At 63.5% G+C, this 56592-nt stretch carries 52 protein-coding genes, 1 tRNA gene and 1 pseudogene (2 of these 54 only partly in view); 25 read left to right on the top strand and 29 right to left on the bottom strand.

What is annotated here, in order from left to right; translation table 11 throughout:
- The 5 genes from mrdA to BM341_RS02075 all read right to left on the bottom strand — a co-directional run.
- Window positions 1-1227 carry the 5' portion of a penicillin-binding protein 2 gene (mrdA, locus tag BM341_RS02055; protein ID WP_089792403.1) on the bottom strand. It extends 684 nt beyond the left edge of the window, so only the first 1227 of its 1911 coding nucleotides appear in the window; it begins with the start codon at window positions 1225-1227; the stop codon falls past the left edge of the window.
- Between the two features lie 72 nt (window positions 1228-1299).
- Window positions 1300-1767 carry a 23S rRNA (pseudouridine(1915)-N(3))-methyltransferase RlmH gene (rlmH, locus tag BM341_RS02060; RefSeq protein ID WP_089792405.1) on the bottom strand — a complete coding sequence of 156 codons (468 nt, stop codon included), beginning with the start codon at window positions 1765-1767 and terminating at the stop codon, window positions 1300-1302.
- The gene (rsfS, locus tag BM341_RS02065) at window positions 1764-2150 is read right to left on the bottom strand and encodes a ribosome silencing factor (RefSeq protein ID WP_089792407.1); all 387 of its coding nucleotides are present in this window, start codon (window positions 2148-2150) and stop codon (window positions 1764-1766) included. The genes rlmH and rsfS overlap by 4 nt, the downstream gene beginning before the upstream one ends.
- Window positions 2151-2228: 78 nt before the next feature.
- Complete coding sequence (gene nadD, locus BM341_RS02070) at window positions 2229-2855, bottom strand: nicotinate-nucleotide adenylyltransferase (RefSeq protein WP_245784135.1); 627 nt, start codon at window positions 2853-2855, stop codon at window positions 2229-2231.
- A 107-nt stretch (window positions 2856-2962) separates the two neighbouring features.
- A complete protein-coding gene (locus tag BM341_RS02075; RefSeq protein WP_089792412.1) occupies window positions 2963-4270 on the bottom strand; it encodes a glutamate-5-semialdehyde dehydrogenase in 1308 nt (435 codons plus the stop codon).
- A 95-nt stretch (window positions 4271-4365) separates the two neighbouring features.
- Here BM341_RS02075 and BM341_RS02080 point away from each other — a divergent pair, with 95 nt between their 5' ends.
- Genes BM341_RS02080 through BM341_RS02090 form a run of 3 tightly spaced genes read left to right on the top strand, consistent with a single transcriptional unit; the run spans window position 4366 to window position 7613 of the window.
- On the top strand, window positions 4366-5256 hold the full coding sequence (locus BM341_RS02080; protein ID WP_089792414.1) for a hypothetical protein: 891 nt from the start codon (window positions 4366-4368) through the stop codon (window positions 5254-5256).
- Window positions 5249-6181, top strand: a complete 933-nt coding sequence (locus BM341_RS02085; RefSeq protein WP_175507773.1) for a GGDEF domain-containing protein — start codon at window positions 5249-5251, stop codon at window positions 6179-6181. The genes BM341_RS02080 and BM341_RS02085 overlap by 8 nt, the downstream gene beginning before the upstream one ends.
- A gap of 28 nt (window positions 6182-6209) precedes the next feature.
- Complete coding sequence (locus BM341_RS02090) at window positions 6210-7613, top strand: bifunctional DedA family/phosphatase PAP2 family protein (protein WP_089792418.1); 1404 nt, start codon at window positions 6210-6212, stop codon at window positions 7611-7613.
- On the opposite strand, the gene BM341_RS02095 is transcribed toward BM341_RS02090, so the two are convergent.
- From BM341_RS02095 to mpl, 3 genes are read right to left on the bottom strand one after another with little or no spacing between them, the layout of a single operon-like run.
- Window positions 7610-8218 (bottom strand): LysE family translocator, encoded by a 609-nt coding sequence (locus tag BM341_RS02095; RefSeq protein WP_425431968.1) that lies wholly within the window; start codon window positions 8216-8218, stop codon window positions 7610-7612. The genes BM341_RS02090 and BM341_RS02095 overlap by 4 nt on opposite strands.
- 11 nt (window positions 8219-8229) lie before the next feature.
- Window positions 8230-8862, bottom strand: a complete 633-nt coding sequence (locus tag BM341_RS02100; protein ID WP_425431969.1) for a flavin prenyltransferase UbiX — start codon at window positions 8860-8862, stop codon at window positions 8230-8232.
- Complete coding sequence (gene mpl / locus BM341_RS02105) at window positions 8855-10237, bottom strand: UDP-N-acetylmuramate:L-alanyl-gamma-D-glutamyl-meso-diaminopimelate ligase (RefSeq protein WP_089792421.1); 1383 nt, start codon at window positions 10235-10237, stop codon at window positions 8855-8857. The genes BM341_RS02100 and mpl overlap by 8 nt, the downstream gene beginning before the upstream one ends.
- Window positions 10238-10442: 205 nt before the next feature.
- Here mpl and BM341_RS02110 point away from each other — a divergent pair, with 205 nt between their 5' ends.
- Window positions 10443-11702 carry a 6-phosphofructokinase gene (locus BM341_RS02110; RefSeq protein WP_089792423.1) on the top strand — a complete coding sequence of 420 codons (1260 nt, stop codon included), beginning with the start codon at window positions 10443-10445 and terminating at the stop codon, window positions 11700-11702.
- A 2-nt stretch (window positions 11703-11704) separates the two neighbouring features.
- Here the strand turns inward: BM341_RS02110 and BM341_RS02115 are convergent, their stop codons facing one another.
- A complete protein-coding gene (locus BM341_RS02115) occupies window positions 11705-13432 on the bottom strand; it encodes a bifunctional protein-serine/threonine kinase/phosphatase (protein ID WP_089792425.1) in 1728 nt (575 codons plus the stop codon).
- A gap of 246 nt (window positions 13433-13678) precedes the next feature.
- Here BM341_RS02115 and ppa point away from each other — a divergent pair, with 246 nt between their 5' ends.
- Window positions 13679-14209, top strand: a complete 531-nt coding sequence (ppa, locus tag BM341_RS02120; RefSeq protein ID WP_089792427.1) for an inorganic diphosphatase — start codon at window positions 13679-13681, stop codon at window positions 14207-14209.
- 122 nt (window positions 14210-14331) lie between these two features.
- Here ppa and BM341_RS02125 read toward each other — a convergent pair whose 3' ends face one another.
- On the bottom strand, window positions 14332-15534 hold the full coding sequence (locus BM341_RS02125; protein ID WP_089792429.1) for a DUF2333 family protein: 1203 nt from the start codon (window positions 15532-15534) through the stop codon (window positions 14332-14334).
- A 255-nt stretch (window positions 15535-15789) separates the two neighbouring features.
- On the opposite strand from BM341_RS02125, the gene dsbD reads away from it, so the two are divergent.
- The 7 genes from dsbD (at window position 15790) to purH (ending at window position 23905) form a co-directional block, all read left to right on the top strand.
- On the top strand, window positions 15790-17646 hold the full coding sequence (gene dsbD / locus BM341_RS02130; RefSeq protein WP_089792431.1) for a protein-disulfide reductase DsbD: 1857 nt from the start codon (window positions 15790-15792) through the stop codon (window positions 17644-17646).
- 202 nt (window positions 17647-17848) lie between these two features.
- Window positions 17849-18310, top strand: a complete 462-nt coding sequence (gene accB, locus BM341_RS02135) for an acetyl-CoA carboxylase biotin carboxyl carrier protein (protein WP_089792433.1) — start codon at window positions 17849-17851, stop codon at window positions 18308-18310.
- Window positions 18311-18368: 58 nt separating this feature from the next.
- Window positions 18369-19709: an acetyl-CoA carboxylase biotin carboxylase subunit gene (gene accC, locus BM341_RS02140; RefSeq protein WP_089792435.1), complete on the top strand. Its 1341-nt coding sequence runs from the start codon at window positions 18369-18371 to the stop codon at window positions 19707-19709.
- A 92-nt stretch (window positions 19710-19801) separates the two neighbouring features.
- Window positions 19802-20713 (top strand): 50S ribosomal protein L11 methyltransferase, encoded by a 912-nt coding sequence (prmA, locus tag BM341_RS02145; protein ID WP_089792437.1) that lies wholly within the window; start codon window positions 19802-19804, stop codon window positions 20711-20713.
- Window positions 20714-20807: 94 nt separating this feature from the next.
- Window positions 20808-21866 carry a tRNA dihydrouridine synthase DusB gene (gene dusB / locus BM341_RS02150; RefSeq protein WP_089792439.1) on the top strand — a complete coding sequence of 353 codons (1059 nt, stop codon included), beginning with the start codon at window positions 20808-20810 and terminating at the stop codon, window positions 21864-21866.
- Complete coding sequence (gene fis / locus BM341_RS02155; RefSeq protein WP_089792441.1) at window positions 21863-22198, top strand: DNA-binding transcriptional regulator Fis; 336 nt, start codon at window positions 21863-21865, stop codon at window positions 22196-22198. The genes dusB and fis overlap by 4 nt, the downstream gene beginning before the upstream one ends.
- Before the next feature lie 120 nt (window positions 22199-22318).
- A complete protein-coding gene (gene purH / locus BM341_RS02160) occupies window positions 22319-23905 on the top strand; it encodes a bifunctional phosphoribosylaminoimidazolecarboxamide formyltransferase/IMP cyclohydrolase (RefSeq protein ID WP_089792443.1) in 1587 nt (528 codons plus the stop codon).
- Window positions 23906-24008: 103 nt separating this feature from the next.
- On the opposite strand, the gene BM341_RS02165 is transcribed toward purH, so the two are convergent.
- The 3 genes from BM341_RS02165 to folE all read right to left on the bottom strand — a co-directional run bounded on the left by BM341_RS02165 (window position 24009) and on the right by folE (window position 26580).
- The gene (locus BM341_RS02165) at window positions 24009-25466 is read right to left on the bottom strand and encodes an NAD-dependent succinate-semialdehyde dehydrogenase (RefSeq protein ID WP_089792445.1); all 1458 of its coding nucleotides are present in this window, start codon (window positions 25464-25466) and stop codon (window positions 24009-24011) included.
- Between the two features lie 114 nt (window positions 25467-25580).
- The gene (folX, locus tag BM341_RS02170; protein ID WP_089792447.1) at window positions 25581-25982 is read right to left on the bottom strand and encodes a dihydroneopterin triphosphate 2'-epimerase; all 402 of its coding nucleotides are present in this window, start codon (window positions 25980-25982) and stop codon (window positions 25581-25583) included.
- Between the two features lie 40 nt (window positions 25983-26022).
- A complete protein-coding gene (folE, locus tag BM341_RS02175) occupies window positions 26023-26580 on the bottom strand; it encodes a GTP cyclohydrolase I FolE (protein WP_089792449.1) in 558 nt (185 codons plus the stop codon).
- Window positions 26581-26954: 374 nt separating this feature from the next.
- On the opposite strand from folE, the gene BM341_RS02180 reads away from it, so the two are divergent.
- Entirely contained in the window at window positions 26955-27512 is a 558-nt protein-coding gene (locus BM341_RS02180) for a TraB/TrbI/VirB10 family type IV secretion system protein (RefSeq protein ID WP_089792451.1), read from the top strand.
- A gap of 22 nt (window positions 27513-27534) precedes the next feature.
- On the opposite strand, the gene BM341_RS02185 is transcribed toward BM341_RS02180, so the two are convergent.
- The gene (locus BM341_RS02185) at window positions 27535-28521 is read right to left on the bottom strand and encodes a serine/threonine protein kinase (protein ID WP_089792453.1); all 987 of its coding nucleotides are present in this window, start codon (window positions 28519-28521) and stop codon (window positions 27535-27537) included.
- Between the two features lie 33 nt (window positions 28522-28554).
- Window positions 28555-29280, bottom strand: a complete 726-nt coding sequence (locus BM341_RS02190; protein WP_089792705.1) for a ComFC family protein — start codon at window positions 29278-29280, stop codon at window positions 28555-28557.
- Window positions 29281-29425: 145 nt separating this feature from the next.
- Between BM341_RS02190 and bioB the strand changes: the two genes are divergently transcribed.
- The 3 genes and pseudogenes from bioB (at window position 29426) to BM341_RS02205 (ending at window position 31725) form a co-directional block, all read left to right on the top strand.
- On the top strand, window positions 29426-30514 hold the full coding sequence (bioB, locus tag BM341_RS02195) for a biotin synthase BioB (protein WP_089792703.1): 1089 nt from the start codon (window positions 29426-29428) through the stop codon (window positions 30512-30514).
- Between the two features lie 249 nt (window positions 30515-30763).
- Window positions 30764-30848: transfer RNA gene (locus BM341_RS02200), tRNA-Leu, on the top strand.
- 132 nt (window positions 30849-30980) lie between these two features.
- Window positions 30981-31725 (top strand): annotated as a pseudogene (locus BM341_RS02205) (aminotransferase class III-fold pyridoxal phosphate-dependent enzyme).
- Between the two features lie 12 nt (window positions 31726-31737).
- Here BM341_RS02205 and BM341_RS02210 read toward each other — a convergent pair.
- Window positions 31738-33762 carry a CocE/NonD family hydrolase gene (locus tag BM341_RS02210; protein WP_089792455.1) on the bottom strand — a complete coding sequence of 675 codons (2025 nt, stop codon included), beginning with the start codon at window positions 33760-33762 and terminating at the stop codon, window positions 31738-31740.
- Window positions 33763-33790: 28 nt separating this feature from the next.
- Window positions 33791-35095, bottom strand: a complete 1305-nt coding sequence (locus tag BM341_RS02215; protein WP_089792457.1) for an ATP-binding protein — start codon at window positions 35093-35095, stop codon at window positions 33791-33793.
- Between the two features lie 402 nt (window positions 35096-35497).
- On the opposite strand from BM341_RS02215, the gene BM341_RS02220 reads away from it, so the two are divergent.
- From BM341_RS02220 to BM341_RS02230, 3 genes are all read left to right on the top strand, one after another.
- Window positions 35498-35800, top strand: coding sequence for a winged helix-turn-helix domain-containing protein (locus tag BM341_RS02220; RefSeq protein ID WP_089792459.1), 303 nt, complete (start codon window positions 35498-35500; stop codon window positions 35798-35800).
- Window positions 35801-35969: 169 nt separating this feature from the next.
- Window positions 35970-37958, top strand: coding sequence for a hypothetical protein (locus BM341_RS02225; protein WP_089792461.1), 1989 nt, complete (start codon window positions 35970-35972; stop codon window positions 37956-37958).
- A gap of 85 nt (window positions 37959-38043) precedes the next feature.
- Window positions 38044-39351 carry an ATP-grasp domain-containing protein gene (locus tag BM341_RS02230; protein ID WP_089792463.1) on the top strand — a complete coding sequence of 436 codons (1308 nt, stop codon included), beginning with the start codon at window positions 38044-38046 and terminating at the stop codon, window positions 39349-39351.
- Window positions 39352-39438: 87 nt separating this feature from the next.
- Here the strand turns inward: BM341_RS02230 and BM341_RS02235 are convergent, their stop codons facing one another.
- From BM341_RS02235 to BM341_RS02265, 7 genes are all read right to left on the bottom strand, one after another.
- Window positions 39439-40599 (bottom strand): hypothetical protein, encoded by a 1161-nt coding sequence (locus BM341_RS02235; protein WP_089792465.1) that lies wholly within the window; start codon window positions 40597-40599, stop codon window positions 39439-39441.
- Window positions 40596-41447 (bottom strand): hypothetical protein, encoded by an 852-nt coding sequence (locus tag BM341_RS02240; protein ID WP_139232963.1) that lies wholly within the window; start codon window positions 41445-41447, stop codon window positions 40596-40598. Before BM341_RS02240 ends, BM341_RS02235 begins: the two co-directional genes overlap by 4 nt.
- Before the next feature lie 15 nt (window positions 41448-41462).
- Entirely contained in the window at window positions 41463-42722 is a 1260-nt protein-coding gene (locus tag BM341_RS02245) for an amidase (protein ID WP_245784119.1), read from the bottom strand.
- A gap of 158 nt (window positions 42723-42880) precedes the next feature.
- On the bottom strand, window positions 42881-43960 hold the full coding sequence (locus tag BM341_RS02250) for a LysM peptidoglycan-binding domain-containing protein (RefSeq protein ID WP_089792471.1): 1080 nt from the start codon (window positions 43958-43960) through the stop codon (window positions 42881-42883).
- Between the two features lie 345 nt (window positions 43961-44305).
- Window positions 44306-45094 carry a sulfite exporter TauE/SafE family protein gene (locus BM341_RS02255; RefSeq protein ID WP_089792473.1) on the bottom strand — a complete coding sequence of 263 codons (789 nt, stop codon included), beginning with the start codon at window positions 45092-45094 and terminating at the stop codon, window positions 44306-44308.
- A 72-nt stretch (window positions 45095-45166) separates the two neighbouring features.
- Window positions 45167-45934: an SDR family NAD(P)-dependent oxidoreductase gene (locus BM341_RS02260; protein WP_089792475.1), complete on the bottom strand. Its 768-nt coding sequence runs from the start codon at window positions 45932-45934 to the stop codon at window positions 45167-45169.
- 20 nt (window positions 45935-45954) lie between these two features.
- Window positions 45955-47613 carry an AMP-binding protein gene (locus BM341_RS02265; protein WP_089792477.1) on the bottom strand — a complete coding sequence of 553 codons (1659 nt, stop codon included), beginning with the start codon at window positions 47611-47613 and terminating at the stop codon, window positions 45955-45957.
- Between the two features lie 286 nt (window positions 47614-47899).
- Between BM341_RS02265 and BM341_RS02270 the strand changes: the two genes are divergently transcribed.
- Complete coding sequence (locus tag BM341_RS02270; RefSeq protein WP_089792479.1) at window positions 47900-49087, top strand: acetyl-CoA C-acyltransferase; 1188 nt, start codon at window positions 47900-47902, stop codon at window positions 49085-49087.
- A 76-nt stretch (window positions 49088-49163) separates the two neighbouring features.
- Here BM341_RS02270 and BM341_RS02275 read toward each other — a convergent pair whose 3' ends face one another.
- Window positions 49164-49967, bottom strand: a complete 804-nt coding sequence (locus BM341_RS02275) for an ABC transporter permease (protein ID WP_089792481.1) — start codon at window positions 49965-49967, stop codon at window positions 49164-49166.
- Complete coding sequence (locus BM341_RS02280) at window positions 49958-50593, bottom strand: ABC transporter ATP-binding protein (RefSeq protein ID WP_217646158.1); 636 nt, start codon at window positions 50591-50593, stop codon at window positions 49958-49960. The genes BM341_RS02275 and BM341_RS02280 overlap by 10 nt, the downstream gene beginning before the upstream one ends.
- Before the next feature lie 411 nt (window positions 50594-51004).
- Here BM341_RS02280 and arsH point away from each other — a divergent pair, with 411 nt between their 5' ends.
- The 5 genes from arsH (at window position 51005) to BM341_RS02305 (ending at window position 55037) form a co-directional block, all read left to right on the top strand.
- A complete protein-coding gene (gene arsH, locus BM341_RS02285) occupies window positions 51005-51724 on the top strand; it encodes an arsenical resistance protein ArsH (protein WP_089792483.1) in 720 nt (239 codons plus the stop codon).
- A gap of 13 nt (window positions 51725-51737) precedes the next feature.
- Window positions 51738-52817: an ACR3 family arsenite efflux transporter gene (gene arsB, locus BM341_RS02290; RefSeq protein WP_089792484.1), complete on the top strand. Its 1080-nt coding sequence runs from the start codon at window positions 51738-51740 to the stop codon at window positions 52815-52817.
- 61 nt (window positions 52818-52878) lie between these two features.
- Entirely contained in the window at window positions 52879-54096 is a 1218-nt protein-coding gene (locus tag BM341_RS02295; protein ID WP_089792486.1) for an MFS transporter, read from the top strand.
- A gap of 95 nt (window positions 54097-54191) precedes the next feature.
- The gene (locus tag BM341_RS02300; RefSeq protein WP_245784120.1) at window positions 54192-54722 is read left to right on the top strand and encodes a hypothetical protein; all 531 of its coding nucleotides are present in this window, start codon (window positions 54192-54194) and stop codon (window positions 54720-54722) included.
- A gap of 99 nt (window positions 54723-54821) precedes the next feature.
- Entirely contained in the window at window positions 54822-55037 is a 216-nt protein-coding gene (locus BM341_RS02305; protein WP_089792488.1) for a thioredoxin family protein, read from the top strand.
- Between the two features lie 86 nt (window positions 55038-55123).
- Here BM341_RS02305 and BM341_RS02310 read toward each other — a convergent pair whose 3' ends face one another.
- From BM341_RS02310 to BM341_RS02320, 3 genes are all read right to left on the bottom strand, one after another.
- A complete protein-coding gene (locus tag BM341_RS02310) occupies window positions 55124-55456 on the bottom strand; it encodes a chaperone modulator CbpM (protein WP_089792490.1) in 333 nt (110 codons plus the stop codon).
- Window positions 55457-55459: 3 nt separating this feature from the next.
- Complete coding sequence (locus tag BM341_RS02315) at window positions 55460-56401, bottom strand: DnaJ C-terminal domain-containing protein (protein ID WP_089792492.1); 942 nt, start codon at window positions 56399-56401, stop codon at window positions 55460-55462.
- Between the two features lie 174 nt (window positions 56402-56575).
- Window positions 56576-56592, bottom strand: partial view of a metalloregulator ArsR/SmtB family transcription factor gene (locus BM341_RS02320; protein WP_089792493.1) — the 3' end only. Its footprint extends 334 nt past the window's final position; only the last 17 of its 351 coding nucleotides appear in the window; its start codon lies beyond the right edge, outside the window — the gene reads right to left on this strand; it ends in the stop codon at window positions 56576-56578.

The raw sequence follows: 56592 nt of genomic DNA on the forward strand, positions 1-56592 counted from the left end.
GAAGTCGCGCATTCGTTCGTGGAGCCGATCGATCCCCAACTCATGGGCGAGCGTGTAGTAATACGTGTTGTTGGATACGGCGAGGGAGCGCTCCAGATCGACTCGGCCATGTCCCCAACGTAGCCAGTTGCGATAACGACGCGAATCATTCGGCAACTGAAAATAGCCGGGATCATTGATGGTCTTTTCAGGGGTTATCGCCCCTTCCGCCAGCCCCGCCATGGCCAGAAAGGGCTTGATGGTCGAGCCGGGCGGATACTGACCGCGAATGGCACGATTGAACAAAGGGAGATCGAGGTCCTGCTGCAGCGCGCGGTAGGAGCCAATATCGATACCGGTCACGAACTGGTTGCTGTCATAGCCGGGCACCGACACCAAGGCCAGTATCTCGCCGGTCGCTGGCGCCATGGCAACAATGGCGCCGCGTCGCCCGTCGAGCAGGTCGAATGCTAGCGACTGCAGCTCCTTGTCCAAGGTCAGGGTAATGTCCTTGCCCGGGACCGGGTTGGTGCGGCCAAGCTCGCTGAGCACGCGGCCGCGAGCGTTGGTCTCGACCTGACGCAGACCGGACTGTCCATGTAGCGCGTCCTCGTAGAAGCGCTCGACACCGGTCTTGCCGATGAAGTGAGTTCCGGCATAGCGTCCCGCATCGAGCGACTTCAGCTCATCGGTGTTGATGCGGCCGACATAGCCCAGGGCATGGACCAGCATCGGTGCATCGGGATAGTAGCGCAGCAGCTGGGCCTCGACCTCGACGCCGGGCAGGCGGTGGCGATTGATTGCCAGCCGGGCAATCTGCTGCTCGTTCAGATCGCTCATCAGCAGAGCGGGCTCGAAGGGTCGCTGAGGCTGGCTGGCACGCGCGCGAAAGGCCTTGGCCTCGTCACCGGAGAGCGCCAGCAACGCTTCCAGTAGGTCCAGCGTGGCGGCAAAGTCGTCGGCGCGCTCACGGACCAGCGTCAGGTTGTACGTGGGGCGATTCTCGGCAAGCAGCACCCCGTTGCGGTCGTAGATCAGCCCTCGTGTTGGCGGCAACGGCTCTACCCTGACCCGGTTGTTTTCCGAGCGCGTGCTGTAGACCTCATGCTGGACGACCTGCAAATAAACCAGACGCCCCATCAACAGGCCGGTCAATGCGACCACTACCAGAGCGGCGACCAGCGAACGCACCCGGAAGATTCGCAGCTCCTGCTCGGGGCTCTTCAGCTTGTCGGGGGGTTCACGCATGGGGGCAAAAGACCTTGGCAACCGCCCCGGCCAACGCAAAGGTCGACCTCAGGGCAGCGGGGAAATGGTAACTCAGCGGTGATAGGGATGACCGACCAGAAGCGTCCAGGCACGATAGAGTTGCTCGGCCAGCAGGATGCGCACCAGCGGATGCGGTAGCGTCAGGGGCGACAGCGACCAATGTTGATTCGCCTCGGCGGAAAGTGAGGCGTCCAGCCCATCGGGCCCCCCTACCATCAGCACCACGTCACGCCCTGCCAAACGCCAGGCGTCGGCTTCACGTGCAAGCTCCTCGGTGCTCCAGAGGCGTCCGCCGACTTCCAGGGCAACGCGATGCTCGCCGCCCTTGAACTTGCCACGAATCCGCTCGGCTTCCAGGGTAACGGCACGTCCCACATCGGCATTCTTGCTGCGATTGCCTGGCGTGATCTCCTCGACCTCGAAGGCAAAGTCACGCGGCAATCGCTTACGGTATTCCTCGACACCCGCCGTGACCCAACTCGGCATGCGATTACCCACGGCAAGCAAGCGGACTCTCACGTACCCCTTGCCTCGCCGCGATGAAAGGTTTCTGCCGTGACCAGCGACTCGGCATCGCTGGGTAGATCGGCCCAGAGGCGTTCGAGATCGTAGAGCTGGCGAGTCTCCGGCAGCATCACATGGATGACCATCTCACCCATGTCGACCAGCACCCAATCGGAACCATTCTCGCCCTCGACCCCTAGTGGCTGCAGCCCCGCCGACTTGGCCTTTTCGACGAGATTATTGGCCAGTGCTGCCACATGACGCGTGGAGGTGCCGCTGGCAATGACCATCAGATCGGTGACGCTGGTCAGGCGCGAGACATCAAGCAGACTGATATCCTTGGCCTTGAGCTCTTCCAGCGCATCCACCGCTAGCGTCTTGAGTGTGTCGATATGCATAGTCCTTTATATAAGCCCCTCATTGAAGCGAAGTCGTCACCCACTATTGTACCCACTCATTGCCGTCCTGACAGCGTGTCAGGACCGGTAAAGGCCATACACGTGAATGCGCGCCTCTACCGCCTCGGGGAGCAGATAACGAACACTGGCCCTGCTTGCCAGCCGATGGCGCACGTCGGTGGCGGAAATGGCCATGCGCGAGGGTAAGCGCAGACGCAATAAATGCCCCGCTGGCGTCGACATCAAGGCTTGCGTATCTTCTACCTCCCGGTCAGCTACCATGTCGCGCAATCCCGTCGATAGCGGTGTATCAATGCCGGGACGATCGATCACTACCACATGGGCCAGCTCGAAGAGCCGTTCCGGCTGGTGCCAATCCGCGAGGCGCAGGAACGCATCGTGGCCTAGCGCCATGACCAGCCGCGCTGCCGGGCCGACTTCCTCGCGCAGCGAGGCCAGGGTATCGGTGGTAAAGGAAGGCCCCTCGCGGTCGAGTTCGCGCGCGTCGGCGACAAGCCCCGGGGTGTCGCCGATCCCCAGGCGCAACAAGGCCAGTCGCTCTCCCGGTGAGATACTGGGCTCACCACGCAGCGGGGGCTTTGCCGCAGGTATCATGTGCACACGATCGAGACTCAGCGCTTCGCCAAGCTCTACCGCACTGCGCAGGTGTCCGAGATGGACCGGGTCGAAGGTACCACCAAGCATGGCAATGCGTGGAGACGCCGACAGTTCATGAGGTTCAGGGCGTGACGCGTGACCATTCTCGATCACTGGCGCACCAGTCATGGGCGCATCTGTTGTTGACGTCCCTGTCATTGACGTACCTGGCCATCACCGAGCACCACGTACTTGCGAGTGGTCAGCCCCTCGAGGCCCACCGGGCCACGGGCGTGCAGCTTGTCGGTCGAGATACCGATCTCGGCCCCCAGGCCATACTCGAACCCATCGGCAAACCGCGTCGAGGCATTGACCATGACCGAACTCGAATCGACTTCGGCCAGAAAGCGTCGTGCCAGGCCATAATTCTCGGTAACAATGGCATCGGTATGGTGCGAACCGTAGCGCTCGATGTGTGCGATGGCCTCTTCAATCCCCTTCACGACCCGAATGGCAAGCACCGGCGCCAGGTACTCGGTGTGCCAGTCGGCTTCGGTAGCCGAGACGATGCCGCCGAGAATTGCCCGTGTCCGCTCGCAGCCACGCAGTTCGACACCATGCTCGGCGTAAGCCGCCGCGAGAGCCGGCAGCATCTCCTCGGCCAGCGAGGCGTCAATGAGCAGGGTTTCCATGGTATTGCAGGTGCCATAGCGATGCGTCTTGGCGTTGATCGCGATGGCCAGTGCCTTTTGCGGGTCAGCGCTGGCGTCGAGATAGACATGGCAGACACCGTCGAGATGCTTGATGACCGGCACGCGCGCTTCTCGGGAAATACGCTCGATCAGCGATTTGCCGCCGCGCGGAATGATCACATCGACATACTCCGGCATGCTGATCAGACGCCCCACCGCCGCCCGATCGGTGGTAGCCACCACCTGTACCGCCGCTTCCGGCAGGCCGGCGTCGAGAAGCCCCTGTCGAATGCAGGTCGCAATGGCGGCATTGGATTCGCTTGCCTCGGAGCCGCCGCGCAGGATGCAGGCATTGCCTGACTTGAGACACAGGCTCGCTGCTTCCATGGTGACGTTGGGTCGCGATTCGTAGATGATGCCGATCACGCCGAGCGGCACGCGCATCTGACCGACCTGAATGCCGCTGGGGCGCGCACGCAGTCCATCGATTTCACCGACCGGATCCGGCAGGGCCGCCACCTGGATAAGTCCTTCGATCATTGCCTCCAGGCGGGCATCGTTCAGGGCCAGTCGGTCGAGCAGTGCCGCATCCAGTCCTTGGTCGCACCCACGCGACAGGTCGCGCTGGTTGGCTTCCAGCACCCGATGCCTGGCAGACTGGAGGTGCTCGGCCATCGCCGACAGGGCCGCGTTCTTTACGGCGGTAGGGGAGCGGCGCATCTGTACGGCGGCCTGCCTGGCAGCACGACCCAGGCCATCCATGTAGGCGTCGACATCCTTGACGGCCGGGGTCGTGGAATCATAAGTCAGACGTGAAGATTGAGCAGTCATGCCGTTGCGTGCCTCCTGGGGCGCCACCGCTGAGACAAAGGGCGCGCGAGCGTTATACTGTGCCGAGAATCGGCAAGGAAACATACTAAGCCACCATGCAGAGCAAGTACAAAATCGGCAAGAGCATTCACAGGATCGGCCTGTTTCGGGGCAACCTTTTGTTGGCTGCCGTTCTTCTGGCACTGCTCGCTGCCACGGCCGACACCCTGTCCGGTGCCCTGTTGCTATGGCTGGCAGCCGGTTGGCTAGGGGTAACCGCCAGCCTGCTGGAATTCAGTAATCGCCGCTCGGCCATGCTTCCCTGGCAGTTATTGCCCAGCCTCTTGCTGACCGGGCTCCTATGGGTCGCACCCGACCGCTATCCTCTGTGGTTATGGGCCTGGGCGATGTTGATCATGCTGCCCCAGCCACGCTGGTTGATAATCCTGACGGCCCTGCTCGCCCTGCTGAGCTGGTGGTCGCTATTGACGTGGCTTCCCCTGTATCAGGCGATGCTCTCCGGCTTGGTACTCATTGGCCTGATGGCCCTCGGCCTGGCGCGCCAGTATGGGCTACAGCCCCTTCACGGCCAGGCACGCCAGCGCATGCGTCTGGTACCCGAGCTGAGGCTATGGCCCAGGGAACAACTTGAGAGCGACCTGATCCGCGAACGTTCCCGGGCACAGCGCGAGGAGGTCCACGCCGAACTCTTGCTGTTGCGCACCCAGCGCCATAAGCTCTGGTCGCTGGCACGCCAGCTCTGCCGTCTCACGCGGCGTTTCGAAAGTTGCTATCGCATCGACGGCCGTACCCTGGCCGCATTACTGATCAGCAAGGATGCGAACAAGGCAGTGTCACGACGCCAGCGCCTGCTGCAGAGTCTCGGCTCACCCGCCAAGTGCCGTGCCGTGCCCTTGACGAGCGCCGAATCCTTGAGCGAAGAATGCCGTGCCCTTGTATCCCAGCATGAAAGGCTCATCGTGGTCGGTAAGGCCGCCCATGCGTGATCCAAGAATCTGGTCGCGTACGCTGCATGCCCTGGCCTACCTGGCAGGCGCTGTGCTGCTCGTCGTACATGCCTTGTGGCTTTATCTGATGGGCCACTACGCGAGCATCCTGCTGCCGACATTGCTGGCTCCCGTCATGCTGCTGGCCGCCCTGCTGCGGCTCGGACACAAGGATCATGCACGAGTCTCGGCCTTCTTGGTGCTGGTATGCGGGTACCTGCTGATCGCCATGGAACTGCCCCGGCAGGCGCTTCCAGCGCCGTTATGGGTAGGCATGCCGCCGGTGCTGACGCTATTGCTGCTGCCCCTTGGCCCAGCGACGCTGATCAACGTCTTGTCGACGCCCCTTTGGCTGTGGCTGGGCGAGGGTCTTCATGAGATTGACTTGCTACTCGGCTACCTGACCTTGGTCGTCGTCGCTGGCCTGGCGCCGCGCGAAGCCTTGCGGCAACAGGCCCTGCTGAAGGCTACCGTTCCTCATGACCCCGAATGTCCCGCCTTGAATCGCCAGACTCTGCATGACCGCCTTTACAGCGAGTGTGAGCGAGCCTTGCATCTCCAGCAGCGCCTCGCCGTCGTGATGATTCACCTGCCACAGCTCGACATGGCCGGTGAGCAATTTGGCCCTGCCGCGCGTCAAGCCCTGCTCGACAGCCTTTGCCGCGAGGTATCCAGGCGCTGTCGCGACCACGACCTGCTCGGCCGCGAGTCCCAGGCAGACTTCTGGCTGGTGCTCTCCGATACCAGCGAGAATGGGGCATTGATGGTCTGTCAGCGACTGGAGGAAGCCCTGCACCGCACGATCCTGCTCGAGACGGGCCCCGTCGAATGCCGCCTGGCAATGAGCCTCTTGCAGCCCCAGGAAACCACCGAGCGCTTCGAACAGCGCCTCGTGGCAAGCACTCACCGTCTAGCCGAAACATGATCGCCCTTCCGAGTGATGCAATCCCGGCGTGAATATCCTCGATGCCTTCTATCAGCTCACCCCATCGCCCGGCCTGCTGCTGCTGATCATCGGCGCCATCGCCCTGGTGGAATCGCTGGCACTGGTCGGCTTGCTCGTCCCCGGCGTGGTGTTGATCACGGCCAGCGCCTCGCTGGCGGGGCATCAGGATCTAGCGCCAGCCACGGTGATCCTGGTGGCGTTTCTGGGCGCCATCATCGGCGACGGCCTGAGCTTCTGGTTGGGCTATACGCAGCGGGAGAACGTGAACCGGCTGTGGCCACTGTCCCGCTACCCGGAGTGGATCGATCATGGTGAGCGCTTCTTCCAGCGTTACGGTACCTTTTCGGTCTTCCTCGGACGTTTCGTGGGCCCGGTTCGCCCCGTTATTCCGATGATCGCGGGCATGCTGCAGATGTCGCCACGCACGTTCACGCTTGCCAACCTGCTCTCGGCCATTCTCTGGGCGCCCGCCTATGTATTGCCCGGCTACTTGCTGGGACGCACCTGGCAGGAACGCCTCGACCTTCCGAAAGCATTGGAACACTGGCTGATCGGCCTGGGCGTGATGATCGTCATCCTGGCGGTGATATTCTCCTGGCTTCGCCATCAAACCCACCGCAGCGGACTGGTCTACCGCGGCCTGAGCTGGCTGGCACGCCAGCACCCCCAGGGGCGTCGCCTATGGCGGCTGCTTTCATCACCACATGACAAGGACCCGCCGCTGGCCTCATGGCTGTTGTTGCTCTTCTCGCTGATGGCGCTCTCTGCCTGGACGCTGGTGATTATTCATCACCACGGACCCTTGGCCATGGACCAGCGGCTGCACGATCTGCTGGCTTCCCTGGCATTTCCCTGGATGGGCGTGCTGGGTCAGGGCCTGGCGAAGGCCGGGGATTGGCTCGGCATTGTGGTGCTGGCGCTGCCCTGGGGCATCTGGCTATTGTCACGGCGGCAAATGGCGGCATTGGGGCATCTCACGGGCGGCCTGGTCGGAATCGCCTTTCTCAATACGCTCGGCAAGGCCGTCATCGGCCGCGAGCGCCCCCACGCACCTGACTACCTCGCCGACTCGCTGGCCTACCCCAGCGCCCATACCTCTACCGCAGTGGTCGTGTTTGGGATGGCAGCCGCCTTCATCGCCCGAGAACTCTCACCCGGACATCGTTTCTGGGCCTATTGGGGGGGCATCGCCATCATCGTGCCGATGGCGCTGTCGCGCTTGATGATCGGGGTGCACTGGCTCAGCGACCTGATCGGAGGCGCCTTGCTCGGCCTGATAGTCTGCGCCCTGGTGCAACTGGCCTGGCAGCGCCGCCCACGGCGCTCGCTGACCCCTTGCCCCTGGCCACTGCTGGTGATCGCTTCGCTGACGCTGATAAGCATCCGTATCGTCTGGTTACCCCCGGTCTAGCCGAGTGCCAACCAGCCCCCCACGCCGATCATCAGCGAACCGGCAAAGCGATTGAGCAGACGCAGATTGTGCGTTTTTCCGAGCAGACGTCTCAGGCTGCGCCCGCCGGCGGCATAGAGCAGCAAGCAAATAAACTCGATGCTCAGTATCAACCCGATCAGCACCGTCAGCTGGCCGAACAGGGGACGGGCGGCATCGAGGAACGGCGGCAACAGCGCCACGAAGAAGGCCCAGCCCTTGGGGTTGGCCACCGCCGTCACGAACCCCTGCAACGCCAGTTGACCGCGCGATGCCGGCGGCATTTCCATGCTGTCCAGCGGAATCGCCATGCGCCCGCGGCTGCACCACATCATGATGCCCAAGTACGCCAGGTAGAGCCCGCCTAACCACTTGAATACCGCGAACAGCTCAGGCTGTCGCAGCATGAGCGCGGCGACCCCGGCGCCCGAGGCGGCGGCGACCAACCCCACCCCGCAGAGCTCGCCGGCCATCATCCATAGGCTGCGCCTCACGCCCTGCGTCATTCCCAGCACCATCGACAGTGTCATGCACATGCCGGGAGTAAGCGACACCAGGAAGAAGGTCGGCACAAACACCGACAGCATCGACAGCGGGATCAAGGATCTTCCCCCCAGCGCGGCATCAGCCGGTGGGTAATCCCCAGCTGATTGAGAATGCGGGCTACAATGAAGTCGATCAGGTCATCGATACGGGTCGGCTGGTGATAGAACCCCGGCGCCGCGGGCAGGATTACTGCCCCCATCCGCGTCAATGCCAGCATGTGCTCCAGATGAATGGCCGAGAAAGGCGTTTCCCGCGGCACCAGGATCAACTTGCGCCGCTCCTTCAGCGCCACGTCGGCGGCACGCTCGATCAGGTTGTTGCTGGCGCCTGTGGCCACCGCCGACAGCGTTCCGGTTGAGCAAGGGCAGATCACCATGGCAGACGGTGCCCCGGAGCCGGAGGCCACCGGGGCCATCCAGTCCTCGCGACCGAAGCAGCGGATCTGTCCCGCGCCGGCCCCCGTGCGCCCACTCAAGGCCTCGACAAGACGCTCGGGGCGCGCCGGCAGCTCGATAGCGGTCTCGGTGGCGATGACCAGATGCGCCGCCTTGGAGATCATCACCCAGACCACATGGTCGGCGGCCACCAGTGCCTCGATCAGACGCAACCCGTACTGGGCGCCGGACGCTCCGGTAATCGCCACGGTGACGGGCTCGTTCCAGGGAGTCGGGTGAGCGTCATCCATCATGCGCTATCTCCAGGGCCGACAGCAGCTTTTCATGAATTCCGCCGAAACCGCCATTGGACATCACCACGATCCGATCCAGCGGGCGCGCCTCGGCGACCAAGGCCGCCACCAGATCATCGAGGTCTTCGAACAGCCGCGACGCCACCGGGCTCGCCGCGAGCACCGGGGCGAGCGACCAGTCGAGGCCGGGTGGCTGGAACCAGAAGGCGAAGTCCGCTGCGGTTACGCTGTACGCCAGTCGTTCGCGCAGAGTGCCGAGCCGCATGGTGTTGGAACGCGGCTCGATCACGGCCAGCAGGCGACCGCGTGGTGTCGCGGCACGCAGCCCCTCCAGCGTGGCGGCGATTGCCGTGGGGTGATGGGCGAAGTCGTCGATGACCTGGACGCCGGCGATTTCGCCGCGCAGCTCCTGGCGTCGTCGCGGCGTTTCGAAGCGAGAGAGAGCCGCCGCCCCCCGGGCCAGGTCGACACCCAGCGCGCTGGCCGCGGCGAGGGCAGCCAGCGCGTTACGGGCGTTATAGGCGCCGGTCAAGGGCCAATCAACCACCGCGTCCTCGTCGACCTCGGCCTGCTGATGGATGACCCGGAAGCGCGACGCATCGTCTCGCTCCAGCACCAGCCGCCAGGGGCTGGTGGTCGCCGCACCGAAGCGCTCGACCGGGGTCCAGCAACCCCGCTCGAGCACCCTGTCGAGCGCCGGCTCGCCATCGGCCACCAGCAAACGGCCACGACCGGGTATCGTGCGCACCAGATGGTGAAACTGGCGCTCGATGGCGGCCAGGTCGGGAAAGATGTCGGCGTGGTCGAACTCGAGGTTACCGAGGATGGCCATCTCGGGCCGGTAATGGACGAACTTGGACCGCTTGTCGAAGAAGGCCGTGTCGTATTCATCGGCTTCCACGACGAAGGGCGCCCCTTCACCGCCGAGACGGGCCGATACACCGAAGTTCCTCGGCACCCCGCCGATCAGAAAACCCGGCATGAGCCCGGCGGACTCCAGCAGCCAGGCAAGCAGGCTCGCCGTGGTGGTCTTGCCGTGGGTACCGGCCACCGCGATCACGCGCCGCCCGGGCAACACCTGCTCGGCCAGCCACTCAGGACCCGAGAGATAGGGCAGGCCTTCGTCAAGCACCGCTTCCACCTCGGGGTTGCCTCGCGAGAGCGCATTGCCGATCACCACGCGGTCCGGTCGCGGCTCAAGATTCGCGGGCGAATAGCCCTCGCGCAGGTCGATTCCCGCCTCCTTGAGCTGGGTGCTCATCGGCGGGTAGACATTGGCATCCGAGCCACTGACGGTGAAACCCAGCTCTCGACCCAGCAGGGCCAGGCTGCCCATGAAGGTGCCGCAGATACCGAGAATGTGAAGGTGCATGTGCTCTCCGGGGAAGCTTGCCGCCGCAGGCCACGGCAGGGTAGCGGGAGACTAGCATGGCGGCTTCGACCGGCTCCAGCCGACCGACAGCCGAAAGCGTCTAGCACTGCAGCAAGCCACCCGGTGCGGATGCAGCCCATGCCACTTTCGGCTAGACTCAACACCTTCCCGACCCCCTTGATGTGAGCAGGAGCAGTAAAGCCCCATGGCCCAGCACAACGCCTTCTACGCCCAGTCCGGTGGTGTCACCGCCGTGATCAACGCCAGCGCATGCGGTGTCATCCAGACCTGCCGGCGCCACTCGGACCGCATCGGTAATGTCTACGCGGGCCACAACGGCATTATTGGCGCGCTCACCGAGGACCTGATCGACGTTGGCCGCGAATCCGACGAAACCATCGCCGCGTTGCGCCACACGCCGGGTGGCGCCTTCGGCTCCTGCCGCTACAAGCTCAAGGATATCGAGACTCACCGTACCCAGTACGAGCGCTTGATCGAGGTCTTCAAGGCCCATGACATCCGTTATTTCTTCTACAATGGCGGCGGCGACAGCGCCGACACCTGCCTAAAGGTGTCGCAATTGTCTGAAAAGCTGGGCTACCCGTTGACGGCGATCCACGTTCCCAAGACCGTGGATAACGATCTACCAATCACCGACAACTCGCCAGGCTTTGGCAGCGTGGCCAAGTACATCGCCACCTCCACCCTGGAAGCCTCGCTAGATATCGAATCCATGTGCGCCACCTCGACCAAGGTGTTCGTGCTCGAGGTCATGGGGCGCCATGCCGGCTGGATCGCCGCCTCAGGGGCGCTCGCGGGCGAAGGCGAAGGCCAGCCGCCGCACCTGGTGATCTTCCCCGAGGTCGCCTTCAACCGGGCGGCCGTCATGGCCCGGGTCGAAGATGCCGTGAAACGCTATGGCTACTGCGTGATCGTGGTATCCGAAGGAGCCCGCTACAAGGACGGCACCTTTCTGGCCGACTCCGGCAATACCGATGCCTTCGGCCACCGCCAGCTGGGCGGCGTGGCGCCCACGCTGGCCGGCATGGTCAAGCAGGACCTGGGCTACAAGTATCACTGGGCCGTGGCCGATTACCTGCAGCGCGCCGCCCGCCACCTGGCGTCGAAGACCGACGTCGAACAGGCTTACGCCGTCGGCGAGAAAGCCGTAGAACTGGCACTCGAAGGCCAGAACGCCATGATGCCGGCGATCAAGCGCATCAGCGATACGCCCTATCAATGGCGTATCGAGGCCGCCCCGCTGGCCGAGGTGGCCAACCGCGAGAAGTTCATGCCCAAGGAATTCATTCGCGACGATGGCTTCGGTATCACCGAGGCTTGCCGCCAGTATCTGTCACCGCTGATCCAGGGCGAGGATTTCCCCCCCTTCGTCAACGGCCTGCCCAAGGTCGCCAGGCTGGCGGGCCACAAGGTCGAGCGCAAGCTGCCCGACTTCTCTCTCTAGGCTCACCTCAGCAGCCACGACAAGACCAGCAGCAAGAGCAACACTCCCGCCACTCCCTGCCAGAAACGAGCCGGCTCGCGAAACATCCGCGGGACGGCTCGGCGCCCCTGCCGCTCCTCCCCCAGGGGGCGGCGCAACGCATGCAGGAATTCCGACAGACGCCGGTAACGCAGCGAGCGCTGAGGATCCAGGGCGCGACGCAGCGCGTCGTCCAGCGCCGGGTCGACCTCGGGATTGCGGGTACTGGCACTACGGTAGCTGAGCTGCTCGAGATCGGTGTGGCTGCGCAAGCGGTCGGGGGTCAGCGTGTAGGGAAGCTCGTCCGTCAGCAGCCAATAAACGGTGGACGCGTACGAATACTGGTCACTGCGACGTCCCACCTCATCCCCCAGGGCATATTCGGGGGCGGTATGTTGCGTGAGCCCCACCTGATTGACCAGCCGCCGAGAGCGCTTGTGGCCATCGACCTCGCGAAGGTGGCAGGCACTGAAGTCGATCAACACCACTTGGCCGTGCGGGTCGATCAGCACGTTGCCGGGGTGGATCTGCTGATGCAGCAGGTCCCGATGATGCAGAGCCTGGATCGCCTTGCCCAGTTGGTTGGCAATGTCCAGCCGCTGCACCAGGCTGGCCTGCGGATGCTTGCGCGCCCATTCGACGAGGGTCTCGCCTTCCACATGCGCCATCAGGTAATAAAGATACCGTCGCGGCCGCGAGGACTCCATGACACGGACCACGAACGGCGACCTGACTCGCTCGACGACCCATTGTTGCAGCAAGAAATGTTCGAGGTAGGCGTTGCGGGTGGAAAGCTCGGGACTCGGTGCCTTCATTACCATTTCGCGCTCGGTGAGCACGTCGCGCACGCGATAGACGCGTGACTGCGCCGTTCGCGACAATACCGCCTGCACCTCGAGACCGTCCAGGCGATCGCCTGGTGAAAGCTCCGGCGGTATCGGCAGATCGCCGTATACCTTGCCGGGACGGTCATTCTCTTCGTCGGGTAATTGGTCGATACGCACCAGCTGGAAGCAGAACTGCTCGGCCCCGTAGCCGCGCGACTGAGCCCGTGCAATGGCCGCCTCGGTCAACCGTTCGCAGGCGGCGTCCAGGTCGCTGGCATCTTGGCGGATCAGCTGTACGTATTCCGAAGGCATCAGCGTGCCCTGGGCGACCTGGGTGGCGAAGAGGAAAAGATCACCCTGCTTGAGCGGCATTTTTAGGTAATCAATTTCGAGACTGGCATCCATACCGAGTGCTCGAGAGGGATAACGGTAGCCTCCTAGGTCATTGACATGATCATGGGAAAGCTGCTCGAACTCGGCACCCCGCAAGCGGAACACCAGGGTATCGCCCATGTGGAAGAGATGCGCTTCCTGACCCCGAAAGACCATTGCCGACAGCGAAGCGACATAGCTGCCCTCGTCAAGATGCTTGCTCTGACTGTAGCACCAGCCATTGAGCGCATGGAGAACCCGCGTGGCCGAAGTCTTGATATCCCAGTGGTCCGGCGTGGAAAAGTAGTCGGCGATAAAGCCACGCACGCTGAGATCACCCGCCTGCTTGGCGTTGGTGTTGCGCGACGTCGAATCGCTGATCAGCGCACAGGCCCCCTTCGCGCCGAGCAGCGTCGATTCGGGCAGATGCACCGACATGGAACTACGATGACGGTGTCGCTCCGGGGCAACGAAGGCCTGTCCGTAACTCAGTGACAGTTGGGCGGTTGCCAAGGGGTTCTCCTCTGGTCGACACGGCCGACCATGGAGCCGGCAGGTTTACTCAAGTCACTCATGATACATGGGTCCATGGCCCCGTTGACCACCGCCCGAGACAATCGGCCCTCCCCGGCCATCGGCACCGTCGCGGGCAAGAAGACGGGCATCTAATGTCGCATTGGTAATAGCCCTCGCGGCTCCGTATAATTCGGCAACTTTTTCGTCCATTCGATTCCGATTCGCCAACCCAAGGAAGTGACGATGAACTTCGACAACATCCCCTCCGGCAAGGATCTCCCCAACGACGTGTTCGTGGTGATCGAGATCCCGGCCAACCACACGCCGATCAAGTACGAGATCGACAAGGACATGGGCGCCCTGCTGGTCGACCGCTTCATGGCGACCCCGATGTTCTATCCGGCCAATTACGGTTTCATCCCGCATACCCTGGCCGATGATGGCGATGCCCTGGATGCGCTGGTCGTGACGCCATATCCGGTGCAAGCCGGTGCCGTCATCCGTGCCCGTCCGGTCGGCATTCTCAACATGACCGACGAAGCCGGGGAGGATGCCAAGCTGGTCTGCGTGCCCCATCCCAAGCTTTCCAGCCTCTATGATGAGGTGCAGGAAGTCACGGACCTGCCCGAGTTGCTGCGCCAGCAGATTGCGCATTTCTTCGAGAACTACAAGGATCTCGAGAAGGGCAAGTGGGTCAAGGTCGAATCCTGGGAAGGCGCCGAGGCCGCACGCAAGGCCATCGAAAAATCGGTTACCGCCTTCGAAAAGGCCTGACGGATCGCACTGATTCGCCGAACGCCAAGGGCAGCCAAAGATATACTGTCGTGATGATGGCCTAAAAAAGGCTCGCCTCCCGGGGCGAGCCTTTTGGTCACTGCCGGTTGTCGGGACCGGTCTTACGGCTGCTGTGCCGCTGAGTCCTCCTCGACACTCTCGGCTTCATTATCATTGTCGGCGGCGGGGTCGTCCGTCGGCTCATTCGGTGCATCGTCGTCTGCCGGTGGCGAGGGCGCCTCTTCGCTTGAGGGCGCTTCAGCGCTCTCGCCAGCTTCGACCGGTGCCGATGCCTCCTCGCTGCCGGCCGCCTTCCCTATCGCACCGGTTTTTTCCGCTTCCGCGACTCGCTCGGCGATCTGGCGAGTCAGGTCCCGCGCCCGAACAATATGGTTAGCCATCACCAGCGAATGGTTGGCGAATATCCCGAAACCCGAACCGTTGAGGATCATCGGACTCCACAGGCGGCGCTGGGTACGTTCCAGCTCGGCCACCAGCAGCGCCAGATCGTCGAGCGCACCAGACGCTTCGAGCACATCGGCCTGGTCACGGCGTATCGCCTCAAGAAAGTGAATCAGCGCCCAGCCACTGCCACGCGCCTCGAAGAAGATGTTGTCGACGCGATACCAGGGCGTGCGGGACGGTAACTCCGCATCGTCGAGCCCGAGCTCTCTTAGGCGATCGCGGCTGCCTACGCTTGCCGAGAGCCTCATTCCGAGGCCATCGAGGCGCTGCCCCACCTGGTCCAGCCAGCCGGCGAGCCCTGCCCCGGCCGCAAAGCCGGCATTCTGCGAGCCCAACGCCTGCAGATAGCCTTCCAGCGACACCAGGGACTCCTCGAGCTGATCCTCGAAGGAGGGGTTGAACCATGCGCTGCTGTCGTGGGTCAAGCGCTCGGCGACCTCGTCAAGCAGGGCAAAATGGCCCTCTTCCATCGCCGGCAAGGCGCGCGTCAGGTCACGGGCCTGATTGAGCACGCCCAGCTCCCAGCTGGGCATGTTGTCGAGCCACACACCGGGCGGCGCTATGTCATTGCGCAGGTAACCGCCCGGCTTGTCGAGAAGCGTGTCGAGCGTTGTCATCAACGCGGCGGTGGTCACGGTGCCGCGAGCCGCCGGAGACGTGTCGGTTCGCTGCACGGCGGTGGCCTGCTCCACATCGAAGGTGGCCGGGGTCCGGCTCCACCAGATGCCCAATGCCACGGCAATCAACAAGGCGATCACCAGCAGCGTCAGAAACGGCTTCCAGATCCAGCCGTAGTCTGGGCGTTCGAGCGCCTCGATTCTTTCTCGACGCCTGGCGGCGCCCTTTCTCGTCAAAGCCATGAGCTTGGTTCCCTGCAATGGACAAAGGTGGTGGTAGACGGCAAGCCACACCCGACATCGAAGCGGCGGCGCGACAACGCAGCGCACCCTCCGGCCCTGGTGATGGTCAACAGTCGGCGCCTTCTGCGATATCCTAGCAGTTCGTCGATGGGTTGGGCCCGGATAGGAACCGGCAACGCCTCAACGGATCCGAGTTCACGTCAGTCGTCGTCTCATTGGAACGTAAAAAGGAAACGCGTGGTGAAATCCGGTCGCATGGTCTGCCTGCTGTTACTCATGCTGTTCTCGCTGTCGGTGCAGGCGCAATGGTTTTCGTCTTCTTCGCAAGATGACTTCCTGCCGGTCAACGAAGCCTTCGCGCCCAGCGCCTGGCACGATGGCGAGACACTCTTCGTGGGGTTCGAGAACGCCGAAGGCTACTATCTCTATCGCCACCAGTTCGCGGTGGAAGCCCCGGACGAGGATATAGCGCTCGGCGACCCCCAACTGCCCCCAGGGGAAGCCAAGACCGACGAGTTCCTGGGCGACGTCAACGTCTTTTACGACAGGGTTGTCTTCGAGGTGCCGTTCACCGGTGAGGTGCCACCCGGCCCCTTGTCGTTGGACCTGACCTTCCAGGGCTGTGCCGATGCCGGGCTTTGCTACCCCCCCGAGACGCTGGCACTGCAGGCCGCGCAAGGGTCGCCACCCGCAGCGTTTGCCGATAGCTTGGCATCACCAACTTCCGCGGCATCAACTTCCGCATCGACCGTCGATGTCAGCACCGAACGATCCGGTCTTTCGCTCGTCAGCGAGGACGCCCGCTTTCGTGAGCTGATGCAGAGCGCAAGCCTGCCCCTGGTGCTGGGGCTGTTCTTCATCGGCGGCCTGGGGCTGACCTTCACGCCCTGTGTGCTGCCTATGGTCCCGATCCTGTCATCCATCATTGTGGGGCAGAACCCCACCCGTCGGCGCGCCTTTCTCCTCTCGGCCAGCTACGTGGCCGGCATGGCGCTCACCTATGCCGTGGTAGGCGTGTTGATGGGGCTCTTCGGTGCGGGACTCAATCTCCAGGCGCACCTACAATCCGCCCCGGTGCTGATCACCTTCGCGTTCTTGTTTGGTGTCTTTGCGCTGGCCATGTTCGGTGCGTTCAACCTGAGCCTGTCTCCGCGCCTGGCGGGACGCATCGATGCCTGGCAGGCGCGGGCCCAGCACAGTGGTCCGGCGGGCCTGGCGCTTGCCGGCGCCCTGTCGGTGCTGGTGGTCTCCCCTTGCGTCTCGGCGCCTCTGGCCGGCGCACTGGTGTTCATCTCCACCACCGGTGACGCCCTGCTGGGCGGTGCTGCCCTGCTCGCCCTGGGGCTTGGCATGGGTGTCCCGCTGCTGCTGGTCGGGACCCTCGGCACCACCCTGCTGCCCCGCTCGGGTGCTTGGATGAATGGCGTCAAGATCGCCTTCGGCATCCTCATGCTGGCGGTGGCCATCTGGCTCGTCGAGCGCCTGGTCCCGGCCCCCCTCGCCCTCGTGCTGTGGGCGGCGCTTGTCGTCGGCAGCGCCCTGGCGCTGGGAGCACTGACCGTCAATCAGGCCCAAGGCTGGCCTCGGGTACGCCAGACGGCAGGCATCCTGCTGCTGGCATGGGGCATCGCCCTGATCATCGGCGCCGCCGGCGGCAGCGGGGATCCCCTGCGGCCACTGGCAGGCCTTACCGCCTCCTCTTCCACTGACCCGCGCGGCGCCGTTGAGGACGTTGATGTCATCACCGTGACACGCCTCGACGGCCTGGAGCAGGCCCTGGCCAGCGCCGCCGACACGGGCCGCCCCTCCTTCGTGCACTTCACCGCCGACTGGTGCATCTCCTGCAAGCAGCTCGAGCGTCAGGTCTATACGAACCCGCAAGTCGCGGAACGCCTCTCTGCATTCACGCGCATCAACGTGGATGTCACCGAGACCGACGCCGCCAGTCGCCGCCTGCTCGACCACTATGGACTGTTCGGCCCCCCGAGCCTGCTGTTCTTCGATGCCAGCCGCGAGTTGCGCGAGGCACGTATCCAGGGAGAAATACAGGCAGCGCCCTTCGCGAGCCACCTCGATGGGGTAATCGGCTGGCTGGAGGAGCGGCGCGGCTGAGCCTCGCCACTGCTTGGCGAACAGTGTTCTGGTAGCCGCTGGACATCCTTGGTGAACTTCGTCACACTTCGCCAACTTCCTTTTTACGGCCATTAGAAGCGACAAGAGACGCTATCTTGCCGCGATCTAGTGAGACTTGGCCCAGGTTGACAGCGCTACCGGGCCGGCGTCGACCAACGAACCCATCGATCGAGATAACGTCATGGATATCCGCAAGGTCAAGAAGCTGATCGAGCTGCTCGAAGAGTCCAACATCAGCGAAATCGAGATCCAGGAAGGCGAGGAATCGGTACGTATCAGCCGGCATCCCAACGGCACCAACTGGCAGCAGCCAGCCCCTTATGCCTACCCCCAGCCACAACAGCCGACGTCCCAGGCCCCCATCGCGGCACCCATTGCCGAATCGGTCGACGAGACCCCCGTCTTCAAGGGACATGCGGTGAACTCCCCGATGGTCGGTACCTTCTATCGCTCCCCGGCACCAGGTTCCAAGCCCTTCGTCGAGATAGGCTCGAGCGTCAAGAAAGGCGAGACGATCTGCCTCATCGAGGCCATGAAGATGATGAACCAGATCGAGGCGGACCGTGACGGCGTCATCGAGGCGATCCTGGTCGAGGATGGCGAGCCGGTCGAATTCGACCAGCCAATGCTCGTGATTGCCTGATCCGGCACCCTGCTGACTCCGGGCTCACCTTTCACCTGACAATACTGGCGGATTCCTCATGCTGGACAAGGTTCTCATTGCCAATCGCGGCGAGATCGCCCTGCGCATCCTGCGCGCCTGCAAGGAGCTGGGCATCAAGACCGTGGCGGTTCATTCCCAGGCCGACCGCGAGCTGATGCATGTACGACTGGCCGACGAGGCCGTCTGCATCGGGCCGGCGTCCTCGGCGCTGTCCTACCTGAACATCCCGGCCTTGATCAGCGCCGCGGAGGTCACCGACTCCAGCGCCATCCACCCCGGTTACGGCTTTCTTTCCGAGAATGCCAATTTCGCCGAACAGGTCGAGCGTTCCGGCTTCACCTTTATCGGGCCGCGGGCCGAGACCATCCGCCTGATGGGCGACAAGGTCAGTGCCATCGAGTCCATGAAGAAAGCTGGTGTACCCACCGTGCCCGGCTCCGACGGGCCACTCGGGGAGGACGAGGGCGAGACGATTGCCGTGGCGCGACGCATCGGCTATCCGGTGATCATCAAGGCGGCCTCGGGGGGTGGCGGCCGCGGCATGCGCGTGGTGCATACCGAAGCCCACCTGCTTTCGGCGGTCAATGTCACGCGCACCGAAGCCCATGCCGCCTTCGGCGATGGCACTGTCTACATGGAGAAGTTTCTCCAGCGTCCGCGTCACGTCGAGGTACAGGTCCTGGCGGATGGCCAGGGCAACGCCATCCATCTGTACGATCGCGACTGCTCGCTACAGCGTCGCCATCAGAAAGTCATCGAGGAGGCCCCGGCCCCCGGCATCAACGAGACCGCCCGCGCCAAGGTTTTGGAGGCCTGCCGCGAAGCCTGCATCACCATCGGGTATCGCGGCGCCGGCACCTTCGAGTTCCTCTACGAGGACGGTGAGTTCTTCTTCATCGAAATGAACACCCGCGTCCAGGTCGAGCATCCCGTGACCGAGATGGTCACCGGCGTGGACATCGTCCGCGAACAGTTGCTTATCGCCTCCGGCCTGCCGCTCTCGGTCTCCCAGGAGGACGTCAAGGTCAGCGGTCATTCCTTCGAGTGCCGGATCAATGCCGAGGATTCCCGTACCTTCCTGCCCTCCCCCGGCAAGGTGACGCTCTATCATCCGCCCGGCGGTCTAGGGGTTCGCATGGACTCGCATGTCTATACCGGTTACACGGTTCCGCCCCACTACGACTCGCTGATCGGCAAGCTGATCACCTGGGGCGTTGACCGCGAGACGGCACTGACGCGCATGCGCAATGCCCTGGATGAATTGCTGGTGGAAGGCATCAAGACCAATACCGACCTCCACAAGGATCTGGTGCGCGACGGCTATTTCCAGCAAGGCGGCGTCAACATCCATTATCTCGAGAAGAAGCTGGGCCTCTAAACCCCTGAGCCCTCACATGGCGGGCACCGCGAGAGACCGCAGCGTGCCCCGCCCTTATCATCCTCTCCCCATGATTCTCTAGAGACCTGCCCATGCCCTGGCTGCAACTCAAGGCACGCATTGCCCCGGAGCAAGCCGATACCCTGGAAGAGCTGCTACTTGCCGAAGGCGCTACCGCCATCACCTTGCAGGACGCTCACGACGAGCCGGTCTTCGAACCGGAGCGTGGCACGACGCCACTGTGGGAGACGACCGTGCTGACCGGGCTCTACGACGATCTGGAAGGGGTTGACGCCATGCTCGCCCAGGTGGCTGCTGCCTGGGCCGAGGTGATGCCAGAAGAGCCCTGTCCCGACATCGAGGTCGAACTGCTCGCCGACCGCGACTGGGAGCGAGAATGGATGGACGACTTCCAGCCGATGCAGATGGGCGAGCGGTTATGGATCGTGCCCAGCTGGCATGAGCCGCCGGAGCCCGAAGCGGTCAGCCTGCACCTCGACCCTGGCCTCGCCTTCGGCACCGGCACCCACCCCACCACCGCGCTCTGCCTGGCCTGGCTCGACGACCTTGCCGTGGCCAACCGGCTGCATGGCCAGGCGGTGCTCGATGTGGGTTGCGGTTCGGGGATCCTGGCGATTGCCGCGCTCAAACTGGGCGCGCCCTCCGCGACAGGCACCGACATTGACCCACAGGCGCTCCAGGCCAGCCGTGACAACGCCCAGCGCAACGGCATCGATGACACCGACCTGCGGCTCTGCTATCCCGAGCAGCTCGAGGCGAGTGTCTTCTCGATCGTGGTCGCTAACATTCTCGCCGGCCCCCTGGTCGAGCTGGCCGGCGAGATCGCCGCCCGAGTGGCGCCAGGAGGACGACTGGCATTGTCGGGCATCCTGGCCGGCCAGGCCGACACCGTTCTCGAAGCCTATGCGGCCCAGGGGCTGGTCATGGAGGAGCCGACAATCCGCCAGGGCTGGGTGCGGCTCGCCGGCCAGCGGCCGAGCTGAACAATGTCTTGCCGGCATATCGCTTCATCGTCACCTTCACCCTTGGCGGTGGTGGGCGTATGATGTGCACCCTCTGAAGCCTGCGACCTAGACGATGCCTGATACTCGCCCCCTGCCTCGTATCGGTAGCCACACGCTGCCCAACCGAGTCATCCTGGCCCCGATGGCCGGCGTCACCGACCGTCCTTTTCGCCAGCTCTGCCGCGAATCGGGCGCGGGGCTGGTGGTGGGCGAGATGGTCACTTCCGACCCCAGCCTCTGGCATACTCGCAAATCGCGTCAACGCATGGACCACCGCGGCGAGCCAGGGCCACGCGCCGTGCAGATTGCCGGCGGCGACGCCGGACAGCTCGCCGAGGCGGCCCGTCTGAACGCCGACATGGGCGCCGAGATCATTGACATCAACATGGGCTGCCCGGCCAAGAAGGTCTGCAACAAGGCCGCCGGATCGGCGCTGCTTCGCGACGAGGCCCTGGTGGCCGAGATCCTCGACGCAGTGGTGGCCGCCGTGGACGTGCCGGTGACGCTGAAGATTCGTACCGGCTGGTGCGCCGAGAGCAACAACGGTGTGCGTGTCGCCCGCCTCGCGCAGGAAGCCGGCATCCAGGCGCTGGCCGTCCACGGGCGCCATCGCCAGCAACGTTATACCGGCGTGGCCGAGTACGACACCATTGCCGCCATCAAATCGGCGGTCGCGATCCCGGTCTTCGCCAACGGCGATATCGATTCTCCCGAGAAGGCCGCTCGCGTCCTCGACTATACTGGTGCCGATGCAGTAATGGTGGGTCGTGGTGCTCAGGGGAATCCATGGATTTTCCGCGAGATCGACCACTTCCTGCGGCACGGAGGGCGTCTTGCCCCTCCGTCCGATCAGGACCGCGCCGAGGCGCTGCGCGCGCATCTCGCCGCCTTGCATGAGTTCTATGGGGAGCACCAGGGTGTCCGTATCGCACGTAAGCATGTCGGCTGGTATCTGAGCGATGACAAACGTCTCGACGCGACGCTCTGTCGTGATCTAAGGGCCCGTTTCAATGGCCTCGACACTGCCGATGCCCAGTACCGCTTCATCGACGAATGCTTTCGTTACGGCTCTCAGGCGACCCCGGTCCCCCTGACCCGTAACGTGACTTCAAAGGGAACCTGTGCCGCATGACCAGCCAAGCCTTTCCCAAGAATCCCGCGCTACCCGGGCAGAATGCTCAAGCCTCCCAGGAGGTTACCGGCCTGGACGATGCCTCGCTGGATGAGCCGGTCGCTCAGCAGCCGCTGCGCGAGGTCGTGGATGGCGCCATGCGCCGCTACTTTGCCCATCTGGACGGCGGCGACGTCACCGGCCTCTACGCCATGGTCATGGCCGAGGTTGAGGCGCCGCTCTTCGCCACCGTGCTTGATTACGCTCAAGGCAACCAGACCCGCGCCGCCGAGATCCTCGGCCTCAATCGCGGCACCCTGCGCAAGAAACTCAAGCAATACGACCTGATTTGATCCTGTTTCAAGACAGTTTCGAAACTATTTCGAGACTATTTCGACATCCATAGAGACCCACCGAACTCCCCGTAAGCCGTTTCGTGTTTTCAAGCCCACTGCCAGCCAGAGAGTGCCCCCATGGCCCCTTCCCCCTCGTCTTCCCCTGCGGTTCGCCGCGCCTTGATCAGTGTCTCCGACAAGACCGGTATCGTCGGCTTCGCTCGCGGGCTCAGTGAGCAGGGCGTTGCCCTGTTGTCCACCGGCGGCACCTACCGGCTGCTCGTCGACAGCGGCATCGCCGTGACCGAAGTGTCGGAACACACCGGTTTTCCCGAGATCATGGACGGTCGGGTCAAGACGCTGCACCCGACGATTCATGGTGGCATTCTCGGTCGGCGTGGCCAGGACGACGCGGTCATGGCTGAGCACGGCATCGAGGCCATCGACATGGTGGTCGTCAATCTTTACCCCTTCGCCCAGACGGTCGCTCGGCCCACCTGCACCCTCGAGGACGCCATCGAGAACATCGATATCGGCGGTCCGACCATGGTGCGTGCCTGCGCCAAGAATCATGCCTATACCACCATCGTGGTGGATGCCGGCGACTATGACCGGGTACTGGCCGAGATCGTCACAGAAAACGGCGCGGTGAGTGACACCATGCGCTTCGACCTGGCCGTAAAGGCTTTCGAGCACACCGCGAGCTATGACGCCGCCATCGCCGACTACCTGGGGCAGCGGGTCAGGGGTGGAGAGGACGGCTTCCCTCGCACCTACAACCTGCAGTTTCACAAGAAGCAGTCGATGCGCTATGGCGAGAACCCGCACCAGAGCGCGGCCTTCTACGTCGAGTCCGATAACATCGAAGCCAGCGTAGCCACCGCCACGCAGTTGCAGGGCAAGGCGCTGTCCTTCAACAACGTCGCCGACACCGACGCCGCCTTCGAGTGCGTCAAGGCCTTCAGCGACACCGCCTGCGTGATCGTCAAGCACGCCAACCCCTGCGGCGTGGCGGTCGGCATCACGCCCCTGGAAGCCTACGAGAAGGCCTTCGCCACCGACCCGACCAGCGCTTTCGGTGGCATCATCGCCTTCAACGAGCCGCTCGACGCCGAGACCGCTCGCGCCATTATCGACCGTCAGTTCGTCGAGGTGATCATCGCCCCCGGCGTGGAGGACGAGGCCCTCGCCATCGTCGCCGAGAAGAAGAACATACGCCTGCTCGACGTCAGTGCGAACTGGCCCGGCGAGCGTCAGCACGCCCACGATTTCAAGCGCGTCACCGGTGGCCTGCTGGTTCAGGATCGCGACCTCGGCATGGTCGGGCAGGACGAGCTCACCGTGGTCACCGAGCGCGTGCCGAGCGAAAGGGAGATGGGCGACCTGGCCTTCGCCTGGAAGGTGGCCAAGTACGTCAAGTCCAACGCTATCGTTTACGCGCGTGACGGCCAGACCATTGGCGTGGGCGCCGGCCAGATGAGCCGCGTCTATTCGGCGAAGATCGCCGGCATCAAGGCCGCCGACGAGAACCTCAAGGTGTCGGGCTCGGTGATGGCAAGCGACGCCTTCTTCCCCTTCCGTGACGGCATTGATGCCGCCGCTGCCGCCGGCATCGCTGCGGTGATCCAGCCCGGTGGCTCGATGCGCGATCAGGAAGTGATCGATGCGGCCAACGAGGCCGGCATCGCCATGGTCTTCACCGGGATGCGGCACTTCAGGCACTGAGCGACCAAGCAGCCAAGATGATCCTCTACTGCGCAAAAAGTAAGCCCCGAAGGTCGCGACCTTCGGGGCTTACTTGTAGCTCGGCGCTTTCAGCTTGGTGCTATCAGCCCAGGTCGATGCACAGGTACTTGGTCTCGAGGAACTCATCGAGCCCCTGGTGGCCGCCTTCACGTCCCAGCCCCGAAGCCTTGACCCCGCCGAACGGCGCCGAGGCGTTGGAGATCAGGCCGGTGTTGATGCCGACCATGCCGTACTCCAGGGCATCGGCGACCCGCCACACACGACCCAGGTCGCGCGAATAGAAATAGGACGCCAGGCCGTACTGCGTATCGTTGGCCATGGCAATAGCGTCTTCCTCATCGTCGAAGGGGAAGACGGCGGCCAGGGGGCCGAAGGTTTCCTCGTGGGCGACCTTCATCTTGTCGGTGGCGAAGCTGATCAGGGTCGGTGTAAAATAATTGCCGCCCAGCGGATGAGGATGCCCGCCCAGCAGCAGTTCGGCGCCATTATCGACCGCATCGTGGACGTGCTCGCTGACCTTGGTCACGGCATTCTCGTCGATCAGCGGGCCGATGTTGACCCCAGCCTCGGTACCGTTACCCACCTTGAGCTCACTGTTCATGGCCACGGCGAGCTTTTCGCAGAAGGCATTGACCACACTGGACTGCACCAGGAAGCGGTTGGTGCAGACGCAAGTCTGGCCGGCATTGCGGAACTTGGCCGCCATTGCGCCTTCCACGGCGGCGTCCAGGTCGGCATCCTCGAATACGATGAACGGCGCATTGCCGCCCAGTTCGAGCGATATCTTCTGGATATGCTGCGAGGCCTGGGCCATCAACTGGCGCCCCACCTCGGTGGAACCGGTGAAGGTGATCTTGCGCACGATGGGCGATTCGGTCAGCGCGGCCGCAATTTCCGAGGCGCGCCCCGGTACCACGTTGAAGACCCCGCGCGGCACGCCGGCACGCTCGGCCAGCAGCGCCAGCGCCGTGGCGGAAAACGGCGTCTGGCTGGCGGGCTTGACTACGATGGTACAGCCCGCGGCCAATGCCGCGCCGACCTTGCGCGTGATCATGGCCGCCGGAAAGTTCCATGGCGTGATCGCGCCCACCACGCCAACAGCTTGCTTGGTGACGACAATGCGTTGATTGGCCTTGGCGGCAGGCACGGTTTCACCGTAGATGCGCCGCGCCTCTTCGGCGAACCAGCGCAGGAAACTCGCCGCGTAGGCAATCTCGCCGGCGGCTTCCTTGAGCGGCTTGCCCTGCTCGAAGGTCATGATCATTGCCAGATCATCCTGATGCTCGAGCATCAAGTCGTGCCATTTCATCAGGATATCGGCACGCTCCAGCGCCGTCAGCGCCTTCCAGGCCGGCAGGGCGGCATCGGCGGCATCGATCGCGCGCTCGGCCTCCACCCGACCCAACCGTGGCACGTTGCCCATCACCTCCCCGGTGGCCGGGTTGTAAACATCGATCTGCTCGCCACTATCGGCCGCCACCCAACTACCGTCGATATAGGCGAAAGGGCAATAAAGCTGCGTTTCCTTGAGGGCTTCCATCGTTATCTCCTACCGGGCATGCGGACGTTATCGGTTTACCCACATGCTAAGCGCAAAGTCCCCCAGGCACCAAGGGAAGCCAGGATTAATTGCTCGCGTTGCGCGGCAGGCATCTCAGCGGGGGCGGCGGGAATCAGTCAGTGTGATCGAGACCGAATCGGCGAAGCGCAAGGCATGTGGCTTGTCAACCTCGACCTGGGCGGTGAGCACTGCCGCGTGGTCCATGATCAAGTCGAGTACTTCGCGGGTCATGCGCTCGAGCAACAGGAAGCGGTTATTTTCCACCAGCGTAATGACTTGCTTGGTGATGGTGCGGTAATTCAGGGCCTGTTCGATATGATTGAACTCAACCGCCTTGTCGGCGTGGTAACCGATCACGGCATTGATGACTACATCCTGGCGATTGCAAATCTCGTCTTCCTTGATGCCGATATGGGTGCGTAAACGCAGGTTCTTGATGCGTATTGTCGCCAGGTCGTGATCGATATACGAGTCGTTCAGGACAGGGATCGGCATGGCAGAGCTCCTTGTGACAAGCGTAAGGCCGCGGATGGTCTCAGCGACTGTTGATCAGAGTGAGGAACTCTTGTCGAGTACTCTGCTTGTCGCGAAACGCGCCGAGCATTACCGATGAGGTCATGCTGGAATTCTGCTTCTCTACACCACGCATCATCATGCACAGGTGGCGTGCCTCGATCACCACCGCCACCCCCTTGGCGTCTGTCACCTGCAGTACCGCCTCGGCGATCTGGCGGGTCAGGTTCTCCTGAATCTGCATGCGCCTGGCATACATGTCGACGATGCGCGCGAACTTCGAGAGCCCCAGCACTCTCCCTGAGGGCAGGTAGGCGATATGGCACTTGCCGATAAAGGGCAGCAGGTGATGCTCGCACATGGAATACAGCTCGATATCCTTGACCAGCACCATTTCGTCGGTTTCCGACTCGAAGACGGCGCCGTTGATGATTTCCTCCAGCGACTGCGTATAACCGTGGTTGAGAAATTGCATGGCCTTGGCAGCCCGCTTGGGTGTATCGCGCAGCCCCTCGCGCTCAGGATCTTCTCCCAGCTCAAGGATGATCTGGCGGTAATGATTGGCGAGCGGTTCGGTCATGATCAGGAATCCATATCCATTGTCGTTGCAGCGTAGTCTCGGAACAGCACATCGGGGGCTGGCCATGGCAGGATGCTGACCGGCGCCGACACTTTGCTTGACGCGGCCTGTTCGCCGCTGCGCGAACAGGCCAGGAATATTGGACGCCATGCAAATTTGTACAACGCTTATACGCAAATAATAATTCGTATAAACATGATATGCAATAGGCCTGCATTTTACCGCAACCGCTGCGTTCGTGCAGAGGCGCCCGTGACATCTTGCCGCGCGCCACGTCTGGCCCTCGTCACTCTCCGCCGAATTGCTCTGCTACAATGTGTCCCTGGATTTATCTATGCTTCCCTGCGGCGCTAAGCCACCCTCGAGAGCCTCATATGTTCAAGATCGTCGCCCCGCTACTGGCCACTGCCTTGCTGATGCCCCTGCTGGCGTTCGCTGACACCCTGGAGCTGCCCCGCGAGGCCCAGGTAGAGTTTTCGCTCATCGCGCCACTGCTGCTGGATGCGAGCGAAAACAGCGCACGGCGCGACGATGTCATCATGCGACCGGTGACCGATGGCAGCGGCACGCATACGTTGCCGCAACATTGCGTGGTGATCGGCAGCGCCAGCCTCAATGGCGAACGCCTTAGGCTGTCAGCGACGAGCATGACCTGCATCGAAACCGAAGGCGCCGACAGCGAGATTTACAGCAGTGACATCACGGCCGCTGCTCATGGCGCCGATGGCCGCTACGGTTTGCCGGTCTGCGGGTACGGACGTTGTGAGTTAGGCAGCGATCGCGGTTTCATGCTGCAGTTTACCGAGGCCGTCAGCATCGAGCCGCAAGCCAACCCCTCTGCCGAACTCAATGAGCAACGTCGCAAGACCAATGGCGATGGCGTGGCCAATCCAGTTCCCGCCAACTCACCGGACCCCGACGACCCCAACTGATCGACTGGCGTAGCGGTCCGACTCAGTCGACCCAGTAAGTGTTTTTCGCCAATACCTGATGCTGCTGTTCCAGAAGGCGAATATGGCTGTCCCAATAACCCGCGTCGGCCAACCAGGGGAATGCCGGCGGAAAGGCCGGATCATCCCAACGGGCCACCAGCCAGGCGCTGTGTCGCAACAGACGTAACGTGCGCAGCGGCTCCATCAGGGCGAGTTCGCGACGGTTGAAATCGAGGTGCTGCTCGTAGCCTTCGATCACCTCGGAAAGCTGCATCTGACGCTCATCGTCACGCTGCGCCGTGATCAGCATCCATAAATCCTGCACCGCCGGTGCCATCAGGCAATCATCGAAATCCACCAGCGCAAAGTGCTCGTCTCGGCCCAGCATATTGCCGATATGGCAATCGCCCTGAACGCGGATCGTCTGCGCCGGTGACCAGACATGGGGTGCAAGGTCGCGCTGCAACGCCTCGGTGATGCGCTCATAGGCACCCCGCTGCTTACGACCAAGCCAGTCACTGCCGAGAATGCGCTCGCGCGCCTCGCTCGCCATGGTATCCAGCGTCAAGTGACCACGATGGACGAAGCGCCCTTGGCATCCTACCGCATGAACGGCCCCGATCAGCTCCCCCAGCGCAAACAGGTGTGCCGGGTTCTCGAGTTCCGGCGCCTGGCCCGGCAGGTGGGGAAAGAGCGCGAAGCGAAACGTCTCCTCCACGTGCAGGCTCTGCCCCGAGGCGTTACGCCAGGGTGGCGCCACGGCGATGCCCGCCTCCGCGAGCTCGGCGAGAAAGTCGTGCTCTTCGGTGATTCGGGCATCCGTCCAGCGCTCGGGGCGATAGAACTTGACGACCCAGCGACGCCGATCTTCGTCATGGACCAGATAGACGCGATTCTCGTAGCTGTTCAACGCGAAAGGCTCGCCGGGCAGCCAGAACCCCAGCGACTCCACCGCCGCCACCACACGCGACGGGTCCAGACGAGCGAAAGGGTGCGGGTGGGTCGGCATGAACGGCTCCAGAAGCGGTAATGATGAGGCATGCTACCAGTGTTTCCCCTGCGGCGTACGCGCTACCGCCCAGGCCTCCACCGTCTCGGCGCCCGCCCTTCGACACGCCACGGCAAGCGCATCCAGTGTGCTGCCCGTGGTCATTACATCATCGACCAATGCGACTCTTGGCGGCAGCAGCGTTTCTACCCGGAAGGCATGACGCAGATTGGCCTGGCGTTCGCGGCGGGTTAGGCCTCGCTGGCTGCGGGTGTCACGTTCACGCTTTGCCGTCACCCAGGCGCAGCCCAGCCGCGTGGCCAGCCGTCTGGCCAGCCAGCTCGCCTGATCGAAGCCCCGTTCACGGGCACGCCGGGGATGCAGCGGCACGGGCACCAACACGTCGGGCCAGCCCTGCGCCGGCCTGCTCAAGCCCGCCGCTAGAAGCTCCACCAACACCGCGCCAGCCCGGGGTGAGGCATGAAACTTGAAGCGCTGCACCAGTGCCGCGACTTCGTCCTCATAGCGCAGTGGTACGTGGGCAAGTGAAAAACCCGGTACCTGAGCCAGACAATGACCACAACGACGCGGCTTGAGCTGGCCCATCTGGGGCTCGGCGCAGCCTGGGCAGGCCGGCAGGTTCCAGGGCAGTCGCTCGAAACAGGCTTCGCACCATGGCTCGGCGGGTCGACAGGCTGACAGGCAGAACACGCAGCGACCCGGCAAGGCCTGGCGCACGACACGGTCAACTTCTCTCAACCATGAAGTTGACACAGCCATTCCAGACCGTAAGCTGTTCGTCAACTTGATGCCTTTTGTGAAGTTGACCATAAGCGAGTTTCCCATGCCTCCTGCGTCGCCCGATGTCTCGACCGCCGAGTCGCCCACTGTTTCGATCACTGACTCGACTAACCGTACCCTACCCATGCATGCAGATGATCACCAGCCACCGGTGCGTCACGACTGGCGCCTCGAGGAGATCGAAGCACTCTTCGCCCTGCCCTTCAACGATCTGCTGTTTCGCGCCCAACAGGTGCATCGCGAGCACTTCGACGCCAACGCCGTGCAGGTTTCCACGCTGCTCTCGATCAAGACGGGGGCCTGTCCCGAAGACTGCAAGTATTGCCCGCAGTCGGGCCACTACAATACCGGCCTCGGCAAGGAGAAGCTGCTGGAAATCGAGAAGGTCGTGGAAGAGGCCAAGGCCGCCCGCGATGCCGGCGCCAGCCGCTTCTGCATGGGCGCGGCCTGGCGGAGTCCACGCGAACGCGATCTGGCGGTCGTGCTCGAGATGGTCAGCCGCGTCAAGGCGCTGGGGCTCGAGACCTGCATGACCCTGGGCATGGTCGATACCGACCAGGCACGTCGTCTCTCGGATGCCGGGCTCGACTACTACAACCACAACCTCGACACCTCGCCGGAGTACTACGGCGAGATCATCACCACGCGCCGTTATGCCGACCGCCTGGATACCCTGGCCAATGTGCGCCAGGCCGGCATGAAGGTCTGCTCGGGGGGCATACTGGGCATGGGCGAAGCGCCACGCGATCGGGCAGCCCTGCTCCAGCAACTCGCTCGGCTCGCGCCGCACCCCGAATCGGTGCCCATCAACATGCTGGTCAAGATCCCAGGCACGCCGCTCGAGAACGTGGAGGATCTCGACCCCATCGAATTCATCCGCGCCATCGCCGTCGCCCGCATTCTGATGCCCGCGAGCCATGTGCGTCTCTCGGCCGGCCGCGAGCAGATGGACGATGCCACCCAGGCGCTGGCCTTTCTTGCTGGCGCCAATTCCATCTTTTATGGCGACAGCCTGCTGACCACGTCCAATCCCCAGGTCGAGCGCGACCGGGCGCTGTTCGCAAGGCTGGGTCTGCATCCCGAGCCGATGGAGAAGAACGCGCAAGAAACCTGCGACGATGATCGACGCCAGCAGGACGCCCTCACGGCCGACATCGCACGTCAGGCCACCGAACACGCCAGTGCCCTCTTCTACGATGCCACCCGGATGTAGCGCGTGATGTCGGCGAGCGTGCGAACGCTCGATGCTCGACGACCCGGCCGCGCTGCTGGCGTTTCAGGGTCCGTTGGCCCATGGGGTCGCCGCATAGTCTTTGCCCACCCCTTGTCTCGGCGACGTGCCACGCCTGATAACCGCCGAACCGGCTATTATGGCCGAGACCGCGGCAGATCACCTAGAGTTGCCAGATGGCGATTGACTTGCCAAGCGGCGTCCGTAGAATGTGGACGCCTGCCCGTTCGTGCGGATGTGGTGGAATTGGTAGACACGCCAGGTTTAGGTCCTGGTGCCTTCGGGCGTGGAGGTTCAAGTCCTCTCATCCGCACCATCTCAGTCCATTATTTTCCTGTTTGCTGCTCCTTCTTCCTCCAGCGAAGTGCGGCGCTTTAGCGCGTCTATCCTTCTGGTTCCCGTTCCTCGCTTTTCTGCTTCATTCCCTACCGAACGCCTGGAGGCTCATATGACATCCCCCGTCTGGCATCCCTATACCCATCTCAAGACCCAGCGCCCGGCGCCCCAAGGTGGTCGGCGGAGAGGGGCCGCGCTTCACTCTGGAGGGCGGCGAGACGCTGCTCGACGCCACCTGTTCCTGGTGGTGCATGATCCATGGCTACGCCCACCCCCGGCTGGCGGCGGCGATCCGTGAACAGGCCAGCGAACTGTGCCATGTGATGCTCGGTGGCCTGACCCACGCGCCCGCCGACCATGCCGAGGTGACACCGATATCATGGTGCTGTCCAAGGGGCTCACTGGCGGGTATCTCGGCCACGCGGCGACCCTGGCCACCGACCGGGTGCACGAGGCCTTCATGGGAGACTCTCCCGACCACGCCTTCATGCATGGCTCCACCTTAATGAGCAATCCGATGGCCTGCCGGGTGGCGCTGGATAGCCTTGCCGTCTTCGAGGAGGAGGATTATCTGGGCTAGATCGCCGATTTGAGCAAGGTATTGAACGAGGCGCTGATCGACGATGCAGCGCTGACCGCCCACCAGAGGTCGCAGACGTCCGCGTGCACGGCGCCACCGCGGCGATCGAGGCCCGTGACGCGGCAGCGCTGGCGGGCGTCGGCGACTGGACCCGCGGGCAGGGCATCTGCTGCAACCCATCGGTCGCTGGCTCTACACCATGCCCGCCTATATCACCACCGAGCCCGACATGCGACGCATCACCGACGTCATGAAGGGCTGGTTCCTGGCGCACTGATCGCGCCGGCGGCTATACCAGCCTGCGCGAAATGGTGCGATCCCAGCTACGGCAGTAGACCCGCCTTTCGCCCTCATAGGCATCCAGGGTGGCATGCAGCCGGAATTCTCTCGCATTCGAGGTCAGCACGGTGCGGGTCACCGTGCTGACCTCCCAGTCACCCCGCTTGAGCGAGCGGTCCCAGCGGGTCTCGCTCTCAAGGGAATCGAAATCATCGTCCCGGGAACGATAGGTCTCCACGGCCCGGGTCTGCACCTCGATGCCGCTGTCCTCGAGCCGAATGCGGCCGTTGTCATTGATTACCTCCAGGGTCGAGACGTCCTCTGCAAGGTCGCGGTGGACGTACCAGTTATGGTGTCCGGGCTCGAGGCGCGTCATATCGATGGTCGGGCCCGCTTCCGCTTCGGCGAACGGCGCCAGCCGGCTGTCCTCGTCACGGGGCGGTCTGACCGGCAGATGCAGGGCGCTGCCCTTGTCGAAGATAGTCAACCGCACGCGCTCGGGGGGGGGCCAGGCCAAAGGCCAGTAGGAGGTGGAAAGGGAGAGGCGCAGTCTGTGACCACGGGGAAATACCTGAGCCACGTCATTGAACGCCACCCTGGCACGATAGCGGCGGTCCGGCGCCAGGAGGCTGGGGGATTCGTGGCTCTCCCGATGGGTCAGGTTGAGCAGGCCATAGGTGACGCGAGTCGCCTTGTCGTCGGGCGCCACGTCGGAAAGTCTTACCGCCACCATGGCGACAGGGCGATCGACGGAGAACTCAAGCTCCAGTTCCGGCGCCCCCATCATCTCCAGGAAGTCCTCCAATGGCGGGCTGTCGAAGATCAGGGCTCCGCCGTCCTCCTCTCGCTGGTCGTGGGCAAGGTCGGGACCCGCGGCATAAGAACACCACTTGCCGGCGAATAGGCCACAGGTCAGTGGAGATTGCACGGTGAGGGCAGTTTCCACCTCGCAGGACTTGCCATCCATGGCCAGCCGACCACGTGCCAGCGGCAACTTGCAATGTACGATGTTGGGTGAGGGCCAGCACGGCTCGACTACCCAGCGGCCGGGGCGGTGACCGTAGCGGGTGGTCGGTGGCAGACTGTCCTGCATCCATACCTTCAGCGCCGACTCGTCTTTCACACCGGTATCCCTCCCCTTGAGCCACTGGTCCCACCAGCGCAGACACTCCTGCAGAAAGCCGATGGCCGGCCCGGGCTCTCCGAGATGGGGATACTTGTGGCTCCAAGGACCAATCAGCCCCTGGCAAAGACCAGGCAGGTTCGCCACCAGCCGCTTGACGGCATTGGAGTAGCCGTCCGCCCAACCGCTGACGGCCAGCACAGGAACCTGCACCCGGGAGAAGTCCTCGCAGATCGAACCGTGCTGCCAATAGGTGTCCCGGTGAGGATGCTCGAGCCAGGTAGCCAGCCACAGGCCGCTGCCCTCGAGCCGTCGGTGCCACATTGCGCGCCAGGCGTCACCGACCACGCTGGGGTCCGGCGGCAGCGAGTTATAGGCGAACATGGTGGAAGCCCAGGAGAGGTTATCACCAAGCAGGCAACCGCCCATATAGTGCACATCGTCCGCGTAGCGGTCATCCGTGGAGCAGACACTAACCACAGCCCGCAGCTCAGAGGGGCGCCGGGCGGCCAGTTGCAGGCCATTGAAGCCGCCCCAGGAGATGCCGATCATACCGACCTTGCCGTCGCACCAAGGCTGGGCGGCTATCCAGCGCAGGATCGCCTCGCCGTCCACCAGCTCCTGTTCCAGGTACTCGTCAGTGAGCACACCACCGGAGTCACCGCTGCCGCGGAGGTCCACCCGCAGCGAGGCATAGCCGTGCCCAGCAAAATAGTGGTGATGCATGGCATCACGCCGTGCCGAGCCGTCGCGCAGGCGGTAAGGGATATATTCGAGAATGGCCGGCACCGGGGCATCCGCGGCACCCTCCGGGAGCCAAAGGCGAGCGCAGAGCTCGACCCCGTCATCCATGGGGATCCAGACAGGATCCTGGCACTCGACCTCGTGAGGAAAATCGGTCACGACGCGCATGACGGCCTCCTTCAGGTAAAACGATGGCTCAGCGAGACGCCTGCGAGGAAAGGGGTTCGATCTCGAAGGGCAGCATCCGTCGGCACTGCTCGATCCGATCCTTCAGCGCCTCGCGGGTCTCCGCGCCGGTAAACAGCACGCCAAGCTCCCAAGAGAAAGAATCCTGGTGGAATAGCGCCGAGAGTCGCATGCCCTCGCGCACGTTGAGATACACGAGGGTGCCCGGGAACGTTTGCTCGACCCGACGGATTTCCTCTTCAGACGGCACTCGACGCACCCACCCATCCTCGAAGACCCGCAGCATCTGCTTAGCGGCGAGGGGATAGCGGCCCTCGCGGTGCGGCATACGCGGTGGGATTCCCAGTGCCACGTCCACCATCACTTGAAGGTGTGGCGCCCCATCGACCAACTGAAAAATCGCCGCATGGGAACGCGAGATGCGGGCGTTGATCTCGAGCAGCCAGATACGGTCGGTCTGCTCGTCCAGGTAGTACTCAATATTGAATGGCCCATCGTCGTAGTCGATCCGATCGAGGAAGCGTCGGGTGATCGCGAGTATGCGCTGCTGCACCTCATCGGACAGCGACGAGGGATACTCGTAGCGCAGCAACACAGAGGAGTGCGTAGCGTCGCGCAGGCTGTCGACGATGCCCACCACGTGGACCTCGCCACTCTGGACGTAACCCTCCAGGGTGCACTGACGGCCGGATGAGATGATGCCCTCGGCTATGCAGTAATGTCCGGTGATCGCCGCCACCTCCTCGGGCAGCTCGGCGAGGGCGGTGATCTCATCAAAGGGTCGGCCGAAACGCCCGATCCCTTTGCGGATGACCGGCAACACCTCGCACAGCTGGTCGGCATTCTCGATCAGAAAGCCGAGGTGGGAGGAGTGGGCCTTTATCGGCTTGATCCAGAACGGGTAATCGATCACGATCGTCTCGACAGCTCGGTCGTCGAAGGGGTCCAACGCCTGGAAGGCCGGCACACACTCCGGCACGGCTCGTGCCTGCTCCAGGCGGCTCCAGTACTTATGCTCGCACTTGAGAAAGGCTTCCAGCGACGGGCCGGGCAATCCCCGCTCCCGGCGCAGCACCGGCAGCAGCCCACTGGTGGGGAAGTCCCAGTAACCGACAATGGCATCCACAGGGCCGGAGAATCGCTCGAGCTCTGCTAGAGCGTCCGCCGCCAAGTGGGCAAAGGGGTACTCCTCGGCATGCACCACCTCGTCGAACGACAATAGCTCGTGAAAGACATAGTCCTCGGCGTTCCGTAGTTTCGGTAGCAGCTCCCGAGCCAACTCATCCAACCCGATCACGAACACATTCCAGCTCATGCGCTTTTCTCCCACATCCGCGCTTTTCTCCCTCATCCCTAATACCGGCAATGAAGCGTCGTCCCGGCGCGATCCATGAAATAGACAATCATCTTTCAGTATGGCTGCTATCTGTCAGTCTGCCTCGACGCTCATCAATGGGCTCCAGATGACACCCAAAGCCGCAGAGGCGTGAGGCGATAGTGATGAGGACGGCGAAGCCGGTAGACTGCCCAAAAAGGGGACAAGGGACACAGCGATGAAGGGATGGAGTATGCCGAACCCGCCCCGTTGTCGCCCCCTCGTTGCGCTTCACCTGGTACGCCGATCACAGCCCGCGCTGGGCGCTGACATTGCGCCTAGAGATGTATTTCCTCCGCTATATAGACCGCGCCACTCTCAGTAGCGCGAAGGATGCCTCGCATGACCCTGAGCAAGACGCAATCCAGTTTCTATCGCCGGCTTTATGTCGCCCATCTAGTAGATGCCGGCATCGCCAGCGTACCGGCCATCGTCAAGGCGACGGGCATGCCGCGGCGTACCGCTCAAGACACCCTCGGTGCGCTGGCCGAGCTGGATATCGTCTGCGCGTTCGAGAAGGCGAAGGGCGAACGCCACAACATCGGCGTTTACGTGATTCGTGACTGGGGACCGATCGACCCGAACTGGGTGGCGGTGCACGCCGATCGATTGCGAGAAGTCCTGGGCTATCCGCTCCGGCCGTGATATGAGCGTTGAAGGACCAGTAGCCTTTTTTCCGATGCAGGTCGTAGGGTAATGGATGTACGTCCACCAGGATTCGCCGTTGCGACAATTGCTGTCGCTGCTGAATGTCCTGTTCATGACCTACCCTAGGGTTATTGACATGTTGCGAACCAGGACGGACTGTGGCTCGATGAGTTTCAATACGCACGGATCGCCCCAGCATGACGATGGCGCGTCAGGCGAGCGGGTAGAGCAGCTCGACGCTGCCATTGAGCGGCTTGCCGCCGCGAACGCCATTGCAGAAGTTTCTCCTGTCTTCGAGGTTATCGATGCGGCACGTCCCCTGATGTTCGATGCCAGGGGGTTGGAAGTCCTCTACACGCGCGTGCCGGCGCTCGAGGCCGCTGGGTTGTTCGGTGGTAGCGACTGGAACCATCCCCAGACACTGGTGCCCTCGCTTGCCGTACGTACCGTGCGTCATGGCGACCCGGTCGCCACCCTGGTCGAGTGCCTGAGTCAGATTCGCCTGCTGGCTGTTGCCAAGGGCGACTATTCGCACCCGTCGGTCTCGGCGGAGCACGCTCACCACTTTCTCGCTCAGGTGCTGGCCATGAACCTCGATCTCGTGGTCGGCGACCTGCACGAGGGCGACCGCCTGCGGCCTGACCGGCTCGGCTACGCCGTCCAGTATCTGTATCACTACCTGCTTGAGCACCTGGGCTACGAGAATTTTCTGGAGCATCTGGTGGCCGAGGTATGGCGGATTCTCGAGCAGCGCCCGGTCCAGGTCGATGGCATCAAGCAGATGGTGACCCAGATCGCCGCTTGCCTGAACACGCCGGACACCCTAGTGGGAGAGGTCGGGGAGGACGCCCGCAACCTCGTCAATGCCGTCTTCGGCCCCACCGCTGGCTGCCGCGAAGATCCCGGCTTTGAGGTATACACCGAGCGGCTGGAGCGCATGGACGACGCGGCTCTGCTGCAGGAGGCCATTGCCTTTGCCGGGGCCATGCACAGCACCGGCCTGGTCTCGCCCTACATGCCGGGATTTATCCGTTACCTGCGCAGCCGATGGAACGCACTGATCCCCACGGCACTCGGCCTGAGTTATACGGGGGCCGACGCTTTTCACTGTTACCCGGCGTTGATTCACACGCTGATTGATGAAGCCCTGTTTGCCGAAACCAGCCAGGCCGTCTATGGCCTTGCCATGATGCTCGAGCGAGGCATCCTGTACTCGCCTCCGGTGGCTCCGTCGCTGTGGCGGCAGCTGAGGCTATCGTTGTGTGATGCCGCGGCGCAGAAGATCGTGGCTGTGTTCGGGAACCGCCGCTCGCCAGAATGCTTTCTGCTCGCCGATGTTCTCAATGTGCTTGGTCGCCCGCTGGGCGTGGGACAGGGAAATTACCCCACTTGTCAGTCGACACGCGCTTTGTCCATGTGGGCCTTCAATATGCCGGCTGAACTGCTTCGGATCGTCGCCTGGGCGGCGCGAGACGACGAGATCGTGATGCGCTTTGAAGGCAACAGCATTTCTTCCCGCGAGCTCGGCGCCGGCCTGGCAGCCGAGCCACCCGTGGATGTCGACGCCGTCTCCCTGCTTACCGTCCCCCACCTCGATCGCATCTACTTCGAAATGGGACGCCGCAGTGCCGGGCGCGGAGAGGATCCGCACAAGTGGGTCAACGCCGAGTTCCATGGCGATCATGTGGGCCATGGCTTTCGCATCGCGGTCGATGTCTTTACCGGCGGCCTGAAGGACTTCGAGGGGTTTATCCGTGACTTCTACGCCGCTTATCACCCCTTCTACAACGGCAATATACCGGTGATCAATCCACAGCCAGCGGGGATTGCCGTGACCGATAGCGCCACGCGTTTTCTTGGCTGGCACGCGATCACGATCCAGCGTCTTGCACTCGATCCGAGCCAGGTCATGCGGGTGTACTTCTTCAACCCCAACAACGACAGTGGTCAGGACTGGGGACAAGGGATTGTCACCTCGACCCAAGGCAATGGCGAACTCTACGGCGAGGCCTCGCTACCGGTTGCCCAGTTTGCATCGCGGCTCTACGTCTTTCACTACGACCCGCTCGAAAAGGGCGAACCGACCGACATTCCCTCCGATGAAGTAGATCGGGCCATGCGTCTAGCCCAGGAGAGTTGGGCATCGGGGCGATAGTTCGAAGATGCTTGGCAGTTAAGCTCGACAGGACCGCAGGAAATCGAGAGTTAATTTCCTGAACAATGCATAAGGAGAGCAACATATGTCGACTGTAGCAGAAACCACGACCCCCAGGGATATCTCAAGCTGGACCGACCCGACACTGGATTCGGTCCGCGGTACCGAGACGCCCAAGGATCCGAACAAGGGCTACATCGCACTGCTGGGCTGGAGCGTGAATGCCATCAAGGCCGCGCAGAAGTTTGACCGCCGCTACGTGGTGGTGGCGCCCGATTGGGCTGCCGATTTCTGCGAAGCCAACAAGATACCGTACATTCCTTGGGACTTTGTGCGCCTGAATGATCGATCCATGGAAATTGCGGAACATCTCAAGGCGGAAGGCGTTGATGTGGCCATCCCACTCTTCGAGGAAACCGTTGAATGGTCAGGCGCGATCAACTCTGTGCTCATGGACAACCCCCGCATGTACGGGCAGTCCATCCTGTTTCGGGATAAGGCACTGATGAAACGCCGCGCCCAGCTGGGCGGTATTCGTGTAGGGATCTTCGAGGAAGCACACGAGAAAGAAGACATTATCCGCTTCATGAAACGTGTCAACCAGACGCTCCTCAAACTCGACGGCGACCCCGATGACCCGATTCACGTCAAAGCCTTCGACAAGGCCGGTTGTCTTGGTCACCGCATGATCCGCAAGATCGATGAGATCGACAGCATACCGGCCGAAGAATATCCGTTGCTGATGGAAAGTCACCTTGATGGCTGGGAGTTTGCCGTCGAGGCATGGATTCATGATGGTGAGATCAAGTTCCTCAACATCTCCGAGTACGTGACCCTAGGCTATTCGGTGTTCGTTCCCGCCACTAGGGAACTCGAGAGCTGGCGCGATGCCATCACCAAGCAGATTAAGAAACTGATCAAGACGTTCGATATCCAGTTCGGACTGATCCATCCCGAATACTTCGTGGCGGCAGATGGCGAGATGTACTTCGGCGAGGTCGCCTATCGCCCGCCCGGTTTCAAGGCCTTCGAGCTCATCGAGCGCGCCTACGGGTTCAGTGCCTATCAGGCATCGATGCTGGTCTTCGATCCCAAGAGCACCAAGGAGGAGGTCGAAGCCTTCTTCCCCCGCGAAGTGGTCGACGCGAAAGGCTATGCCGGGTGTTTTGGCGTGTATCCACGGCGTCGTGTCGTCAGCAAGCTGGAGATGCCCAAGGAAACCATCGAGCACCCGTACTTCGAATCTCACGAGCTGGTGGCGCCGGCTGAAGAGACAGTGCCGGACCGCTCGGCCTTCGGCACGCACTGGGGCCTCGTGTTCTTCTTCGGTGACGATCCAATCAAGATGCGGGATCTGCTCAAGGCGCAAGAGGAACTGGACTTCTACGTCTAGAGACTCGTTCAAGATCGTCTCGTAACCAGACGAGATGTGACAACGGGCAGGGCCTATGCCCTGCCCGCTGCACGGCACCTGACGCCGCTATTCACCGCGCCGATCGAGGATACGATATGCGTGCGGTAACTCATCGCGCCTGTCCGCCGGGCTGAAGCGACCCGCCAGCCGATCGCCCGCGGCCATGGCGCTGGCCATGGTCCTGGCTTCGAACGTCTCGATAAGTGCCTGGTGCGCACGGTCGATCTCGTCAAGCAAGTGAGCCTGCATGGCCGGTCGATGACGCGCCTCCTGTAGCTTGAGGAGCGCATATTCACTGCCGGCGAAACCGGCCAGTGTCACAGCAGTCGTGGCCGCCCCTGCCAGCAACGCTCCTGGGCCGCTCGGCGCAGTGGCAGCCGCCACCACGCCACCCGACGTCAGCGAGCGAGCGGTGCTCACTCCCAGGCGCGCCAGCAGGCCGCGCATCGCCATGCGACCGCCCTGCATCACAACGGCAGCGCCGAGACGCCGGGCGAGGGCTCGCCCCGTCAACATGCCAAGGCTGGCACCCCCTGCCGTGGCCGCGCGCCAGCGCGTCATGTCCATTTCTTCGCTCAGCGATCGATTCAGCACCTCGTCGAGGTCGAGCACGTACACTGCTGTGGCCGGCCGAGCGTCTTCCTGCATGCTGACCTGACGAGGCGCATAGCGCTCGTAAAGCTGTTGTGTCAGTTGATCTACCAGACGCTGCTGCATGCCGGCCAGCTGCTTCGGATAAGCCCGCTGCAGCTCGGCCAGGGCTTGCTCGATGCCGCTCGGCGTGACCAGTCGCTCGTGAAGCTGGGCCTCAAGCCATGGCTCGACATCATCGACCAGCGTCATGCCCAGGCGCGCATAGCTACCCGATAGCGAAAAATACCAGTCCAGATAACCCGGCACCGCCGCCTCGAGAGGCGCGAAGGTTATCGCCAGACGCATTCTGATCCAGGGTCGCATACGCGCCATCAGCCGCGCCTCGATATCTTCTGTCACCTCCTGCATGTCGCGGTCCAGCGCGGCGTGCGTCTTGGCGTCCAGGGTCAACGGCTGTCCATTGACGATCACGCGGTAGAGCGGGTCATCGGTGCGCTGCTCCAGCAAGCGCTGACCCATGCCAAGCAACAGCATCAGCCCCAGGACTACCAGCAACGATAGCCCCCAGCGGCCCCAAGCGCGTGGCAGATCTTGGCCTGCGGTCCTCGAGGAGGAAATATCGCCACGGCTCATGATGACTCATGACCTCCCGACCGCTCGGCGTCCACATCGTCATGGCGCCCTTCTCGCCGCAGCACATCGGCACCGACCAACAGGCGGACATAGGCCCAGGCGAATGCACTCTGGGTCAGCAGTAACAGCACCCAACCCAACAAGGCGGCGGGGTTGGTGACCTGAAGGTTCTGCACGGCGTTCTGCATGACCCATATCTGAGTGATCTCGGCGGTGCTGCCCAGACGCACGAAGAACCCCAGCAGCGAGTCGTTCTCGCGACCCTGTAAATGGTCGAGCAACGCCTCTTCCCAGCTTAGTCCCACTAAATAGGGTTGGGGTAACCAGAGGGCGGCCATCACCAACGCGATTATCAGCAAGCCAGCGGTGGGCAGCATCAACAGCCGGCGGGTTACCGCTGCCACGTGGCGCGCAATCACATGACGTGCCAGCCGTCGGCGCAGCAAGTGTCTCGCCACCACCATGACCACCGCCCCCAGGAGCAGCAGCGGCCAATAAACCAGCGGCAGCAGACGCAGCTCGACCAACAGCACCAGCGCCAGCCCCGCGCCCATCAGCTGATGACGCACCACCATCACTACGCCACCGCGCAACCAGCGATGCCAGGGAGACCCTTCACGCAGGTACTGCCCCAGCCAGGCACGGCGACGCAGCCGGGCCGATTCGAGACTGCCCGCCACGATCAATTGCGTGGCGATCACCCATACCGGCACAAAGAACGCCTCGGCGAAGGCGAGTCCCGTCAATGACCACAGCAGCAGGACCCCGAGCACGAGCCCCAGATGCGCGTGCCGACCACACAGTTCAAGGAGTCGTTCCCATGACGGTGTCTGCAACCGTGGCAACATGGACGCGTCGACCGCTTATCCAGCCGGGGATCGCATCAGGGTTCGCGCGATCGACAACAAGCGGTCGTCGCCATAGCGATCGCCGATCAGCTGGACGCCTACCGGCAATCCTTGCTCGCCCTGGCCGATCGGCAGATTGAGGCAAGGCACCCCCAGCAGGGTCCAGGCACGACAGAATAGCGGATCGCCGGTGGCATCCAGCCCCCTTGGCGCCACCCCTGGCGCGCTGGCGGCGAGAACCACGTCGACCTCTTCCTCGAAGCTGCGGGAAAGCACCTGGCGCAGCTCGGCCGTGGCGATCTGACCCTCTCGGTAACGCGCGTAGGTAAGCGCCTGGCCTTGCTGGATCAGCTCGACCAGTGTTGGTCCCATCTGATGGGCATGGCGCTGATACTCGCTGGCCAGGCTCTGGGCAGCCTCATAGGCCAAGACGACCTTCTGGTGCTCGACCAGGGCATCGAAGCGGATATCGAGCGGCAGGGCGAAAACGCTGGCACCGGCCTGCTCGAACCTTTCGTGTGCCTGGCGAAGTGCCTGGATCACATCGGCACTCAGTGTCTCGTCACCGGGCAGGCTGCGCACCCCGACGCGAATACCCGAAAGATCCGGCAGCGCTTCGATGGCCGGGGCCCGCGTCAGCGTCGAATAGGTGGTGCAGATATCTTCGATATGCCTGGCGAACCAGCCCAGGGTATCCAGCGACGGGGCAAAGGGCTTGATCCCGGCCATGCTGACCGTGCCGAAGGTCGGCTTGAAGCCATAGATACCACAGTAACTCGCCGGGCGAATGATGCTGCCCGCGGTCTGGGTGCCGAGTGCCAGGGGCGCCATGCCATCGGCCACCGCCGCCGCGGAGCCGCTCGAGGACCCTCCCGGTGTGCGCGAGATATCGTGGGGGTTGCGGGTCTTGCCGGGCGTGAAATAGGCGAACTCGGTGGATACGGTCTTGCCCATCATCAGCGCCCCCTGCTGCTGCAGGAGCGTCACCACCGCCGCGTCGACCAGAGCGCCATCGCTCTTCAGGTAGCCCCCGGTCCCCCAGGCAGTCGGCATATCACAGGTGTCGATGATGTCCTTGATGCCCACGGGAACACCACGCAGCGCCCCCTCGGCAGGAACCTGCTCTACCTCGGGGCCGAGGAACTCCCACGCCTGGACTTCAGGTTCGCGTGCCGCGATACGCTCGCGGCAGGTTTGCCACCAGTCGAGCGGCTCTGCCTCGCCGGTGGCAAGGCGCGCCTGGAAGGCGTCGATACTCATTTCATGTAGCTGCAAGTCACTCTCCCCTATGGTGGCATCCCGGCGGCACCGGTCATGCCCAAGGTAGTGCAAGACAGGGCTGGATGGTGTCTCGACGCGGCCGGAGTTATGGTGGTCGCCAATGGAAGAGTCACAAGGTGCCTCCCCGTGTGCCGGAAAGGCAAGGGGGCGACTCAGGGCAGAATGACGGTAAGGCCAGGCACCACCCTATCCGGATTCTCGATGATGTGCTGGTTGGCCTGGTAAATAGTTGGCCAGCGCCTGGCATCACCGTAGTAGCGCCGAGCCACATTACCCAAGGTCTCTCCCGATTCTACGGTGTAGATCGTTCCCCCTTGTACCCGTGTCACCAGGGACTGTTCACGCCGCAGGTCCGACACGATGGCATCGTACTCGGCTTGCGGATCGTCGGCGTCGCTGCGACTGCGGCGCAGCGCTTCGTGGGCGGTGTGGAGTCGAGAAGCCTGTTTGGACGCGGCCGCTTGGGCACTATCGAGGTCAAGCTCGCCCCCTTCTGAGGCGGGGAGCAGAGCGCGAAGCTGCTCGACTTCGGTCTGCAGGGGAGTCACGGTGTCGCTGCGCACCTCGGCCAGTTCGGCATCCAACTCGTTGCGCTCGGTGCGGACCTGGGACAGTTCGGCATCCAGCTCGTCACGCTCGGAGCGAACTTCGGCCAGTTCGACATCCGATGCTTCGCGCAATTGCGCGAGATCCGCCTCCAGGCCGTTTATGCGTTCTTCCAGCGCCGCTATATCCGACTCGCGTGCTTGCCTTGTTTCCTCGCTACGCTCTAGCTCATCGCGGGCTTCCGCGAGTTCCTGCTGGATGCTGTCGCGCTCGGCTTCCAGGGATTGACGCTGCGCGAGGGCGTCCTTCACCTCTGCCTGTGCTTGCTCCGCCTCAGACCTTGCAGCCGCGATGGCATCCTCGGCCTGCTCGCGCTGCTGTTCAGCTTCCGATACCCGGGATTCGAGTGCTTCCCGTTCAGATTCGCTGTCAGCAAGCCGATCCTCAAGGGCCACAAGCGCCGTGTTCGTTCGTTCGAGCTCGTCCTCAAGGTTGCGATAATCACTCGTCAACTTTTGCAGGCGAACATCGGGCTCGGCCACTTCGGTAGATTCACCGGTATTCTGCTCGGGTTCGGCGAGTAGATAACTGGGCAGGACAGCAAGTGAGATTGCCGATGCCATGGCTATCGCCAGGGGGGTTCGGCGTGGTTTGCTTCGGCACGTCTGGGACAGGGTGTCGCTCATGTAGGTCTCCTGTGGCTGACTAGGGACATCAGACGACAAATGCCGACAAACATCGGCAAGAGGTGCGAGCTTTGGGCAGGGTGGGGGGAGTGCGCCACAGCGCCGCAATGCGTCGTCAACCACTCGAGTCTAGATAATTGCTACCGCTTTCGCTGCATTAGTAAATTACGCTCGTTGGGATTAGATCTCTCAGAGCTTGGTGTCAACAAATGCATCTTTGCGAAGTGCGCCCGAGCCACTCTCGGTCAATTAACACTTCGGATCAGGCGTAACGCTGGTTCGAGGGACTGGTCAGGCTTTCAAGGCTTGAACCTCGAGGCTTGGGAACACCCTGGGGTTATCGAATCACACCACCAGCCTCAACCCGATCGCCAGGATTAACAACGAAAACAGTCTTTTCAGCAGTGTCGAGGGTAAATAGTGCGCCGCCATGACGCCCAGCCTGGCGCTGGGTACGCTGCATACCACCATCCCTAGAAACGCTGGCCAGTAGAGATATCCCGTGGCATAGGCCGGCAGCGTCGCTTCATCCAGCCCCGTGACCAAAAAGGTCAAGGCGCCGAACACGGCGATGGGAAAACCGCACGCGGCCGAGGTGCCGATGGCACGTTTCAACGTGGCACCCGAGCGTACCAGCCAGGGCACACTGAGTACCCCGCCCCCCACGCCGAACAATGCCGAAAAGGCGCCGATCACCGTGCCGGCAACGCCCATGGCCCAACGGTCGGCGCCTTCTTCCGAAGTAGGCGGCATTTTCGTTACCATCATCCGCACGGCAACGACAATCAGAAAAAGCCCAAATAACAGCTCGAGCATGGCGGCCTGGATAAGACTCGCGATGACGCCGCCCAGCACGGCGCCTGCGATCAGGCCCGGCAGCATGCCAGCCAGCATGTTTCGCGATACCGCACCCTTCAGCCAGTGACCGAACGCCGAAGAAGCACCGGTGACGGCAATCGTGGCAAGCGACGTCCCGATCGCCATATGAATCACCAGCGACTCGTCGATGCCCTGGGCCTTGAGTCCGAAGATCAGTGCCGGGACGATCACGACGCCGCCGCCAATGCCGAACAGTCCCGCAATAAAGCCCGCCACAGCGCCGACCGAGAAGAGGAACATGAGACTTGCGAGCATCGAGGACGCCTGGTCTGGAAGATGAAGGGGGAGCCGCCGAGAGCCCCACCATGCTGGACAGACTCGGTGACCTCACTGCATCCGAATTCCGCCGTCCAGGCGAATGACCTCTCCATTGAGCATGGCATTGGTGATGATCTGCTCGGCCAGGCGGGCGAACTCTTCGGGCTTACCGAGCCGCTTGGGGAAAGGCACTGCCGCGGCCAGGGCCTGGGCGGCTTCATCGGGGATCGCACTCATCATCGGCGTCTCGAACACGCCGGGGGCAATGGCCATGACACGCACGCCGTGTCGCGACAACTCGCGGGCCGCTGGGAGACTCATGCCCACCACCCCGGCCTTGGAAGCGCTATAGGCGCACTGCCCCACCTGACCGTCAAAGGCGGCCACCGAAGCCGTATTGATGAGCACCCCGCGTTCGCCGTCCTCGCCCGCCGGGTTCTTGGCCATGGCGACGGCGGCCAGTCGCATCACGTTGAAGGTGCCGACCAGATTGATTTGCACGGTGCGGCTGTAGGCGTCGAGGTCGGCGGGATTGCCCTCGCGGTCGACCAGCTTGGCCACGCTGACCACGCCGGCGCAGTGCACCACGCCCGCGAGGCCGCGCTCGCCACCGAGCTCGAGGGCGACATTAATGGCCGCCTGGATGTCCTCCCCCGAGGTGACGTCGCCGCGCACCGCACGGGCAGCAACGCCCAGACGCTCGGCATGGGCGTCGACGGCGTCGCTGAGGTCGCAAAGCACGACCCGGCCACCGCCGGCGACCAGCCGCTCGGCGGTGGCCGCCCCCAGCCCGGAGGCGGCCCCGGTGATCAGGAAGGTGTTGTCCTTCACTTGCATGTTGGATTCCTCGGGGCTCGTCAGTTGGCCGTCTCGGCGGCGTTGGCGCGTAGCTTGAAGCGCTGGATCTTGCCACTTGGGGTCTTGGGCAGCATGTCGATGAACTCGATCACCCGCGGGTAGGCGTGGGTGGAGAGCCGCTCGCGCACCAACTGACGGATCTCCTCGGCCAGCGCATCGCTTGGCTCGTAGCCCTCGCGCAGCACCACGTAGGACTTGATGATCGCGCCGCGGACCTCGTCGGGCTGGCCCACCGCCGCGGACTCGGCCACCGCCGGGTGGGTCATCACGCTGTTCTCGACGTCGGTGGGGCCCACCCGGTAGCCGGCGGTGGTGATGATATCGTCGTCACGGCCGGCGAACTGGAAGGTGCCATCCGCGTTCTTGATCACCACGTCACCGGTCAGGTAGTAGCCTTCGGCGAAGGGATGCTTCTCCTGCCAGGTGTAGCCGGCGAAGAAATGCGCCGGGGAGTTCTTGATGTCCACCGCCAGCACGCCCGGCTCGCCCGGGGGCAACTCCTCGTACTCGGCGTCGAGGATCGCCAGACGGTAGCCGGGCATCGGCACGCCCATGGCGCCGACATGCTTGGGATGGACCAGGGCATGGTGGTTATTACAGGTCATGCCGGTCTCGGTCTGACCGTAGTGATCCATGACCGTGCAACCCAGCGAGCGCTCCACCCAGTTCACCACCTCGGTGTTGAGCGGTTCACCGGCGGAGCTCGCCGCACGCAGCTCCAGGGCCTGATGGGCATCGTCGAACAGGCCGGAGGCCTTCATCAGACGATAGGCGGTGGGTGCGGCGGCGAAGTTGGTAATGCGGTGACGCTTCATGAAGGCCAACGCCCCTTCGGCACTGAAGCCCGCCTCACAGAAGTGGGTGGTCACGCCCAGCAGCAACGGCCCGGCAATGGCGTAGTAAAGACCGTAGGCCCAGCCCGGGTCGGCCATGTTCCAGAAACGGTCGGACTCGCGCAGGTCGACAGCCAGCTCCATGTAAAGCGCGAAGGCCGGCATCGCGGCCAGTGACACCGCCACGCCCTTGGGCTTGCCCACGGTGCCGGAAGTGAACATCTGCAGGAAGGGCTCGTCGCGACCCAGTCGCGGCGGAGCGCCCCGGATGGGGGCATGGGCCAGGGCATCCTTCCAGTCCAGGTCGTCGCCGTGCTCGACGCTGGGCCCGCCCACGGCCAGCACCGGCGGGCACTGGGTCAGGCCATCGAACTTGAAGCGGTTGGCGTGATCGGTAATCACTAGCTTGGTATCGGCGCGCCCCAAGCGGTAGTCCACGGCGTCCGGGCCGAAGGCGGTGAACAGCGGCTGGTAGACGGCGCCGATGCGCCAGGTGGCCAGTACCGCCACCAACAGCTGCGGCGAACGGGGCAGCATGCAGGCAATACGGTCGCCAACACCGAGGCCACGTTCGGCAAACCAGCCGGCGAGTCTCTCGCTATCGGCATCGAGTTCGGCGTAGGTTAATGTGTTGACGTTGCCCTGGGTGTCCTCGTGAACCAGGGCCGGCACCTCGCCGCGGCCGGCGCGCAGGTGACGCCCACAACAGGACTCGAAGGCGTTGGCCTTGCCATCTCGGTGATCATCGAGCCGAGCGATCACCTCGTCAATGGAGAAGGTTTCCAGGTAGGTACGGTACTCGGAAAGATTCGCTGGGGTGCTCATGGGGTGTCTACACTCTCGAGGTTTGTGCTTGTTGTCGGCCAAGACTGTGGCAAGAGCCGGCGCCGGCGTGCAGGCTCACCAGGCGGGTCGGCTCCTTGCGGCGCGGTGATACATTCATTACATTCATCGACGGTCACCCCAGCAGCTTGGTTGCCTCGAGAGAACCATAGCCCTGACGAGAGGTCAACGCGACGTGCCGGGCATGATTTTCCAGGTATGCTCGCCTTACAGCCACACGCAGCATTTCGCCACGACCGCCATCTGCGGCCACCTCGGGAGTTCCCCTATGAACCATTCCAACGATATCGTCTTTCTCTCGGCCGCCCGCACGCCGATGGGCGCCATGCTCGGCAGTCTGGCGAGCCTCAGCGCTCCGGAACTTGGTGCCGCAGCGATTCGCGCGGCCATCGAGCGCGCCGGCATCGAGGCCTCCGCCATCGACGAGGGCATCATGGGCTGCGTATTGCCCGGCGGGGTCAAGCAGGGCCCGGCCCGCCAGGCGATGCGCCAGGCCGGTATCCCGGATGGCATCGGCGCCACCACCATCAACAAGTTATGCGGCTCGGGCATGAAGGCCGCCATGCTGGCTCACGACCTGATTCGTGCCGGCAGCGGCGAGATACTGCTGGCCGGCGGTATGGAATCGATGTCCAACGCGCCGCACGTGCTGACCAAGGCACGCACCGGCTACCGACTCGGCCATGGCGAGCTCAAGGATCACATGTTCCTTGACGGCCTGGAGGATGCCGAGACCGGCAAGCTGATGGGCGTGTTCGCTCAGGACGTGGCAAGCGAGCGCGACTACGGCCGTGAGCGTCTGGATGATTTCGCCATCGCCTCGCTGGAGCGTGCCATGGCCGCCACCCAGGCAGGCCACCTGGACGCCGAGATGGTGCCGGTCACCGTCACCAGCCGTCAGGGCGAGAGCGTGGTTGACCATGACGAGCAGCCCTTCCAGGCCAAGCTCGACAAGATCCGTTCGCTGCGCCCGGCCTTTGCCAAGGACGGCACCATCACCGCCGCCAATTCGAGCTCCATCTCCGATGGTGCCTCGGCGTTGATACTCGCCAGCCGGGCCGCCGCCGACCGCGTCGGCGCCAGGCCGCTGGCGCGCATGCTGGGCCACAGCACCCACTCGCGCCACCCCAGCGAGTTCACCATCGCCCCGGTCGGCGCCATCGACAAGCTGATGAAGTCGCTCGAGTGGCGCGTGGACGACGTCGACCTGTTTGAGATCAACGAGGCCTTCGCCGTGGTCACCCTGATGGCCATGGACGACCTCGGCCTGCCCCACGACAAGGTCAATGTCTTCGGCGGCGCCTGTGCCCAGGGCCATCCCATCGGCTCCACCGGCTCGCGCATTATCGCCACCCTGATCCACGCCCTGCGCACCAAGGGCGGCAAGCGCGGTATCGCCAGCCTGTGTATCGGTGGTGGTGAGGCCACCGCGGTGGCCATCGAACTTGTGGATTAGAAACTGATCGGCTGATCCACTCTCACATCGTCAGGCCTCGACGACGCCCGCCTCCTCCTGATGGACGCGGGCGTTTTCATGAGCGGGGAATGGAAAGCCGATCCAGCCGCAGCCGCTCACGACCATCGAACAACCGGCGACTACCCGCGGCCACCGCGGCCAGGGTGCCGAAGCCGGTCCCCAGGGTGATAGTGAACATCACCAGTATCTGATACTTCACCGCCAGTGCCGGCGGGCTGCCGGCCAGTATCTGCCCGGTCATCATTCCTGGCAGGCTGACCACCCCGGCGGCGGCCATGGCATTGATCATCGGCATCAGGCCGCTGCGCATCGCCTCACGGCGGATGTCGCCGACCGCCTCCTGCCAGCGCTGGCCCAGCATCAGGCGGTTCTCGATCACCGCCCGCTGGCGCCAGGCGGTATCGGTGAGGCGATCCAGCGCCAGCGCCACCCCGGTCATGGTGTTGCCGAGCATCATGCCCAGCAGCGGAATGGCGTACTGGGGGTGATACCAGGGTTCGGGGCCGATGATCACCGTCAGGGTCAACACGGTTACCGTGAACGAGGAAAGAAACATCGCCAGCGTACCGATGCCGAAGGCCCAGCCGCCAAGCAGCCGGCGCTTCTGTCGGGCCATCACCTCGCGCCCGGCGATCAACAGCATGGCCAGTGCCATCAACACCACCCAGTGCAGCCGCTCTGTCGCAAACAGCGCCTCGAGCACCAGACCGACCAGCGCCAGTTGGATCACGGTCCGCGCCGCGGCGATCAGCAGGCTGCGGCTCATGCCCAATCGAGCCGCCGCCGTGCAGCCGGCGAGCGCCACTACCATCAGCGCCGCCAGCGCCAGCTGCCACCAGGAGAGCGCGATCACGTCCATGCGCCCTGCTCCTCTTCCACCAGGCGACCAGCGTGGATCCAAAGGTGGCGCCTCGCCACCCGCTCGATCTGCGACCGGTCGTGGGCGACCCAGATCACCGGCCAGCCCCGCTCGCGGATGCGCGCCACGAGCCAGGCCTCCACCCGGCGGGTGGTGGCGTCGTCCAGGTTGGCGGTGGGCTCGTCGAGCAACAACGCGGCGGGTTCTCGGCTCACGGCCCGCAGCAGCGCCAGGCGCTGCTTCTCCCCCGACGAGAGCCGGCTCACCTGCCAGCCGAGCACCTCGAGGCCGAACCCCAGCGCCTCGAGATCGGCCGGCGCGGCGTCGGAGAAATGCTCTGCCACGCTATCGGCCCACCAGTGGCTCTCCGCCGGCACCAGCATCACCCGCGCGCGCCACTCATGCCCGGGCAGGGAGGATTGGGCCTGGCTGCCCAGCCATACCTCGCCGCCATGGGGCTCCAGGTCGGCCACGGCGCGCAGCAGGCGGCTCTTGCCGGAGCCACTGGGGCCCGAGAGGCAATGGACCTCGCCGGGGTCGACCTCAAGGTTGATCTCGGCAAGATCGCCGATCCCCAGTCCATCGAGTCGCAGGGAGTCGGTGGCGGACGGTGCGGTGACGGACAAGGAGCCTCCCGGTGACGGTGGCGTGGCATGCGGGACCGATCATAGCAGTATGCACAGGGGTGCCGCATGGGTTGCTCGATTATAGACATATGGAAAGTCATATATATTGAGCCATACATCTCCACTCCGACCGAAGGATCTTGCCATGACGCCCCACTTATTGGTTTTCCTGGGCTCGGCCCGCGACAGTACCCCCATCACGTTTCGCCCACCTTCAACCAGGTTCCCTCGCAACGTAACGCTCCGTCGAACGGCTGAACGACCGGCTCAGGAGTGGTTTAGGGTGTCGGTTTCAGAGGGTCGATCTGCTTGATCATATATGGAAAAACATATATTTTTGTATCACATCCGTTAACCTCGTTGCGGCTAAAAGCTCTCTCTATCCGATGTTGCACATCGACAGGAAATCCCATGTCATCACTGCACGATCTGCCGAATATCGACCACGCGCTGTTTCGGATACCGGAATCGCAATGTCTGGGCCTTCCCGACGGGCCGGCCCATGCGCCGCGCATCCTGTTGCTCTATGGATCTCTCCGGCAGCGCTCCTTCAGCCGTCTAGTGGTAGAGGAAGCCGCCCGGCTGCTGCGCGCCATGGGAGCCGAGACGCGGGTCTTCGATCCCCGCGGCCTGCCGCTGCCGGACAGCGAGGAGGCCAGCCACCCCAAGGTGGCGGAGCTGCGTGCGCTGGCCCAGTGGGCGGAGGGGATGGTGTGGTGTTCGCCGGAGCGCCACGGCGCCATGACCGGCATCATGAAGGCGCAGATCGACTGGATCCCGCTGGCGCTGGGGGCGGTGCGCCCGACCCAAGGCAAGACACTGGCGGTGATGCAGGTGTCTGGCGGATCTCAATCGTTCAATACCGTCAACCAACTGCGCGTGCTGGGCCGCTGGATGCGCATGCTGACTATCCCCAACCAGTCATCGGTACCCAAGGCCTTCATGGAATTCGACGATCACGACCGCATGAAGCCCTCACCCTATTACGACCGCATCGTCGATGTCATGGAGGAGCTGGTGAAGTTTACCCTGCTGGTGCGCGGCCGCAGCGAGGCGCTCACCGACCGCTACTCCGAACGCAAGGAGTCGGCCGAGCAGCTCTCCGCCCGGGTCAACCAGCGCGCCATCTGACAGGAGTCAGGCCATGAGCACACATCAGGAATCCTGGTCACCCAGCACCACGGAGGGCATGGGGCTCTTCGAGCGCTTCCTCTCGGTGTGGGTGGCGCTGGCCATCATCGCCGGGATACTGCTCGGACAGTTCGCCCCGGCCATTCCCGAGGCCCTGTCGCGCTTCGAGTACGCCCAGGTGTCGATCCCGGTGGCGGTGCTGATCTGGGCGATGATCTTTCCGATGATGGCGCAGATCGACTTCTCCTCGATCCTCGGCGTGCGCCGTCAGCCCAAGGGACTGGTCATTACCACCACAGTCAACTGGCTGATCAAGCCGTTCACCATGTTCGCCATCGCCTGGTTCTTCCTGACGGTGGTGTTCGCCCCACTGATTCCCGCCGAGAAGGCCAGCGAATACCTGGCCGGGGCCATCTTGCTGGGTGCCGCCCCCTGCACCGCCATGGTCTTCGTGTGGAGCTACCTGACCCGCGGCGATGCCGCCTACACCCTGGTACAGGTGGCGGTAAACGACTTGATCATGCTGTTCGCCTTCGCGCCCATCGTGGTCTTCCTGCTCGGTGTCTCCAACATCCAGGTGCCCTGGGATACTGTCGCGCTGTCGGTAGTGCTCTACATCGTCATCCCGCTGGGCGCCGGCGTCTTGACCCGCCAGACCGTCATCCAGCGGCGCGGCATCGAGTGGTTCGACAACGTCTTTATGAAGAAGGTGGGGCCGATCACCCCCATCGGTCTAATCATCACCCTGGTGCTGCTGTTCGCCTTCCAGGGCGACGTGATCATCGCCAACCCCCTGCATATCGTGCTGATCGCCATCCCGTTGATCCTCCAGACCTTCCTGATCTTCTTCATCGCCTACGGCTGGGCCAAGGCGTGGAAGGTGCCCCACAACGTGGCGGCTCCCGGGGCGATGATCGGTGCCAGCAACTTCTTCGAGCTGGCCGTGGCCGCCGCCATCGCGCTGTTCGGCATGCAGTCCGGTGCGGCCCTGGCCACAGTGGTGGGCGTGCTGGTGGAGGTCCCGCTGATGCTGGCGCTGGTGCGCATCGCCAACGCCACCCGAAGCCGCTTCCCGGGACCGTCAGCATCCTGATAACCCTGCGATGTCGGCAAGCGGCCTTGCCAACACAACCGCTCGGGGCGAGGATGACGAGATGACACCCTTGCCCTGGCAACGCCATCCCCTCGCGCTTATCGTCCTCGCCCAGTTGTGCGGCACCTCGTTGTGGTTCTCCGTCAATGGTGTCGGTCTGTCGCTTTCCCGCGACCTCGGGCTGTCCGAGGCCGACCTGGGCCGACTGACCCTGACCGTGCAGGCGGGGTTCATCATCGGCACGCTCGCCATTGCCGCGACCGGCCTGGCCGACCGTTTCCGCGCCAGCCGGATCTTCGCTGCTGCCTGCCTGGCCGGCGCTCTGACCAATGCCGGCTTCGTGGTTGCTGCAGCGTCCCCTCCCCTGGACCTGCTGCTGCGCTTTCTGACCGGCATCTGCCTGGCCGGCATCTACCCGCTGGGCATGAAGCTGGTCATCGGCTGGACACCGAAGCATACCGGGGCGGCACTGGCCTGGCTGGTCGGGATGCTGACCCTGGGCACCGCCCTGCCGCATCTGCTGCGTGGCGCGACCCTGGGCATGCCCTGGGAGTGGCCGCTGCTCGGTGCATCGGGGCTGGCTTTGCTGGGCGGTGCGCTCATCTTCATGCTCGGCGACGGCCCCCACCTGCCTCCGCCGAGTGGACGCTCCCGGCTGTTGGAAGGCGTCGCCGGCCTGCGCGACGCACGCTTTCGCGCCGTGGCCGGGGGCTACTTTGGCCACTGCTGGGAACTCTATGCCTTCTGGATGCTGACGCCCTTTCTGGTCGCGCGGGAAGTCCAACGCCTTGCGGCGTCCTCCGGTCTGATCGCCTGGCTGTCGTTCGGCGTAATTGCGCTGGGGCTCGCGGGGTGCGTGGGGGGCGGCGAGCTGAGCCGGCGCCTGGGCAGCCTGTGGGTGGCAAAGCGCGCCCTGATAACCTCGGGCCTGATCTGCCTGGCTTACCCCTTGCTTGCCTGGGCGCCGCCGGGGGCGCTGCTTGGCCTGCTCGCGCTATGGGGACTGAGCGTGATCGCCGATTCGCCGCAATTCTCGGCACTTGCAGCCGCCACCGCACAGCGGGAGCGGGTCGGCTCGACGCTTGCCATCATGAACGCTGTGGGGTTCGCCCTGACCATTCCCGCCATTGCACTGACCAGCTCGCTCTGGTCGCTGCAGGGCATCTGGGTCGTGTGGTGGCTGTTGCCCGGGCCAATGCTGGGTCTGTGGGTGATGCGCAGCGTTTCCGCTGATTTACCGGCCGCCGCCCCTCGACAGCCCCATGCCATACGGGATTGATGTCGATCAAGAACAACGCCGGTCACGCTAGGAAATATATGCATATGCATATGTCTTGACGGGATCCTCACCACGCTCCGTGAGACGAGGCACTGATGCCGGATACCCCTACCCCTAGTGCCACCTTCACTTCCCGGCTGATTACCCTGGCTCGGGAAAACCCCGACCAGGTGCGTTGGATCAGCGCCGTAGTGAGCATCTTCCTGCTGGTCTACTTTCTGCCCGCCGGCACGATGCGGTTCGACAACGCTGTGCTGGAGGGCATCCGGCTGACCCACTGGTACGCCCAGGAGCACGTAATCTTGTGCCTGCTACCGTCCTTCGTGATCGCCGGTGCCATGGCCGCCTACCTTAGCCAGGGGGCGGTGATGCGCTATCTGGGACCCTCGGCGCCCAAGCGAGTGGCCTTTGGCATAGCCATCTACGCCTTCAAGTGGCATATCAGTGCACTGCTCGCTGGGCTCTTTGCCCTGCTGCTGATACGCCGTTGGGGATGGCCGCTGCGCCAGGTGACGATGCTGGCTGGCGCGGTGGTGCTGGCTGCCCTGCTGGCGGGACCAGCGCTGTCGCTCCCCAATATGCTGGTGATTCGCACCATCATGGGCACCCAGAAGACAGTGGTCTAGCTGGTGGTGATCATGTCGACTCTGACCGGCTATCTCTATGGGTAACTGTGGCCATGACGCCCAACAATCGCGACTCGACGATTCCAAGAGGAACGCACCATGAAACTGAGCATCTACGGCAAGGGCTGCAAGAAATGCGAGCAGCTGACCGCCAACGCCCAGCAGGCCGCCGTGGCCCTGGGTCTCGCGGTGGAGATCGAGAAGGTCACCGACATGAACGCCATCATCGACAAGGGGGTGATGCGCACCCCGGCGCTGGGCATCGAGGGCAAGGTAGCCAGCAGCGAGGAGCTTCAGACGCTGCTCAAGGGCTGAGCACGATAGCCTTCGAGAATTGACTGGCCACGGACTGCCTGCCCCGCTTGAGCCACCGCTTCCCTGCCACGGGCGGCGGCGCCATCTCACCTTTCAGGCGGTGCTGGGTCATCTACCAGTCCCGCGGCTCGCAGCCGCTCCCTCAGGCGCTGGTTCTCCTCGATCAGGTCGGCGGCCAGGGCGGCGAGCTCGGGCGCTGCCTCGAAGTCGCGCTCCAGCTGACACATTCGGCGGGCACGAGTCAGGTCATGACTGGTGAAGCGCCAGCTCGCCACATAGGGCGAGCCATCGGCCAGCAGGCCGCTCTCGATGCGTTCGATGACCCAGTCGGTGTCTACCGAGCAGGCACGCGCCAGGTCCTCGAGGGTCAGGGTCACCTCGTCGATCAGTTCACCGCTGACGATATGCTGCCGGGTCATGGCCTAGCCTCCCCTGCGTTGGCGCGGATTGAAAGCCAGTTCATCCGCCATGGTGGAATAGAGTTGCCGGGCCCTGTCGGTATCGGCCGGTGGCAGCACGACCTCGAGTTCTACATAGAGATCCCCCGGCGCCGGCCCCGGGATACCGCGTCCCTTCAGGCGCAGGCGACGACCGGTCTGTGATCCGGCAGGTACCTTGAGCTTCACCGGGCCGGAAGGGGTCGGGGTTTCGATGCTGGCCCCCAGGGCGGCTTCCCAAGGCGTCACCGGCACCCGTTGATGCACGTCCCGCCCCTCGACCCGATATTGCGAATCCGGCGTGAAGTGGATCTCGAGAAACAGGTCACCCGCTGGGCCACCCCCGATTCCGGGGCTGCCCTGCCCCGTCAGGCGGATATGCTGGCCTTCCTTGACGCCCTTGGGGATACGCACACTCAGGGTGTGTTCCCGGGAAACCACACGGCCTTGCGCGTCGACCTGCGGCACTTGCAGGGTAATCGCCCGGGTCGCGCCCTGGTAGGCATCCGCAAGGTCGATGAAGACCTTGGCGTGACGATCCTCGCCGCGCATCTGATAGCCACGGCTCCCTCGCCCTGACCGGCCGCCTTGGCCAAACAGGTTGGCGAAGAAGTCACTGAACTCACCGAGATCGGCCTCCTCGAAACCACGACCGCTGAATTCGAAGCCCGCATCCCAGTCCGGTGGCGGTTGGAAATCCTGTCCTGACCGATATTGCTGAGCCAACTGGTCATAGGCAAGACGCTTGTCGGGATCGGACAGCACCGCCTTGGCCTCGTTGATCTCCTGCATCCGCTGTGCGGCTTCGGGCTCCTTGCTAACATCCGGATGAAACTTGCGCGCCAGCTTGCGATAGGCCTTCTTGATCTCCTCGGCCGTCGCGGTCTTCGTCACCCCGAGCAGTTGGTAGTAATCCTTGAATTCCACTTGTGAAAGCTCCGGCAGTGGCCATGACCTTCCAGAAGCGCGGTGACAACCGTGCCACTCCTGAAAGGAACCAGCGGTTCGAATCAAGGCTAGTCGAAAATGGTGACGAGTGGGTGGAGAGCAGGTAGAAGAAGGAGAAGGGAATAGGAGGAGCAGTGAAAAGCCGACTACACCTCAGCACATCGCCAGGC

This window comes from Halomonas korlensis (assembly GCF_900116705.1).
Lineage (GTDB): Bacteria > Pseudomonadota > Gammaproteobacteria > Pseudomonadales > Halomonadaceae > Halomonas > Halomonas korlensis.

What these genes read in the sequence shown, in the direction of transcription:
- BM341_RS02085 (WP_175507773.1), top strand. Translation starts at nt 5,249, where the DNA reads ATGCGTGATCCAAGAATCTGGTCGCGTACGCTGCATGCCCTGGCCTAC.
- BM341_RS02250 (WP_089792471.1), bottom strand. Translation starts at nt 43,960, where the DNA reads ATGAGCGACACCCTGTCCCAGACGTGCCGAAGCAAACCACGCCGAACC.
- dsbD (WP_089792431.1), top strand. Translation starts at nt 15,790, where the DNA reads ATGGTCTGCCTGCTGTTACTCATGCTGTTCTCGCTGTCGGTGCAGGCG.
- BM341_RS02225 (WP_089792461.1), top strand. Translation starts at nt 35,970, where the DNA reads ATGAGTTTCAATACGCACGGATCGCCCCAGCATGACGATGGCGCGTCA.
- BM341_RS02165 (WP_089792445.1), bottom strand. Translation starts at nt 25,466, where the DNA reads ATGGAAGCCCTCAAGGAAACGCAGCTTTATTGCCCTTTCGCCTATATC.
- BM341_RS02240 (WP_139232963.1), bottom strand. Translation starts at nt 41,447, where the DNA reads ATGTTGCCACGGTTGCAGACACCGTCATGGGAACGACTCCTTGAACTG.
- BM341_RS02125 (WP_089792429.1), bottom strand. Translation starts at nt 15,534, where the DNA reads ATGGCTTTGACGAGAAAGGGCGCCGCCAGGCGTCGAGAAAGAATCGAG.
- nadD (WP_245784135.1), bottom strand. Translation starts at nt 2,855, where the DNA reads ATGCTTGGTGGTACCTTCGACCCGGTCCATCTCGGACACCTGCGCAGT.
- BM341_RS02190 (WP_089792705.1), bottom strand. Translation starts at nt 29,280, where the DNA reads ATGGCTGTGTCAACTTCATGGTTGAGAGAAGTTGACCGTGTCGTGCGC.
- BM341_RS02080 (WP_089792414.1), top strand. Translation starts at nt 4,366, where the DNA reads ATGCAGAGCAAGTACAAAATCGGCAAGAGCATTCACAGGATCGGCCTG.
- purH (WP_089792443.1), top strand. Translation starts at nt 22,319, where the DNA reads ATGGCCCCTTCCCCCTCGTCTTCCCCTGCGGTTCGCCGCGCCTTGATC.
- arsH (WP_089792483.1), top strand. Translation starts at nt 51,005, where the DNA reads ATGTCATCACTGCACGATCTGCCGAATATCGACCACGCGCTGTTTCGG.
- mpl (WP_089792421.1), bottom strand. Translation starts at nt 10,237, where the DNA reads ATGCACCTTCACATTCTCGGTATCTGCGGCACCTTCATGGGCAGCCTG.
- BM341_RS02305 (WP_089792488.1), top strand. Translation starts at nt 54,822, where the DNA reads ATGAAACTGAGCATCTACGGCAAGGGCTGCAAGAAATGCGAGCAGCTG.
- BM341_RS02255 (WP_089792473.1), bottom strand. Translation starts at nt 45,094, where the DNA reads ATGCTCGCAAGTCTCATGTTCCTCTTCTCGGTCGGCGCTGTGGCGGGC.
- BM341_RS02075 (WP_089792412.1), bottom strand. Translation starts at nt 4,270, where the DNA reads ATGACTGCTCAATCTTCACGTCTGACTTATGATTCCACGACCCCGGCC.
- prmA (WP_089792437.1), top strand. Translation starts at nt 19,802, where the DNA reads ATGCCCTGGCTGCAACTCAAGGCACGCATTGCCCCGGAGCAAGCCGAT.
- BM341_RS02260 (WP_089792475.1), bottom strand. Translation starts at nt 45,934, where the DNA reads ATGCAAGTGAAGGACAACACCTTCCTGATCACCGGGGCCGCCTCCGGG.
- BM341_RS02295 (WP_089792486.1), top strand. Translation starts at nt 52,879, where the DNA reads ATGACACCCTTGCCCTGGCAACGCCATCCCCTCGCGCTTATCGTCCTC.
- fis (WP_089792441.1), top strand. Translation starts at nt 21,863, where the DNA reads ATGACCAGCCAAGCCTTTCCCAAGAATCCCGCGCTACCCGGGCAGAAT.
- BM341_RS02100 (WP_425431969.1), bottom strand. Translation starts at nt 8,862, where the DNA reads ATGGATGACGCTCACCCGACTCCCTGGAACGAGCCCGTCACCGTGGCG.
- accC (WP_089792435.1), top strand. Translation starts at nt 18,369, where the DNA reads ATGCTGGACAAGGTTCTCATTGCCAATCGCGGCGAGATCGCCCTGCGC.
- BM341_RS02265 (WP_089792477.1), bottom strand. Translation starts at nt 47,613, where the DNA reads ATGAGCACCCCAGCGAATCTTTCCGAGTACCGTACCTACCTGGAAACC.
- folE (WP_089792449.1), bottom strand. Translation starts at nt 26,580, where the DNA reads ATGACCGAACCGCTCGCCAATCATTACCGCCAGATCATCCTTGAGCTG.
- BM341_RS02275 (WP_089792481.1), bottom strand. Translation starts at nt 49,967, where the DNA reads ATGGACGTGATCGCGCTCTCCTGGTGGCAGCTGGCGCTGGCGGCGCTG.
- BM341_RS02300 (WP_245784120.1), top strand. Translation starts at nt 54,192, where the DNA reads ATGCCGGATACCCCTACCCCTAGTGCCACCTTCACTTCCCGGCTGATT.
- arsB (WP_089792484.1), top strand. Translation starts at nt 51,738, where the DNA reads ATGAGCACACATCAGGAATCCTGGTCACCCAGCACCACGGAGGGCATG.
- BM341_RS02110 (WP_089792423.1), top strand. Translation starts at nt 10,443, where the DNA reads ATGGCCCAGCACAACGCCTTCTACGCCCAGTCCGGTGGTGTCACCGCC.
- BM341_RS02210 (WP_089792455.1), bottom strand. Translation starts at nt 33,762, where the DNA reads ATGCGCGTCGTGACCGATTTTCCTCACGAGGTCGAGTGCCAGGATCCT.
- BM341_RS02310 (WP_089792490.1), bottom strand. Translation starts at nt 55,456, where the DNA reads ATGACCCGGCAGCATATCGTCAGCGGTGAACTGATCGACGAGGTGACC.
- bioB (WP_089792703.1), top strand. Translation starts at nt 29,426, where the DNA reads ATGCATGCAGATGATCACCAGCCACCGGTGCGTCACGACTGGCGCCTC.
- BM341_RS02230 (WP_089792463.1), top strand. Translation starts at nt 38,044, where the DNA reads ATGTCGACTGTAGCAGAAACCACGACCCCCAGGGATATCTCAAGCTGG.
- BM341_RS02180 (WP_089792451.1), top strand. Translation starts at nt 26,955, where the DNA reads ATGTTCAAGATCGTCGCCCCGCTACTGGCCACTGCCTTGCTGATGCCC.
- BM341_RS02270 (WP_089792479.1), top strand. Translation starts at nt 47,900, where the DNA reads ATGAACCATTCCAACGATATCGTCTTTCTCTCGGCCGCCCGCACGCCG.
- BM341_RS02095 (WP_425431968.1), bottom strand. Translation starts at nt 8,218, where the DNA reads ATGCTGTCGGTGTTTGTGCCGACCTTCTTCCTGGTGTCGCTTACTCCC.
- BM341_RS02235 (WP_089792465.1), bottom strand. Translation starts at nt 40,599, where the DNA reads ATGAGCCGTGGCGATATTTCCTCCTCGAGGACCGCAGGCCAAGATCTG.
- ppa (WP_089792427.1), top strand. Translation starts at nt 13,679, where the DNA reads ATGAACTTCGACAACATCCCCTCCGGCAAGGATCTCCCCAACGACGTG.
- BM341_RS02185 (WP_089792453.1), bottom strand. Translation starts at nt 28,521, where the DNA reads ATGCCGACCCACCCGCACCCTTTCGCTCGTCTGGACCCGTCGCGTGTG.
- folX (WP_089792447.1), bottom strand. Translation starts at nt 25,982, where the DNA reads ATGCCGATCCCTGTCCTGAACGACTCGTATATCGATCACGACCTGGCG.
- BM341_RS02220 (WP_089792459.1), top strand. Translation starts at nt 35,498, where the DNA reads ATGACCCTGAGCAAGACGCAATCCAGTTTCTATCGCCGGCTTTATGTC.
- BM341_RS02215 (WP_089792457.1), bottom strand. Translation starts at nt 35,095, where the DNA reads ATGAGCTGGAATGTGTTCGTGATCGGGTTGGATGAGTTGGCTCGGGAG.
- accB (WP_089792433.1), top strand. Translation starts at nt 17,849, where the DNA reads ATGGATATCCGCAAGGTCAAGAAGCTGATCGAGCTGCTCGAAGAGTCC.
- dusB (WP_089792439.1), top strand. Translation starts at nt 20,808, where the DNA reads ATGCCTGATACTCGCCCCCTGCCTCGTATCGGTAGCCACACGCTGCCC.
- rsfS (WP_089792407.1), bottom strand. Translation starts at nt 2,150, where the DNA reads ATGCATATCGACACACTCAAGACGCTAGCGGTGGATGCGCTGGAAGAG.